The following is a 47,873-nucleotide window of genomic DNA, read 5'->3' as shown; positions in this document are numbered from 1 at the left end:
CTAGTTCTAATCGAATTAGCTAGGCTCCCGAGGGCACTATCCTCCGCAATCAATCAATCACACCGTGAGAAGGCGATTCGCGTGACTTTGAGAACGGATCCGCAAGAGGATGGAGCGGGTGCGGACAGTGTACCCAGGCCCAGTGACGATTGGCCTGGGCTCGGCGACCTGGTCAGAGATGGCATTGACGTCGATCGCAGGGCGCTGCGGGAGACGGCCGAGCAGCTCGTGGTCGATCTCAATGATGTCGAAATCCCCGACTGGTGGGGCGGGAAGAGCTTCAATGCCGGAGATTGGGGCAGGGCCGACGACGTCTCGAGGATCTTCCGATCTTTCACGGATGACTTGTACTGCATTACCAGTGATGCGGTGGTCGAGTGCGTCGTGGCCGCGTGCGGCATTGCCACCGCCGGCCAGAATTACAATATCGCCGAAGAGAACAGTTGGCTCAACAGGCAGTCCTTCTGGAACAGATATCATGACTCCACCTCCACGGTGAGTCCTTATTCGGACACGCCGAGAAGCAGCTGGAGCAGTGTCGAAAAAGGCTATGCCGTCAGCGACCAATATCCGTCGGGATACATCGTCGTCGACTGGAACGGCATCGAGCTGCGTCATGACTACGACAGCCTTGACAAGGAACAGATCAGGGAGCTGTTGATGACCGGCGACGAGCAGTCGATGAGAAACTTTTCCAGTTCCATGACGGCGATCTCCGACGACCTGGGGACGATCGCCGGCAGGCTGCGGTTTCATGCGAATGACGTCAGCTACCATTGGGCCGGTGCTGCGGCAGAGAAGGCGCAGCGGGCGCTGAAGGCGATCCACGACACCGTCCGCCCGCTGGCCGAGATCTACAGCACCATCGGTTCGCTCGCCCGCACGTGCGCGGATGACATCGTGGCACCCGCCAAGGCACGCTTCGATCACGCGGTGGCCGACGAAAACTGGTTCACCGACATCTTTCAGGACGACGACGACGTGTCCGCTCGCAACTACCTGAAAAAAATCGACCAACAATTCTGCGACGAAGTGATTCCACGCTTCCCACAGTCCGCCCAGCTCGGCCTTCCAGGCCTGATCCGCTCAGAGGACCGGCTCATATACTTCACCTAGCACGGCGGCCGCCCATTCGTTGGCTGCCGAAGCGTTCTCATGTTGTGACGCCGAGTAGCTGAAGGCCGTCGGCGGGGTGGCTGCGGCAGTGGTCGGTGGCGGCGGCAATGTTGGTCCAGCCGATCAGGCGGGCCGGTCCGATGGCCGGGTTGCGGAGGCCGGCCATGATCCGGGGTGCGGTGCCGGTCCGGACTCGGCAGGCGTCCTCGCGGTAGGTGACGTCGCGGACGTGGTGCAGGGCCTCGACGCGCCAGTGGCCGCGGATCAGGGCGGCGAGCCGGGCGTGTGTGATTCGTCCCGATGGGAGGCTGGTGACCGCGTGGATCGTGACAATGGTGACGTGCTCCAGGTGCCCCCCAGCCACCCAGCCACGTCATGCCCGCAGGCGCCCACCGGCCGAGAACGCTTCGGCCCTGCCTGCCGCGCCCTTCGGGATATCGAGCCTCGGTGGGGTAGTCGGGGTCGCGTCCGAGGGGTGCGGGGACCGGCAGGTCCCCGCCTGGGGTGTGAGGGCTTGCCCCCACAGGGCGCTGCCCGAGTGCTCCATCGCGCGTAGCGCGTCTCAGTGCGAGGACCGAGCTGTTCCCCCTGGGCCCCCGGGCGTCCCGGCGCTCCCCGGGGGCGCCGAGTTCTCCTGGAGGGCTGTCCCGAGGGTTAGGCGCGGCGGCGGGCGCGGTAGGCGGCCACGTGCATGCGGTTGCCGCACGTGCGGCTGTCGCAGTAGACGCGGGACCGGTTGCGGGACTCGTCGACGAAGACGCGGTCGCAGTCCGGGGCCGAGCAGGTGCGCAGGCGTTCGACCTCGCCCTCCACCAGCAGGTGGGCCAGGGCGACGCCGCAATCGGCCGCCACGTGCTCCGCCAGGGTGGAGTCCGCGGCGAAATAGTGCATGTGCAGCGGGTGGCCGTCGTGCTCGGTCAGCCGGGGGGTGATGCGCGTCTCGGCGAGCAGGACGTTCAGGGTGCGGACCGCCGTGGGCTGGTCCGGGGAGATGAAGACGCGGTAGAACACCTCTCGTACCATCCGCACCTGGCCCAGGTCGCGGGGCGTCAGCTTGGTGACGCCGCTGATCTGGCGGGACTCCACGAACGCCTGCAATTCGACCAGGCCCGCCAGGCCCTCGTCGCCCCCGGTGGAGGGCGAGGTGTTGACCAGCTCGACAACGGTGGCCAAAGAATGCACCATGTCATGGCCAAACGGCATGTTGACTCCTGTCCGCGCCGGGTTCTAGCGTGGTCGCACTGTATCTCCTGCATGGCCGTACGGGGGTTTCTATGAGTGCACATCGCCGTATCGTGCTGATCGCGATCGTCGGTGCGCTGATCATCTCCACCTCCGCCCCCTTGGTTCGGCTCTCAGGTGTATCGCCTGCCACGTCCGCGTTGTTCCGTTGCGCGTACGCCGTGCCGCCCATGATCGTGCTGGCCTGGCTGGAGCGGCGCAGGCTGGGGCCGCTGCCGTGGAAAGGGGTGGTGCTGGCCTGGCTGGCGGGCGTGGTGTTCGCGCTCGACCTGCTGTTCTGGCATCACGCGATCGACTACGTGGGCGCGGGGCTGGCCACGGTGCTGGGGAATCTGCAGGTGTTCCTGGTGGCGTTCGCGGCCTGGGCGCTGTTCGGGGAGCGGCCGTCCTCCCGGTTGATGGTCGCGACGCCGATCGTGTTCGCGGGGGTGGTGCTCATCTCCGGGGTGTTCGACAGCGCCGCCTACGGGCGCGATCCGATCATGGGGGTGCTGGCCGGGGTCGCCACGTCCATCTCGTACGCGGCGTTCCTGCTGCTCATGAAGGCCGGGCCGGCGCGGGCCGTGGGGCCGCTGGCACACGCCACGGTGGTCGCCACCGTGGCGATCGCCCTGCTGAGCCCGCTCTTCGGGGGTGCCGATCTCATGCCGAGCTGGCCGGCGCACGGGTGGCTGCTGCTGCTCGCGCTGGGGCCGCAGGTGCTGGGGTGGTCGCTGATCACGTTCTCGCTGCCGCGCCAGCCGGCCGCGCTCACCGCGTTGCTGCTGCTGGTGCAGCCCATGACGACCGTCGCGCTGTCCGCGGTGGTGCTGGGCGAGCGGCCGTCGGCGCTGCAGCTCGCCGGGTGCGCGGTGATCGTCCTCGGAGTCCTGTACGGCTCCCGCACCCGCACCCGCTCGCCGCAGCCCGGCGAGACGCGCCGGAAAGAGCCGCGCGAGCAGCAGGTGCCGAAGGCCGGCTGACGCCGGTCAGCCCTTGGAGCAGGCGGCGCAGGTGCCGAAGACCTCGACCGTGTGGGTGATCTCGGTGAAGCCGTGCTCGCCGCCCACCGCCTCGGCCCACCGCTCGACCGCGGGACCGGCCACCTCCACCGTGTGGCCGCAGCGGCGGCAGACCAGGTGGTGGTGATGGACGTCGCTGGCGCACGCCCGGTAGACGGACTCGCCCTCGTCCGTACGCAGCACGTCGACCTGCCCGCCGTCGGCCAGCGCCTGAAGGGCGCGGTAGACGGTGGTCAGGCCGATCTTCGCCCCGTGCAGGCGCATCTCGGCATAGACGTCCTGCGCGCTGCGGAACCCCTCGCTCCTGCGGAGGGTGTCGTGCACGGCGTCGCGTCTCGTCGTCATGCGACCTCCTCCACGCGCATCTTCGGTCGCTCGCTCACTGTCGACTCCTGGGTACGGCCTCGGCGTACGAATTTACCGACACCGAGGGCCAGGACGAAGCCTGCGAGAGCAAGAAGCACGATCGCCGCGCCGGGAGGCACCTTGGCCGAGTAGGTGGAGGCGAGCAGGCCGCCCACCGAGGCGAGCACCCCGAACAGCATGGCCAGCCCCATCGTCGTGCGGAAACCCCGGGTGAGCTGCTGGCTGGTGGCCACCGGGATCACCATCAGCGCGCTGACCAGCAGCAGACCCACCACGCGCATCGCGATCACGACGGTGAGCGCGGCGGTGACCGCGATGAGCAGGCTGAGGAAGCGGACCGGCAGGCCGCTCGCCCTGGCCATCTCCTCGTCCTGGCAGAGCACGAACAACTCCCTGCCGAAGACCACGACCACGCCGATCACGGCCACGGCCAGCGCGGCGATGACCCAGATGTCCTGGACCGTGACGCTGGCGATGGCGCCGAACAGGTAGGAGTTCAGCTTGGCGTTGCTGCCGCCCGGCGCGATGCCCATGAGCATGACGCCGCCCGCGATCCCGCCGTAGAACAGAAGTGCCAGCGCCACGTCGCCGCTGGTCCGCCCGCGCGCCCTGACCAGCTCGATGGCCACCGCCCCGACGACGGAGACGATCACGGCGGTGAGCACGGGTGTGGTGCCGGTCAGGAAGCCGAGGGCGACGCCGGTCAGCGCCACGTGGCCGATGCCGTCACCCAGCAGCGCCAGCCTGCGCTGCACGATGAACGTCCCCACGGCGGGCGCGCACAGGCCCACCAGCAGCGCGGCCACCAGGGCGAGCTGGAAGAGCTGCTCCTGGAGCAAATCCATGATCATCGCGGTTCCCTCCGTCGGCCGCCGTTCACGGCGCCTCCCCCTGCCAGCCGGTCAACGGCCCCGCGGCCGGCGTGGCCGCGTGCGGGTGCTGATGTTCGTGGCCCGGCCGGGCGCAGTCGCCCTCCGGGCGCGGCGGCCTGCCGTCGTGCGCGACGCGGCCCTCGCGGATCACCACGCCGCGCGTGATGATCGGCTCCAGCGGCCCCAGCTCGTGCGCGACCAGCACCACCGTCTTGCCGTCGCGCACCAGCCCGGCCAGCGTGTCGGCCAGCAACTGCTGCGTGTCGGCGTCTACGCCCGCCGTCGGCTCGTCCATCACGTACGTGTCCGGCTCCCCGGCCAGCGCCCGGGCGATGAGCACCCGCTGCTGCTGGCCGCCGGACAGCGACTGGACGGGGTCGTTCGCGCGGTCGGCCAGCCGGACGGCCTCCAGCGCGCCGGCCACGGCGGCCTTGTCGGCCGGGCTGGTCCTGCGCAGCCGGCTCTGCCTGGCGATCCGGCCCGAGGCCACGACCTCGCGTACGGTGGCGGGCACGCCGCCCCCGACCTGGAGCCGCTGCGGCACGTAGCCGATGCGCCACCAGTCGCGGAACCTGCCCGGCGGGGACCCGTACATCAGCGTCGAGCCGCCGGTGAGCGGCGTGAGGCCGAGCAGTGCGCGGACCAGCGTCGACTTGCCCGAGCCGTTGGCCCCCAGGAGGGCGACGACCTCCCCTGGGCAGACGGTCAGGTCGATCCCCCGGAGGACGGGCTTGCCATCGAAGGAGACCCGGCCGTCGGTCATCGCGAAGGCCGTTTCGCTCATGCCGTACACCCCAGTGCTGTTTGTAGGGTTTTGAGGTTATCGCGCATGGCAGACAGGTAATCGCCGGAGGGCCGGCTCTCCAGCGGGTCGAGCACGGCGGTCTTCGCGCCCACCTCGTTCGCGAGCACCTCGGCCACCTTGGGGCTGACCAGGGACTCGGTGAAGATCGTGGTCACACCCTCGGCCTTGGCCAGCTTGGCCACCTCGGAGATGCGCGCGGGCGACGGCTCGGTCTCGGGGTCGAGCGTGATGCCGACCTGCTTGAGTTTGTAACGGTCCGCCAGGTAGCCGAACGCCTCGTGCGCCGTGACCAGGGACTTGGTCCTGCACGTGCTCAGGCCCTTGGCGAACTCCTGGTCGAGCGTTCCAAGCGCGCCCGCCGTCTTGGCGGCGCGGTCCTTGTACGCCTGCGCGTGCGCCGGGTCGGCGGCGGCCAGGCGCTCGCCGAGCTTGGCGGCGATGGTGGCCAGGCGGGTGGGGTCCAGCCAGAGGTGCGGGTCGTACGAGACCTCGTGGCCGTGCTCCTCCTCGCCCTCCTCGTGCCCGCTCGCGGGCAGGGTCGTGACGGCCGTGGCGGCGTCGAAGCTCTTGTCGGCGTCGACCGCGTCGTCCACGGCGGGCTGGACGCCCTTGATGTAGACCGTGAGCGCCGCCTTCTGGATCTCGGTCACCTGCTGGATGCTGAGCTCGAGGTCGTGCGGCTCGACGCCGGGGGCGGTCAGGACGGTCACGTGCGCGTCGGATCCTCCCACCTGCTCGGTCAGCCATTGGAGCGGATAGAACGCGGCGACCACCTCCGGCCTGCCCCCTGCGGCGGTCTCGGCGGAGCCGGATCCGCAGGCGGCGGTGGTGAGGAGGGTGGCCCCGGCCAGCAATCCGACGGCGTACGACCGGGAAAATCCTGACATCATGTGAGTCAGTATGCGCCAAAATGAAAATGGTTGTCAAAATCCCCTGGCGCGCAGGGAGGGGATGCCGACGGCACGCTGGGGGCCAGGGGTGCCGTGCGGCATCCCGCCATCACCCCGGTGAGTGTGCGCCGGCCGAGCCATAGCCGGCGCTCGGGGTGATGCTCAGGCGGCGCTCGCCCGTATAGACGTTCATCGAGTCCCCGCGCAGGAACCCGATGAGCGTCAGCCCCTCCTCCGCGGCCAGTTCGACCGCGAGCGACGACGGCGCCGAGACAGCGGCGAGCACCGGGATGCCCCCCATGACCGCTTTCTGCACCAGCTCGAACGAGGCCCGGCCCGACACCATCAGGACGGTCCCGCGCAAAGGGAGCCGGTCGTTGCGCAGGGCCCAGCCGAGCAGCTTGTCCACCGCGTTGTGCCGGCCCACGTCCTCGCGCACGCACAGCGGCTCGCCGTCGGACGTGAACAGGCCGGCCGCGTGCAGGCCCCCGGTCCGGTCGAACACCCGCTGGGCCGCGCGCAGCCGGTCCGGCAGGGCGGCGACGGTCGGCTGTGCCAGCTCGACCGGGTCGTCTCCGGCGCTCCAGCGAGCCACCGTGCGTACCGCCTCCAGCGACGCCTTGCCGCAGACGCCGCAGGAGGACGTGGTGTAGAAGTTGCGCGGCGCGGGCGCCGTCACGCCGGGCGCCAGTCGCACGTCGAGCACGTTGTACGTGTTCCCGCCGTCCACCGTCGCGCCCGCGCAGTAGCGGATCGTGGCGATGTCGTCGGCCGCGCCCACGGCCCCCTCGCTGACCAGGAACCCGGCGGCCAGGTCGAAGTCGTCGCCGGGCGTGCGCATGGTGACCGTCAGCGGCGTCCCGTCGAGGCGGATCTCCAGCGGCTCCTCGGCGGCCAGCGAGTCGACCTTGGGGATGCGGGCGGTGTCCTTGACCCGCAGGATCCGTCGTTTCACCGCGACCCTAGACACGAGCGCTCCCCTCGGCCCGGATGAGCGCCCTAGACATAGCCGTACCCGAAGCGGCCCTTGACGCAGAGGTTGCCCTTGGTCACCGGGTTGTCGTGCGGCGAGCTCACCTTGACGATCTTGTTGTCCTGCACGTGCAGGGTCAGGTTGCAGCCGACCCCGCAGTAGCTGCAGACCGTCGTGGTCTCGCTCTGCCGCGACTCGTCCCAGGTGCCCTCGGCCCGCATGTCGAACTCGGTCTTGAACGACAGCGCGCCCGTCGGGCACACCTCCACGCAGTTGCCGCAGTAGACGCAGGCCGAGTCGGTGAGCGGCGCCTCGAACTCCGTGGAGATCGTCGCGTCGAACCCGCGGCCCGCGACGGCGATGGCGAAGGTGTTCTGCCACTGGTCGCCGCAGGCGTCCACGCACTTGTAGCACAGGATGCACTTGCTGTAGTCGCGCACGTAGAGGTCGTTGTCCACCTTGGCGGGCTGCTCGACCGTGGCCGCGTCGTCGCCGAACCGCGTGGGGTCGGCGCCGTACTCCTCGGCCCACTCGGCGGCCCGAGGGGTGGTCGACAGGTCCACGGAGGAGCCGAGCAGCTCCAGCACCACCTTGCGGCTCTGCCGGGCCCGGTCGGTGTCGGTGCCGACCTTCATGCCGGCCTCGGCCTTGCGGGAGCAGGCGGGGGCCAGCGTCCTGGCGCCCTCCACCTCCACGACGCAGACGCGGCAGGCGTTCTTCGGGGTCAGCGTGTCGCCGTAGCAGAGGGTGGGGATGTCCTTGCCCGCCGCGTGGCAGGCGTCGAGGATCGTCGAGCCCTCCGGCACCCGTACGTCCTCGCCGTCGATCTGGACGTCGATGAGCCGCCGGGGCGGCTGGAGCGGGATCATTTGAACACTCCCAGACGGTCGATGGCCGATTCGACGGCGTTCCAGGCGGTCTGTCCGAGGCCGCAGATCGAGGCGTCCCGCATGGTCTGGCCGACCTCGCGCAGCAGCACGAGATCGGGGTCGTCGTCCCGGCGCGGGAGGCTCGGGGAGACCCGGCGCGACAGCCGGTGCAGGGCCTCCTCCTGCCGTACGGTGCCGACCCGGCAGGGCACGCACTGGCCGCAGGACTCGTCGCGGAAGAACTCCGCGATGCGCAGCAGCAGCCGTTTCATGTCCACGGTGTCGTCGATGACGAGCACCACGCCGGAGCCGAGCGTCGCCCCCGCGTTCCTGGTGCCCTCGAAGGTGAGCGGGATGTCCAGGTCGGTGACGAACGCGCCGGCCGCGCCGCCGAGCAGCACCGCTCTCGTCGTGCCGGTGGTGCCGGTCATGTCCAGCAGCTCGCGCAACGTCGTCCCGAACGTGAGCTCGTACACGCCGGGCCGCTCGACCGCGCCCGAGACGCAGAACAGCTTGGGCTCGGCCGCCGTGTACGCCTGGGGGCCGCGCTCCAGGATCGGCAGCACGTTGACCAGCGTCTCGACGTTGTTGACCACGGTCGGTTTGCCGAACAGCCCCTTCTCCACGGGGAACGGCGGCTTGCTGCGCGGCTCGCCCCGCTGCCCCTCGATGGAGTTGAAGATCGCGGTCTCCTCGCCGCAGATGTACGCGCCCGCGCCCCTGCGCAGCTCGATGTCGAACGACAGGCCCTTGCCGAGGATGTCGTCGCCGAGCAGGCCCCGCGCGCGGGCGGTCGCGATGGCGTGCTGGAGCCGCGCGGTCGCCCTGGGGTATTCGCCTCTGATGTAGAGGTATCCCTTGGCGCAGCCGGTGGCGTAGGCGGCGATCGTCATCGCCTCCACCAGCGCGTACGGGTCGCCCTCCATGATCACGCGATCCTTGAACGTGCCCGGCTCGCTCTCGTCGGCGTTGCAGACCAGGTAGTGCGGGTGGTCGGGCTGGCGTGCGGTGGCGTCCCACTTGCGGCCGGTCGGGAACGCGGCGCCGCCCCTGCCGACCAGCCCCGACTCCAGGACCTCCCGGATGACCCCGGCGGGCCCCAGCTCGAACGCCCTCCTGAGCGCGCTGTAGCCGCCGGCCGCCCGGTAGTCGTCCAGGCTCGCGGGATCGGTCGTGCCGACCCTCCTGAGCAGGGTCAGCCCGTCCTGCCCGGACTGCGGCACGGCCGCCGCCACCGGGGCGTCGCCGGCGACGTCGAGGCTGGGGGTGGTGCCGTTGGGGGTGGGGGAGTCCAGGGTCAGGGAGGCGTTCGCGGGCGCGTACACCTGGGCCTTGGGAGGCGTGCCCGCCTCCAGGGCGAGCGCGGCGGGGGCCCGCTCGCACAGGCCCAGGCAGGGGCTCTCGTGCCACGCCTTGCCGGGCGGGCCGAGCCGCTCCTCCACCCGCCTGCGTACGTCCTCGCCACCCTTGGCCTGGCAGGCCAGGTCGGTGCAGACGTGCAGCACCCGCTTCGGCCGCGGCTCCATGGAGAACAGTGAGTAGAACGTCGCCACCCCGTACGCCTCGGCGGGCGGCACGGTCAGGCGGCGGCAGATGTAGTCGAGCGCGCCCTCGCTGATCCACCCGACCCGGTCGTTGACCGCGTGCAGCGCGGGCAGCAGCATGTCGCGCTGCGACTCGGCGCGGGCGGCCACCCGCAGGTCGGCCTCGGTCCTCCCGCCGCCGTCCCACGCCGACGCGGGCGGCCCGAGCAGCGCGTCGACGGCCGCGCGCTCCTCGTCGGACGGCTCTGCGCCACGGAACCTCAGATCCATCTGATCACCCGGCCTTCACGAGCTTCTCGACGCGTACGGCCGCCGCCTTGAACTCGGCGGTGCCCGCGATCGGGCAGGTGGCCTCGATGGTGAGCGAGTTGGTGTCCACCTCGTCCGGGAAGTGCATGGTCATGAACACCAGCCCCGGCCGCAGGGCGGGGTCGATGAACACCGGCGCGACCACCGACGCGCGCCGCGAGCTGATCCGCACCTCCTCGCCCGCGACGACGCCGAGCCGGTCGGCGTCCTCGGGGCAGAGCTCCACCGTCTCGCCCCGGCGCAGGGGAGAGGCGAACCCGGAGGACTGCACGCCCGTGTTGTACGAGTCGAGCCGTCGCCCGGTCGTCAGCCGCAGCGGATACTCCTCGTCCAGCAGGTCCACCGGCGGCGAGTGGCGCAGCACCGCGAACGGCGCCGGCACGCCCCGCCTGACCGGGTCGCTCTCCCACAGCCTGCCGTGCAGGTAGGGCGGCTCCAGCGAGTCCTCCGACGGGCAGGGCCACTGAATGCCCTGCAGGTCGGCCAGCCGCTGGTAGGTCATGCCGTGGTGCTGGGGCGAGATGGCGCGCAGCTCGTTCCAGACCTCTTCGGCGCCGTCGTAGTGCCAGTCGTGGCCCAGCCTGCGGGCCAGCTCGCACATGATCCAGATGTCGTCGCGCGCCTCGCCCGGCGGATCGAGGGCCTTGCGGACCCGCTGGACCCGGCGCTCGCTGTTGGTGAACGTGCCGTCCGCCTCGCACCAGGCGGCGCTCGCGGGCAGCACGACGTCGGCCATCTGGGCGGTCTTGGTGAGGAAGATGTCCTGCACGACCAGGTGGTCGAGCATGGACAGGCGCTTGATGCAGGCCAGGGAGTCGGCCTCGGACTGCACGGGGTTCTCACCGATGAGATAGCAGGTGGTCACCTCGCCGTCGGCCATGGCCTCCAGCATCTGGGTGAGGTTGAGGCCGTAGCGGGGCTGGATCTCCCTGCCCCACGCGCTCTCGAAACGCGCCCGGATGCCGGGGTCGAGGATGTCCTGGAAGCCGGGCAGCCGGTTGGGGATGGCGCCCATGTCGCCGCCGCCCTGCACGTTGTTCTGGCCGCGCAGCGGCGACAGGCCGGAGCCGTAGCGGCCGACGTGGCCGGTGAGCAGGGACAGGTTGATCAGGGCCCGTACGTTGTCCGTCGCGTTGTGGTGCTCGGTGATGCCGAGCGTCCAGCACAGCTGGGCGCGGTCGGCGCGGGCGTAGGCGTGGGCCAGCTCGCGGATGGCGTGCGCGGGCACACCGGTGACCTGCTCGGCGGTGGTGAGCGTCCAGGGCTCGACCGACTCCTTGAACTCCTCGAACCCGATCGTGGCCCGCTCGATGAACGCCTCGTTGTGCAGCCCGGCGTGGATGATCTCCCTGGCCACCGCGTGGGCGAGGGGGATGTCCGTGCCCACGTTCAGCCCCAGCCACAGGTCGGCCCACTGGGCGGTGCCGGTGCGGCGCGGGTCCACCGCGAACATCCGCGCGCCGTTGTGGATGCCCTTCAGCACGTGCTGGAAGAAGATGGGGTGGGCGTTACGCGCCGCCGAACCCCACATCACGATCACATCGGTGTCCTCCACCTCCTGGTAGGAGGACGTGCCGCCACCACTGCCGAACACCGCCGACAGCCCCGCCACGCTCGGCGCGTGGCAGGTGCGGTTGCAGGAGTCCACGTTGTTGGTGCCGATCACCACGCGGGTGAACTTCTGCCCGACGTAGTTCATCTCGTTGGTGGAACGGGCGCACGACAACATGGCGAAGCAGTCGGGCCCATGCGCGGCGAGGTTGCGGCGGAAGCCCTCCGCCGCCCGCTCCAGGGCCTCCTCCCAGGTCGCCCTGCGCAGCACGCCGTTCTCACGCACCAGTGGATGGGTCAGGCGGTCATAGCTCATGATCCCTCCATTCTGTATACAGGCTACGGTATTCCCCGTTAGACCGCGCGGACAAGGTTGGCGTTGAGGAGGTCGCTCACCGCGTGGATGGCACGCAGCGTCGGCACCTCGGCGCCGGTGAGGTCGGCCAGCTCGACCACCGCCGCGAGCAGCACGTCGAGCTCCAGCGGCTTGCCCTTCTCCAGGTCCTGCAGCGTGGAGGTCTTGTGCTCGCCCGCCTTCTCCGCCCCCTTCAGGCGGCGCTCGATGGAGATCCCCGGGTCGCAGCCGACCCGCCCGGCCACCTCGACGGTCTCCCGCATCATGGCCACGACCAGCTCCCTGGCGCCGTCGTGGCGGCAGATCCCGGCCATCGTCGCCCTGGCCAGCGCGCTGATCGGGTTGAAGGCGATGTTGCCCATGAGCTTGACCCACACGTCTTTGCGCAGGTCGCGCTCCACCGGGCACTTGAGCCCGCCGGCTATCGCGGCCTGGCTGAAGGCGGCGCACCGCTCGGTCAGCTCGCCGTCCGGCTCGCCGATGGAGAAGCGGGTGCCCTCAAGATGGCGGATCACGCCGGGTCGCTCGATCTCGGTGGCGGCGTACACGACGCAGCCGACGGCACGGTGCAGGGGCAGCGCGGTCGTGACCGCGCCGCCCGGGTCGACGCTCTCGATGCGGTAGCCCTCGTAGGGGCCCTTGAGCCCGTGGAAGTACCACCACGGGATGCCGTTCTGCGCGGCGATGATGCTCGTGGCCTCGTGCAGGAGCGGCCTGATCATGGGGCCCGCGGAGGCGTAGCTGTTCGCCTTGAGGCCCAGGAAGACGTGGTCCACCGGGCCGACCTGGGTGGTGTCGTCGGTGGCATGGGGATGGGCGGTGAAGTCGCCTCTGGGGGTGAGCACCCGCACACCGGCGCGCCGGATCGCCTGCAGGTGCTCGCCTCTCGCGATGAGGTGCACCTCGACTCCCGCCCGGTGGAGGGCGGCCCCCACGTATGCGCCGATGGCGCCGGCGCCAAGAACAGCGACCTTCATGCTGCGCTCCGTTCTCGCGTCGGATTTGCATTCGGTATACAGTATGGAAAAACGTGGGTCAAGGAGCATGCCTGTGACCGTTCTTCGGCATGATCTAGTGGTGGAATCGACGACCTGGGTGACCGCGCGGGCCCTCGCGAAGGGGGCCGCGACGCCCCTCGAACCCGCGTCCGTGCTGCTCGCCGACGCTCTCGGCGGCCGCCTCGCCGCGCCGTTGACGGCGCTGGTGGCGGTGCCCGGGGTGGACGTTTCGGCGATGGACGGCTACGCGGTGGCCGGTGCCGGTCCGTGGCGGGTGGTCGGCCGGGTTCTGGCCGGTGGCGCCTGCTACGGGGAGGAGCTGCGGCCGGGGGAGGCGGTCGAGATCGCCACCGGCGCTCCGACGCCCGCGGGGGCGTCGGCGGTGCTGCCGTACGAGCAGGCCGCGGTGGACGGGGCGCGGGTGAACGGCGCCGCCGAGCTCGGGCGGCACATCCGGCGGCGGGGCGAGGACATCGCCGAGGGCGCGGTCGTGCTGGGCGCGGGCGCGGTGGTGACCCCGGTGGCGCTCGGGCTGGCCGCCGCGCTGGGCCACGACGAGCTGCCGGTACGGCCCCGCCCGCGGGTCGCGGTGCTGATCACCGGGGACGAGGTCGTGCACGAGGGCCTGCCCGCGCCGGGCCGGGTGCGCGACGCCATCGGCCCGTTCCTGCCGGGGCTGGTGGCGTGGGCCGGCGGCCGGGTGGCGAGCACCGACGTGCTGCCCGACGGCCGGGAAGCGCTCCGCGTCGCACTGAAGACCGGGGCGGCGGACGTCCTCGTCGTGTGCGGCGCGTCGTCCAAGGGGCCCGCCGACCACCTCCGGGCCGTGCTCGGCGACCTCGGCGCCGACGTGATCGTCGACGGTGTCGCCGTCCGGCCCGGGCACCCGCAACTCCTGGCCCGGCTGCCGGGAGGGGCGCTGGTCGTCGGCCTGCCGGGAAACCCGTTCGCGGCCCTCGGCGCGGCCCTCACGCTGCTCGCGCCCATCCTGCGCGAGCTGGCCGGGATCCCCGTCCGCACGGAGACGTCGGCGCTGGCCGGAGCGGTGCGGGCGCACCCGCGCGACACGCGGCTCGTGCCGGTCCTGAGGTCGGGCCGGGGCGCGGTGCCGGTGGGGCACGACCGGCCGGGTTCGCTGTGGGGGGCGGCGCTGGCCGACGCGCTGGCCGTGGTCCCTCCGGGGTGGGCCGGTGAGCAGGTCGAGCTGATCGAGTTGCCCCCGGGGGGCTAGACAGGCCGAACGGGAGGGAGTAACCATTGCGGTCATACGGTATGCAGTATGCGGAAGACAGCCGACGCCGGAAAGGGTGGCATGATGTCGGAAACGATCTCTGGTGGTCATCTCGTAGCCAAGGCACTCAAGGCCGAGGGTGTGGACGTGATCTACACGCTCTGCGGCGGCCACATCATCGATATCTATGACGGCTGCGTCGATGAGGGCATCGAGGTCATCGACGTACGCCACGAGCAGGTGGCGGCACACGCGGCCGACGGGTACGCGCGCATCACCGGCAAGCCCGGCTGCGCGGTGGTCACCGCCGGGCCGGGCACGACCGACGCGGTCACCGGCGTGGCCAACGCCTTCCGCGCGGAGAGCCCCATGTTGCTCATCGGCGGCCAGGGAGCGCTGAGCCAGCACAAGATGGGCTCGCTGCAGGACCTGCCGCACGTGGACATGATGAGCCCGATCACCAAGTTCGCGGCCACGGTGCCGAGCACGGAGCGGGTGGCGGACATCGTGTCGATGGCCTTCCGCGAGTGCTACCACGGCGCTCCGGGCCCGTCGTTCCTGGAGATCCCGCGCGACGTGCTCGACGCGAAGGTCCCCTTGGAGAAGGCGCGCATCCCCAAGGCCGGGCACTACCGGGCCTCGACCCGCCAGCAGGGCGACCCCGAGGCGATCGAGCGGCTGGCCGACATGCTGGCGCACGCGGAGAAGCCGTGCATCCTGCTCGGGAGCCAGGTGTGGACGTGCCGGGCCACGGACGCCGCGATCGACTTCGTCCGGGCCCTGAACGTGCCCGCGTACATGAACGGCTCGGGCCGCGGCACGCTCCCGCCCGGCGACCCGCACCACTTCCAGCTCAGCCGCAGGTACGCCTTCACCAACGCCGACCTGATCATCATCGTCGGCACCCCGTTCGACTTCCGGATGGGCTACGGCAAACGCCTTTCGCCGACCGCCGCCGTGGTCCAGATCGACCTCGACTACCGCACGGTCGGCAAGAACCGCGACATCGACCTGGGGATCGTCGGCGACGCCGGCCTCGTCCTCGCGGCGGCGGCCCAGGCCGCCAGCGGCCGCATCGAGAACGCGGTCACCAAGCGCAAGGAGTGGATGGACGAGCTGCGCGCGGTCGAGACCCAGGCGTACGAGAAGCGTCTGCCCCGCCAGCTCTCCGGCGCCCAGCCCATCGACCCCTACCGCCTGGTCCACGAGATCAACGAGTTCCTCACCGAGGACACGATCTACATCGGCGACGGCGGCGACATCGTCACCTTCTCGGGCCAGGTCGTGCAGCCCAAGTCGCCCGGCCACTGGATGGACCCGGGACCGCTCGGCACGCTCGGCGTCGGCATGGCGTTCGCGATGGCGGCCAAGCAGGCGCGGCGCGACAAGGAGGTGCTCTGCCTGTTCGGCGACGGCGCCTTCAGCCTGACCGGCTGGGACTTCGAGACCATGGTCCGCTTCGACCTGCCGTTCATCGGGGTCATCGGCAACAACTCGTCCATGAACCAGATCAGGTACGGCCAGGCCGCCAAGTACGGCGAGGACCGCGCCCGCGTCGGCAACACCCTCGGCGACATCCGCTACGGCGACTTCGCCAAGCTGCTCGGCGGCCACGGCGAGGAGGTGCGCGACCCGGCCGAGATCCGCCCCGCGCTGGAGCGGGCCAGGGAGTCGGGCAAGCCGTCGCTGATCAACGTGTGGGTCGATCCAGAGGTCTACGCCCCCGGAACCATGAACCAGACGATGTACAAGTAGGGGAGCGCCAACATGAAGGCTCTCGAAGGTGTCCGCGTCCTCGACATGACCCACGTCCAGTCGGGCCCGTCCTGCACCCAGCTGCTCGCCTGGCTGGGCGCGGACGTCGTCAAGCTGGAGGCCCCGACCGGCGACATCACCCGGCAGCAGCTCCGCGATCTCCCGGACGTCGACAGCCTCTATTTCACGATGCTCAACTGCAACAAGCGCAGCATCACCCTCAACATGAAGAGCGAGCGCGGCAAGGAGATCTTCACCGACCTGGTGAGGAGCGCCGACATCCTGGTCGAGAACTTCGGCCCGGGCGCCGTCGACCGCATGGGCTTCACCTGGGACCGTCTCCAGGAGCTCAACCCGCGCCTGATCTACGCCTCGATCAAGGGCTTCGGCACCGGCAGGTACGCCAAGTTCAAGGCGTACGAGGTGATCGCCCAGGCCATGGGCGGCTCGATGACCTCCACCGGCTTCGAGGAGGGCCCGCCGCTGGCCACCGGGGCGCAGATCGGCGACTCGGGCACCGGCATCCACGCGGTTGCCGGCATCCTGGCCGCCCTCTACCAGCGCCAGCAGACCGGCCGCGGGCAGCGCGTACAGGTGGCCATGCAGCACGCCGTGCTGAACCTGTGCCGCGTCAAGCTCCGCGACCAGCAGCGCCTGGCGCACGGCCCGCTGCGCGAGTACCCGAACAAGACGTTCGGCGACGAGGTGCCCCGCTCGGGCAACGCCAGCGGCGGCGGCCAGCCCGGCTGGGCGGTGCGCTGCGCGCCCGGCGGACCCAACGACTACATCTACGTGATCGTGCAGCCGGTCGGCTGGAAGCCCATCTCGAACATCATCGGCCGCCCCGAGCTGGCCGAGGACCCCGAGTGGGCGACGCCCGAGGCGCGGCTGCCGAAGCTGGACAAGATGTTCCAGCTCATCGAGGAGTGGACGATCCGCCACGACAAGTGGACGGTCCTCGACCGGCTCAACGCCGAGAACATCCCGTGCGGGCCGATCCTGTCCACCAAGGAGCTGGTCCAGGACGAGAGCCTGCGCGAGGAGGGCATCGTCGTCACGGTCGACCACCCGGAGCGCGGCGAGTTCGTGACCGTCGGCAGCCCGCTGCAGCTGTCGGACTCCCCGGTCGACGTCCGCACCCCGCCCCTGCTCGGCGAGCACAACCAGGAGATCTACGGCGAGCTCGGCGTCAGCGCGGACGAGCTGGCCCAACTGAAGACGAACGGAGTCATCTAGTGGAGCGGCGAGTAGGGTCCGACAGCGGCAGCTTGCGTAACCAGGGAGGACCCGTAGGGAGCGCGACCATGGGCGCAGTCAGGGAAGTCATCGAGAAGGCGCTCGCCGAGGGCCGCACGGCCCTGACCGCCCCCGAGGGGCGCAAGATCTGCGAGGAGTACGGCATCGCCACCCCGGGCGAGGGCCTGGCCACCTCGGCCGACGAGGCGGTCTCCGTCGCCGAGCGCATCGGCCTCCCGGTCGTCCTGAAGATCGTCTCCCCCGACATCCTGCACAAGACGGACGCGGGCGGCGTGCTGGTCGGCCTGAAGAGCGCGGAGGAGGTCCGCGCGGGCTACGACACGATCCTCGCCAACGCCCGCGCGTACAACGCCGACGCCGCCATCGACGGCGTCCAGGTGCAGCAGCTCGTCGGCGGCGGCCACGAGGTCATCGTCGGCGCCGTCACCGATCCCACGTTCGGCAAGGTCATCGCGTTCGGGCTGGGCGGCGTCCTGGTGGAGGTGCTCAAGGATGTGACCTTCCGGCTCGCCCCCGTCTCGGGAGAAGATGCGCTTGGGATGCTGGACGACATCAGGGCGGCAGAAGTGCTCCGTGGTGCCCGGGGGGCCGAGCCCGCCGACCGCCAGGCGCTGGCGGAGCTGATCGAGCGTGTCGGCCGGCTGGTCTCCGACTTTCCCGAGATCGTCGAGGTGGATCTCAACCCCGTCTTCGCCGACGCCAACGGCGCGGTCGCCGCCGACGTGCGCATCCTCATCGGCGACAAGCCCGCCGAGGTCGCCCGCCTGTCGCGGGAGGAGATCCTCCGGCAGATGACGCGGATCTTCAAGCCGCGCTCGGTGGCCGTGATCGGCGCCTCCGCCGAGACCGGCAAGATCGGCAACTCGGTCATGCGCAACCTCATCAACGGCGGCTACCAGGGGCAGATCTTCCCGATCAACCCCAAGGCCGACGAGATCATGGGGCTGACCGCGTACAAGAGCATCTCGGACGTGCCCGGCGACGTGGACGTGGCCGTGTTCGCGATCCCCGCCAAGTTCGTGGCGCCGGCGCTGGAGGAGACCGGGCGCAAGGGCGTGGCGGGCGCGATCATGATCCCGTCGGGGTTCGCCGAGACGGGGAACGTCGAGGGGCAGAAGGAGATCGTCGAGATCGCGCGCAGGCACGGCGTGCGCATGCTCGGACCCAACATCTACGGCTACTACTACACGCCGGAGAACCTCTGCGCGACGTTCTGCACCCCGTACGACGTCAAGGGCAGCGTGGCGCTGACCTCGCAGAGCGGCGGCATCGGCATGGCCATTCTGGGCTTCAGCCGCACCACCAAGATGGGCGTCTCGGCCATCGTCGGCGTCGGCAACAAGGCCGACGTGGACGAGGACGACCTGCTGACCTTCTTCGAGCAGGACGACAACACCAAGGCCGTCGCCATGCACCTGGAGGACCTCAAGGACGGCCGCGGCTTCGTCGAGGCCGCGCGCCGGGTCGTCAGGCAGAAGCCGGTCATCGTGCTCAAGGCCGGCCGCACCGCGATGGGCGCGCGGGCGGCGGGCTCGCACACGGGCGCGCTGGCGGGCGACGACAAGGTCTACGACGACATCCTGCGGCAGGCCGGGGTCGTGCGCGCGCCGGGCCTCAACGACATGCTCGAATACGCCCGCGCGCTGCCGATCCTGCCCGCGCCCAAGGGCGAGAACGTCGTCATCATCACCGGGGCGGGCGGCTCCGGCGTGCTGCTGTCGGACGCCATCGTGGACGCCGGCCTGACGCTCATGGACATCCCGCCCGACCTGGACGCGGCCTTCCGCGCCTACATCCCGCCGTTCGGCGCGGCGGGCAACCCCATCGACATCACCGGCGGCGAACCCCCCTCGACCTACGAGAACACGGTCCGCCTCGGCCTGGCCGACGAGCGCATCCACGCGCTCGTCCTGGGCTACTGGCACACGATCGTGACGCCGCCGATGGTCTTCGCCGAGCTCATCGCCCGCGTCGTGGCGGAGGAGCGGGCGAAGGGCAACGTCAAGCCGGTCGTCGCGTCGCTCGCCGGCGACACCGAGGTAGAGGAGGCCAGCGAGTACCTGTACGAGCACGGCGTGGTCGCGTACCCGTACACGACGGAGAAGCCCGTGGCGGTCCTCGGCGCGAAATACCGCTGGGCCAGGGCTGCCGGCTTGTTGCGCTAAGAGCCGAGCGCAACAAGCCGGGTGAGGGGGCTAATCGGGGCGCACGAGGAAGCAACAACCCCCCAGGAGGTCCGTAGGTGGACACATCGAAAACACCACCGGCGACGGCCACGCCGCCGGTCGAGGACGAACGAGTATGGAAAGCGGGCCGGCTCGCGCCGATGCCCATCAGGAAGCTGCCCGACGCGCCTCCGTCGGTGCACATTCTCGGGCCGACGGTCTTCCTCGTCGCGCTGGGCGTGGGCATGGGCGAGTCGTACATGTGGCCCAGGCTGGTGCTGCTGTTCGGGCCCGAGATCAGGTGGCTGTTCCTGATCGGCGTCACGCTGCAGGCCTTCGTGATGCTGGAGATGGCACGCTACGCCATGGCGACGGGGGAGAGCATCTTCTCCGGCGCGGCCCGGGTGTTCAAGCCGCTGATGTGGTTCTTCTTCATCGTGGCCATCGCCGTCTACATCTGGCCGGGACACCTGTCGGCGGGAGCGGCGGCGTTCGAGGAGATCACCGGCATTCCATGGATGGTGACCGCCATCATCGGGCTCATCCTGGTCGGCGTGGTGTTCAGCCTGGCCAAGGTGATCTACAACGTGCTGGAGAACGTGCTGTCGCTGCTCATCGGCGTACTCGTGATCGGCACGGCGGTGGTCGCGGCCATGGTCGGCTCCTGGGGCGACGTGGCCTCCACGCTCTCGGGCATGTTCTCCTTCGGCTACTTCCCGTCGGAGGCCATGTCGGCGGCCTGGTTCCCCGTCATCGTGGGGGCGTGCGCCTTCGCCGGACCCTCCGGCATGCAGCAGATGTGGTACACGCTGCACCTGCGTGACTCCGGGGCCGGCATGGGCGCGCACATCCCGCAGATCCGCGGGCTGCGGCACGCGGGGCAGCAAGAGGAGATGCCCGCGCGCGGGTTCATGTTCGACACCGAGGACCCGGCCGAGATGGCCAAGTGGAAGGGGTGGCGGCGCTGGGTCACGTTCGACGCGCTGCTGCTGTTCTGGGGCGTCACCATGCTGGTGACGATCTCGTTCACGGTGATCGCGCAGTCCGCCGTGCGGCTCAACCCGGGCGTGCGGGCCGTCATCCAGGGCGACGACCGCGAGGTGGCGCTCACCGCGATGGCCAACGCCGTCTCCCACGCGGGCAGCTCGGTGCTCGGGACGGTCTTCCTCGGGTTCATCGCGCTGATCGGCCTGAACGCCACCCTGGGGCTGTTCGACTCCTTCTCCCGGGGCCAGGCTGACATGACGTACCACTTCGTGCCCGGGGCGAAGAAGTTGGGCATGTCGCGCCTGTACGGGGTCTTCCTCTGGGGCGTGATCATTTTCGGCATCCTGATCCTGCTGTTCGGACCGGCCGACGGGCCGAGCGGGATCCTGGACACGCTGGCGTTCCTGTCGACGTTCGCGATGGGGGCGTACTGCGTGACCCTGCTCCTGGTGAACAACCGCATGCTGCCCAAACCGATCAGGCCCAAGTGGTGGACGAACGTCATCATCGGCTTCGGCGCGGTGTTCTACCTGGGGATGCTGTTCTACAGTCTGTTCGCCTTCGGCGTGGTCGTGGGCTGATGGACGGACGGCACAGCCTCGAACTCGCCCTGCCAGGGGCGTCGATCGGAGCCGTCGCCGGAGCCATGGCCGGTGGGCTGACCCTGTTCGCGGGGCAGCCCACCGGGATGGCCGCGCTGTCGGCCCTGTCGCTCGCCATGCCGCTCGCCCTCTTCGGCGGCCTGTACGGCGTGCTGCTCGGCCACGGCGTGTTCCGTCCGGGGACCTTCGGGCCGGTCGGCCTGTACTGGGTGGCGGCCTTCCCCGTGTCCCGGCTCGCGCAGGAGAGCCTGGTCGGGATCGGCCTGGCCGACGGAGTGCTGCCGTTCCTGGCGTACCAGGCGATGGTGAGCCTCGGCTTCGCGATCGGCTTCGTCTGGCTGCACGAGCGGATCATGCCGTACTGGCTGATCCGCCGCGCCGCCGCCAACCCGCTGGCCAAGGACCTGCTCGGCCTCTACGTCCGGCACGCCGGGATGTTGCGCGCACGGAAGGGGGCCCGCCGGTGAACCTGCCGCCCTGGATCTGGCTGGCCACGATCGCCGGCTTCGCGGTCGTGCTCGCCGTGGACTTCTGGCTCGTCGCCAGGAGGCCGCACGAGCCGTCCATGAAGGAGTGCGTGGCCTGGGTCTCGTTCTACGTCGCCCTGGCCGCGGCCTTCGGCGTCGGACTCCTGCTGCTGTCGGGCCCCGCGCACGGCGGGGAATTCTTCGCCGGCTGGATCACCGAGTACTCGCTCAGCGTGGACAACCTCTTCGTCTTCCTACTGATCATGAGCCGCTTCCAGGTGCCGCGTGAGTACCGCCAGAAGGTGCTGCTCATCGGCATCATCCTGGCGCTGGGGATGCGCGGCGCGTTCATCGCGGCCGGCGCGGGCGCGGTGGCCAGGTTCGACTGGCTCTTCTACGTCTTCGGCGCCTTCCTCGTCTACACGGCGTGGAAGCTCATGGGCGGCGAGGACGACGAGGCGGAGTTCTCCGAGAACGTCGCCCTGCGCGCGGTGCGCCGGGTGCTCCCGACCACGGACACCTATCACGGCGCCCGGCTCACCGTGCACCTCGGCCGCAGGATGGTCACCCCGATGCTGATCGTCATGGTCGCCATCGGGACCACCGACCTGCTCTTCGCGCTCGACTCCATCCCGGCCATCTTCGGCCTCACCAAGGAGCCGTACCTGGTCTTCACCGCCAACGCCTTCGCCCTCATGGGGCTGCGCCAGCTCTTCTTCCTCATCGGCGGGCTGCTCGACCGGCTCGTCTACCTGAGCAAGGGGCTGTCGGTGGTGCTGGCCTTCATCGGCGTGAAGCTGATCCTCGAGGCCCTGCACCACGACGGCGTGTCGTGGGCGCCGGAGATCCCGATCCTGGCCTCCCTCGGCGTCATCGTCGGCACCCTCGCCGTCACCACGGTGCTGAGCCTCATCAAGTCGGCCCGCGATGCGAGGGCGTCCGCCGCGGCCTCGGAGGGGGTGGAGCCCGAACCCGTGGAACGCTGACCACGCCGCGGCATCGGGGCGATCGTCCCTGCCGCGGCTCCTCAGTGACGCGGACAGTTGGGTACGTCGTGCTCCGCGGCCGCCCACTCGCGCAGGTAGCGGTCCGCTTCGTCGGCGGAGTAGTGCTTTTTGAGAGCTGTGCTCAGACCCAGGCCGATCACCCGGCCGTCCGCTGTCTGGCCCGCGGGATCACCGAGGAGAAAGCGGATGAACGCCTTCATGGTCACGCACCTCCATTCGTCCGGCTCCATCCTCTACCCGAGGTGTTTCGGAGCATGCGGTCTCTTGTGAACGGCAGATCAACCCGGCTGCCGCGTCCGGCGCCGCCGCACCGGCTTGGGCGCCGGCTGGACGGGCTCCTGCTCGCGCTGAGCCATGTACGAGGCGCGGGTGTGCTCGGTGTGCTCGCGCATGATCTTGGCCGCCCGCCGCTCGTCGCCCGCCTCGATGGCGTCGATCAGCGAGGTGTGCTCCTCCCACGAGGCCATGCCGCGCTGGCGGGCCACCGGCGTGTGGTACCACCGCACCCGCCTGGCGACCTGGCTGGCCAGCTCGGAGAGGACCTTGTTGCCCGACAGGGCGGTCACCAGGGCGTGCAGCTCGGAGTTGGTCGCCACGGCGGAGTCGACGTCGTCGGCCTCCACCGCCGCGATGCCCCGCGCGCACAGGGCGCGCAGCCGCTTGACGCCGTCCTCGCCCGCCTGCTTGGCGGCGAGCCTGGCGGACTCGGTCTCCAGCAGCGTGCGCACGGCCAGCAGCTGGTCGGCCTCCTCCACGGTCGGGACGTGCACGAACGCGCCCTGGCCGGGGAACAGGTCGACCCAGCCCTCGCCGCTGAGCTGCTGCAGCGCCTCGCGGACCGGCTGCCTGGACACGCCGAGCAGCTCGGCCAGCTCGCTCTCCACGAGGTGCTGGCCCGGCTTGAGCTGCCCGGAGACGATGAGCTCCTGGATAGCCTCGATAACGCTCTCGCGGAGCGTGGCTGGGCGGGGAATCTTGGTGGCCGCCGCCTGACCGGCCTGATCCGACAGCAACATGGTCACGTCTCCAGGGCTGCGTTACGGTTTTTCGTCGACTGCCTACAGCATACCGTCCAAGGATCTCTCCTGGCCGTGAGCCTCATCACAGGCGCCCCGGCGATGGAGGGCGGCGCCCGTGACCGGCGGGGCGGGTGGGTGTCACAAGGGGATGGTGGCAGGGAGGCCGGGGATGCGGAGGCGGGGGATGGCCAGGGCCGGAAGGGCGGCGAGAGCGGCGGCGACGGCGAGTGCGGGCACAGGCGTGCTCAGGGCGAGCAGGGCCAGGGCGGCGGCCCCCGCTCCGGCCAGGGCCTTGGCGCTGTAGACGACGGCGTGGATCTCGCCCGCCCGCTCGACCCCGAAGAACTCCCGCACCAGGCTGGCGAGCAGCGGGTAGAACGCCCCGCCGCCGAGCCCGGCCGCCACGGCCCCGAACCACAACAGCGGCCCTCCGGCCGGCACGGGACCGGCGCCGGGTGGCGTGGTGGCGAGGGCGGTGGCGAGGAGCACCTGGCCGGTGGCGAGTGCGGTCAGGACGGCGGCGAGCACGCGGCGCCGCCCGTACAGCTCCGAGCAGCGCATCGCCACCGACCGGCTGGCCCCGTTCAGCGCCACCAGGACGGCCAGCGCGCCCCACGACCCGGTCCCCGCGATCACGATCACGTCGAAGACCGACACCGCGCCCGCGCACGTCAGGATCAGGGCCAGCGCCGGCAGCGTACGCGTGCGCAGCGCCTGCGCCGGCCCGAACTGCCGGGCCGCCTCCGGCGTCGTGCGCAGCCGCGCCGCGTCGAGCGCGTGCGAGCGCGGGTCCACGTCCGCGGGCCACCACAGCGCGGGAGGCAGCCGCAGGTGCCGGGCCGCGGTCCCGATGACCGCCAGCGCGACGACCGACGCGACCAGGAACGCGGTGGACGTGGCGGCCGGCGCGATCCCGGCCCAGACGAGCAGGGGCACCGCGCCGTAGCCGAAGGCGCCGGTGATCAGCCCGACCCGGGCGGCGGGCCGTTCCGGATACCAGGAGGAGACGACCTCGCCGCAGACCCCGTAGACCAGGCCCGCGCCCAGCCCGCCGAGAAGTGCATACCCCACGAAGGCGCCCGGGGTGCTCGGCGGGAGCGCCGCCGCGGCGAGGCCGGCGAAGCTCAGGGCGGCTCCCGCGGCCAGGCTGGTACGGACGCCGAGGCGGCCCCGCCGTACCAGGTGGAGCGCGGGCAGGGCGCCCGCGGCCTGGCAGGCGATCCAGACGGCCAGGAGGGTGAGCCCGGTGGCCTCCTTGGCGAGGAGGGCGGCGTAGCCGTACTGGAGCGGGCTGATCGCCGCCATGGCCCCCCAGGCCAGCCAGAACATGCGTGTGCGGTCGGCGGGGACGGGTCCGGGGAGGTACGAACGCCCGCGCCAGTCTCTTACTGCATTCTCCATACTGTATGGAATATCCAGTAGACGAGAGACTGTCGAGACCCTAGACGAGGGTTTTTCCATACGGTATACCGTCTACAAAGGAGGCTCGAATGGACCTGTACGAGTATCAGGCGAAGGAGCTCTTCGGGCGTCACGGGATCCCGGTCCCGGCCGGCAGGATCGCGGCCACCCCGGCGGAGGCCCGCGCGATAGCGGCCGAGCTGAACGCGCCCGTCGTCATCAAGGCCCAGGTGAAGACCGGCGGACGCGGCAAGGCGGGCGGGATCAGGACCGCGGCCGGGCCGGTCACCGCCGAGGCGGAGGCCGAGCACGTGATCGGGATGGACATCAAGGGGCACGTCGCGCGCAGCGTGCTGGTCGAGGCGGCGACCGTGCCGTTCGAGGAGTACTACGCGGCTTTCCTTGTCGACCGGGCTGAGGGCGGTTTCCTGGCGATGGTGTCCGGCCGGGGAGGCATGGAGATCGAGGAGCTGGCCGCCACCGACCCCGACGCCCTGGTGCGGCTGCCGGTCGACCCGGTGACGGGCGTGGACGCGGACGCCGCGCGCCTGCTGGCGGCCAAGGCGGGGCTGCCCGAGCAGGCGGCCGAGGTGCTGGAGAAGCTGTGGCGGGTCCTGGTCGCGGAGGACGCCCTGCTGGTCGAGGTGAACCCGCTGATCTGCACCACCGACCAGCGCATCGTGGCCCTCGACGGCAAGGTCACCCTGGACGACAACTCCGCGTTCCGGCACGCCTGGGAGTACGGGGAGGCCACCGGCAGCCTGGAGGACCGCGCCCGGGCCAAGGGCCTGAACTACGTCAAGCTCGACGGCCGGGTGGGCGTGATCGGCAACGGCGCCGGGCTGGTCATGAGCACGCTCGACGTGGTCGCCGGGGCCGGGGCCGCCCCCGCGAACTTCCTGGACATCGGCGGAGGCGCGTCTGCCAAGATCATGGCCGACGGCCTGGAGATCATCCTGGCCGACCCCGACGTGCGCTCGGTGCTGGTCAACGTCTTCGGCGGCATCACCGCCTGCGACGCGGTGGCCAGCGGCATCGTCACCGCGCTCGAGCTCCTCGGCGAGCGCGGCCTGGCCAGGCCCATCGTCGTACGCCTGGACGGCAACAACGCCGAGGTGGGCCGGCGCATCCTGAGCGACGCCCGGCACCCGGCGGTCCGGCAGGTCTCCACCATGGACGGCGCCGCCGAGATGGCGGCCAGACTCGCGGCAGGTGCGTGATGGCGATCTTTCTGACCAAGGACAGCCGGGTGCTCGTGCAGGGCATGACCGGCGCGGAGGGCACCAGGCACACGGCCCGCATGCTGGCCGCGGGCACCGACGTCGTGGCCGGGGTGACACCCGGCAAGGGCGGCCGGTCCGTGGACTTCGGCGAGCGCTCGGTGCCCGTGTTCGGATCCGTGGCCGAGGCTATGGGGGAGACCGGGGCCGACGTCTCCGTGGTGTTCGTGCCGCCGCGCTTCACCGGCCCGGCCGTGGAGGAGGCGGTCGAGGCCGGGATGCCCCTGTGCGTGGTGATCACCGAGGGCGTCCCCGTGCACGACGCAGTGCGCTTCCGCGCACTCGCGCACGGCCGCACCAGGATCATCGGGCCCAACTGCCCGGGACTCATCAGCCCGGGGCAGTCCTCGGCCGGGATCATCCCCGCCGACATCACCTCCGCCGGGCGCATCGGGCTGGTGTCGAAGTCGGGCACGCTGACCTACCAGCTCATGTACGAGCTGCGTGACCTCGGCTTCTCCACCGCCGTCGGCATCGGCGGCGACCCGGTCGTCGGGACCACCCACATCGACTGCCTCCAGGCGTTCCAGGACGACCCCGGCACGGACGCCATCGTCATGATCGGCGAGATCGGCGGCGACGCCGAGGAGCGGGCCGCCGCCTACATCGCCGCGAACGTCAGCAAGCCCGTGGTCGCCTACGTGGCCGGGTTCACCGCGCCGGAGGGCAAGACGATGGGGCACGCGGGCGCGATCGTGTCCGGCTCGTCCGGGACCGCCCAGGCCAAGAAGGAGGCGCTGGAGGCGGCCGGGGTCCGCGTCGGCCGCACCCCGTCGGAGACCGCCCGCCTCATGCGCTCAGCCCTGAGCCGGCGGGGTGCGGCGTGAGATTCGCCGTCAACCTGTCCATCCTCTTCACGGACCTGCCGCTGCTGGAGCGGCCCGCGGCGGCGGCCAAGGCCGGGTTCGACGCGGTCGAGCTGTGGTGGCCGTTCGGCGTCCCCGACCCCGCGGGCGTCGAGGTGGCGGCGCTGCGGCAGGCGATCGAGGACGCCGGGGTGCGCCTGACCGGCCTCAACTTCGACGCGGGCGACATGGCCGCCGGCGAGCGCGGCCTGCTGGCCAGGCCGGACGGCTCCGCCCGGTTCCAGGCCAACATCGACGTGGCGGTCCGGCTGGCGGGCGAGCTCGGCTGCGGCGTGCTCAACGCCCTGTACGGCAACGATCCCGGCACCGACCGGGCCCTGGCCGTGGCGAACCTGCGCAGGGCGGCCGACGCGGCGGCCTCGATCGGCGCGACCGTGGTGGTCGAAGCCCTCAACTCCCACGAGAACCCGAAATATCCGATCACGTCGTCGCAGGCGGCGTTCGAGCTGATCGACGAGGTGGACCGGGAGAACGTGGCCTTCCTGGCCGACCTCTACCACCTGCACCGGATGGGCGAGGACGTGCTGGAGCTCATCGACCGGCACAGCGCCAGGTTCGGCCACGTGCAGATCGCCGACGACCCCGGCAGGGGACACCCCGGCAGCGGCCGCATGCCGTACGACGAGATCTTCGTCCGGCTGGCGGCGGCGGGCTACCGAGGCCACGTCGGCCTGGAGTACCGGCACCAGGGGCCGGGCGCGTTCGACTGGAGGCAGGCGTGAACATCGGGTTCGTCGGCTTGGGGATCATGGGCAGCCCGATGGCGGCCAATCTCCTCAAAGCCGGACATGTCGTGACCGGTTATGACGTGAGCGCCGAGCGGGTCGAACAGCTCGTCGGCCTGGGCGGCAAGGGCGCCTCCGGCGTGGTCGACGCGGTCGGCGGCGCCGAGGTGGTGATCACGATGCTGCCCGACTCGCCGCAGGTGGAGGAGGTCGCTCCGCTGATCGTCGAGTACGGCCGCCCGAACCTGCTCTACATCGACATGAGCACCATCAAGCCCGAGACCTCCCGCTGGGTCGCCGGGCAGGCGGCGGCCGCCGGCGTACGGGCGGTGGACGCCCCCGTCAGCGGCGGCGAGCGCGGCGCGATCGACGGCACCCTGTCGATCATGGTGGGCGGGGCGGCCGAGGACGTCGAGGCGGCCCGGCCCGTCCTGGGCACCCTGGGCACGACCGTCGTGCACGTCGGCCCGGCCGGCGCGGGACAGACCGTCAAGGCGGCCAACCAGCTCGTCGTCGGCGGCATCTACGGGCTCGTGGCGGAGGCGATCGTGCTGCTCGAAGCCTCCGGCGTGGACCCCCTGGCGGGGCTGGACGTGCTCGCGGGCGGCCTGGCGGGCTCCAGGATCCTGGAGCTCAAGCGGCACACCATGGTCGGGCGGGAGTTCAACCCCGGCTTCCGGATCGACCTGCACCACAAGGACATGGGCATCGCCGTCGCCGCTGCCCGCGAGGCCGGGGTCAGCCTGCCGCTCACCGGGCAGGTCGCCCAGCTCGTGGCCGCGGCCAGGGCGCAGGGCCACGGCTCGCTCGACCACTCCGCCCTCCTCAAGGTCGTGGAAAGGCTGAATGGATGAAGAGGATTCCGTGCATGGAGGCCGTGGTGGCGGTGCTGGAGTCGGAGGGGGTGGACACCGTCTTCGGCATCCCGGGCGCGGCCATCCTGCCGCTCTACGCCGCGCTCCAGCACAGCTCGATCAGGCACGTCACCGTACGCCACGAGGAGGGCGGCACCCACGCGGCCGACGGCTGGTCCAGGGTGACCGGGAACGTCGGCGTCTGCATCGGCACCTCCGGCCCCGCCGGCACGAACATGATCACCGGCCTCTACACCGCCCTGGCCGACTCGATCCCCATGATCTGCGTCACCGGCCAGGCGGTCTCCTCCAAGCTGCACCAGGAGGCGTTCCAGGCGGTGGACATCGTGGAGATCGCCCGGCCGGTGACCAAGTGGGCGGTGCAGCTCAAGGAGCCGGCGCAGGCGCCGTGGGTGTTCAGGGAGGCGTTCAGGATCGCGCGGTCGGGGCGGCCCGGCCCGGTGCTCATCGACCTGCCGGTGGACGTGCAGCGCGGGACCTGCCTGTACGACCGGGAGCTGGACGCGCCGCTGCCCGTCGAGGAGCACGCGCCGCTGCCAAGAGCCGTGCGCAAGGCCGTGGACCTGCTGGCCGAGGCCAGGCGGCCGATCATCCTGGCCGGCGGCGGCGTGATCATCGCGGACGCGACCGACCAGCTGCGCGCGCTGGCCGAGCACCTCCAGGTGCCCGTGCAGGTGACGCTCATGGGCAAGGGCGCCTTCCCCGAGGACCACCCGCTGTTCGCGGGCATGGCGGGCATCCAGACCCAGACGCGGTGGGGCAACGCCGCGTTCCTGGAGAGCGACCTGGTGCTGGCCATCGGGGCCCGGTTCGGCGACCGGCACACCGGCGACCTCGACGTCTATCGCCGGGGCCGCACGTTCGTGCACGTGGACATCGAGCCCACGCAGATCGGCCGGGTCTTCGAGCCCGACCTCGGGATCGTCGGGCACGCCCGGCCGGTGCTCGGGGAGCTGCTGCACGAGGCGCGCCGCCGTGGCGGGCCGCGTCAGCCGGGCAAGTGGGTGCGGAAGGTCGCCGACCTGCGCAGGACGATGGCCCGCCGTGACGACTTCGACGACGTGCCGATCAAGCCGCCCAGGGTGTTCAGGGAGATCAACGAGTATTTCGGCAGGGACACCACGTTCGTCACCGCCATCGGGCTCTACCAGATCTGGTCGGGCCAGTTCCAGACGACCTACCTGCCGCGCCGCTACCTGGTGTGCGGACAGGCCGGGCCGCTGGGCTGGGAGGTGCCCGCCGCGATGGGCGTCAAGTGCGCGCATCCGGAGCGGCAGGTCGTGGCGGTGGTGGGCGACTACTCCTTCCAGTTCCTCATGGAGGAGGTGGCGGTGGCCGCCCAGTACCGGATCCCGTTCGTCATCGTCATGATCAACAACGAGTACCTGGGCCTCATCCGGCAGGCCGAGATCCCGTACGACATGAACTACGCCGTGGACCTGCACTACGGAGAAGGCGGCATCGACCATGTCAAGGCCATGGAGGCGTTCGGCTGCCCGGCCCGCCGGGTGGAGCTGCCGGGCGACATCCGGGACGCGCTGGCCTGGGCGACGGCGGAGTCGGCGCGGGAGCGGCTGCCGGTGCTGGTGGAGGTGATGGTGGAGCGCGAGGCCAACGCCGCCATGGGTCCGTCGCTGGAGGCGATCAAGGAGTTCGAGCCGCTGCCCGAGCTCATCACCGCCGACTGGTCCGACTGAGGAGGAACGCATGCGGATCAAGCCGGGTACGGCCTGGCGGGACGCCTACGAACGGTGCTGTTCGGCGGCCCCCGAGGCATTCCACGACGACCGGGTGCTCAACCACTGGGGCGGCATCTGGCACCGCGACGGGCGCCCCGTGCCCGGCTTCTCGCCGCTGGACGGCACCGCCATCGCGGGCCTGCCCCGGATCGACCGGGCGGGCGCGGGACGGGCGGTGGCGGGCGCGGTGGAGGAGCACCGGCGCTGGCGGCACCTGCCGCTCGCCGAGCGCAAGGCGATGGTGTCGGCCGCCGTCGAGTCGATGGCCGCCCACCGCGACCTGCTGGCCCTGCTGCTGGTCTGGGAGATCGGCAAGCCGTGGAAGACGGCCTGCGCGGACGTGGACCGCTGCCTGGACGGCGTGCGCTGGTACGTGGCCGAGATCGACCGCATGGTCGCCGGCCGGATGCCGCTGCCCGGGCCCGTCAGCAACATCGCGAGCTGGAACTACCCGATGAGCGTGCTCATGCACGCCATGCTCGTGCAGGCGCTGGCCGGCAACGCGGTGATCGCCAAGACCCCCACGGACGGCGGCCTGTGCTGCCTGACGCTCGCCTGCGCGCTGGCGGTGCGCGAGGGGCTGCCGTTCACGCTGGTGAGCGGGGGAGGGGCGGAGCTGTCGCCGGTGCTGGCCGGCGGGCGGGCGCTGGGCAGCGTGTCGTTCGTGGGCGGCCGGGACGCGGGGGCCAAGGTGGCGACCTCGCTGGCCGACCTCGGGCGGCGGCACGTGCTGGAGCAGGAGGGGCTGAACTGCTGGGGCGTGTGGGAGTACGGCGACTGGGAATTGCTCACGAGGCAGATCCGGGCGTCGTTCGACTACGGCAAGCAGCGGTGCACGGCCTATCCGCGGTTCGTGGTGCGGCGGTCGCTGTTCCACGAGTTCCTGGGGGCGTACCTGGCGGCGGTGGGGTCCCTGCGGTTCGGTCATCCGCTCGCGGTGGTCGATCCCGGCGATCCGCTGCCGGAGCTGGACTTCGGGCCGCTGATCAACGCCTCCAAGGCCAAGGAACTGGCCGATCAGGTGGACGAGGCGGTGGCCAGGGGCGGGGTGCCGGTGCATCGGGCGTCGCTCGACGCCGGACATTTCCTGCCGGGGCAGGATATTTCGGCGTATTTGGCGCCGACGGCGCTCCTCAACCCGCCGCGCTCCTCACCCCTCTTCCACGCCGAGCCGTTCGGGCCCGTGGACACCATCGTGCTGGTGGACACGGAGGCCGAACTGCTGGCCGCCATGAACGCCAGCAACGGCGCCCTGGTGGCCACGCTGTCGTGCGACGAGGAGGAGACGTTCCACCGGCTGGCGCCGGAGGTGCGGGCGTTCAAGGTGGGGCACAACCGGCCGCGCTCGCGCGGCGACCGGGAGGAGCTGTTCGGCGGGCTCGGGGCGTCCTGGCGCGGCGCGTTCGTCGGCGGCGAGCTGCTGGTGCGGGCCTCCACTGTGTCCTGCGCCGTGTCCTCCACCGTGTCCTCCGCCGGGTCCTCCATCGGGGGCCCGGACGGCGAGCGCCTGCCGGGCAACTTCCCGCACTACACCCTGTTGCCTTAGGGGGCGATGAGGCCGAAGCGGGTCGCCGCCAGGAGCACGAGGAAGGTCAGCATGGCGACCCGCATCACCTTTCCGCCGATCCCCAGCGACGGCCACGACAGGTACGCCAGCCAGCCGATGAAGGCGATCGCCGGCAGCACGGCCACGCCGCCCAGCGGGTTGGCCACGGCGAACCCGGCCAGCAGCAGGACCACCAGCACCGTCGGCGCCGTCCATCGGGGCACCTGCGTGAACAGGTAGGTCATCGGCACGGCGCTGCGCCGCTCGACGGCCTTGCGCAGGCCGGTCGCGCCCGGCGTGAAGAACTGCTCGCCCTTGGGAAGCGGGCGCTTGCTGTCTGGGGCCACACCCAGAGCCTACGGGAGACGGGCCGCCGAGCGGGCGGGCCGCCTGACCGGGCCGCCTGACCGGGTCGGCGCATCAGACGGGCGTAACGCGTTTAATCTGGTCGGGTGCTCGCCGTGATCCGATACACCGTTCCAGAGTCCCAGTCCCAAGATTTCGTCAAGCAGGGCCACACCATCCTTGACACGTTCGCCGCCCAGCCGGGCTACCAGCGTGGCAGGCTGGCCCGTTCGGTCGATGAGCCCAACCTGTGGGCCCTGGTCACGGAGTGGGAGGGTGCCGGTTTCTACCGCAGAGCGCTCTCCGCCGCCCGGATGGTGATGTATCCACTGATGATTCTCATGGTCAACGAACCCAGTGCGTTCGAGGACGTTTACACGCAGGAAGGCGCTTAACGATTACTGGCGCGCGAGAGGGTCCGTGCGTCCCCTAAGCTGGGATCTCACCAATTTCACTCGCCGACCTCCAGCCGGAAAGAGAATCAACCAAAATGGCACGACGCACCGACGTCATGGACACCATCGTCAGCCTCGCCAAACGCCGCGGGCTCGTCTACCCGTCGAGCGAGATCTACGGCGGACTGCGCGCGTCGTGGGACTACGGTCCACTGGGTGTCGAGCTCAAGAACAACGTCAAGCGGCAGTGGTGGCTGTCGATGGTCCAGTCGCGCGACGACGTGGTGGGCCTCGACTCCAGCGTGGTGCTGGCCCCCGAGGTGTGGCGGGCCAGCGGTCACGTCGAGACCTTCACCGACCCGCTGACCGAGTGCCTCTCCTGCCACAAGCGCTTCCGCGCCGATCACCTGATCGAGGCGTACGAGGAGAAGAACGGCAAGGAGCCCGAGGGCGGCCTGGCCGACATCACCTGCCCCAACTGCGGCAACAAGGGCACCTTTACCGAGCCCAGGCAGTTCAGCGGCCTGCTCAAGACCTACCTCGGCCCGGTCGAGGACGAGTCGGGCCTGGCCTACCTGCGCCCCGAGACCGCGCAGGGCATCTTCATCAACTACCTCAACGTGCAGCAGTCGGCGCGCAAGAAGATCCCGTTCGGCATCGGCCAGATCGGCAAGTCGTTCCGCAACGAGATCACGCCGGGCAACTTCATCTTCCGCACCCGCGAGTTCGAGCAGATGGAGATGGAGTTCTTCGTCAAGCCGGGCACGGACGAGGAGTGGCACCAGTTCTGGATCGACGAGCGCTACCGCTGGTACTCCGACCTGGGCATCAACAAGGACAACCTGCGCCTTTACGAGCACCCGAAGGAGAAGCTGTCCCACTACTCCAAGCGCACCGTCGACATCGAGTACCGCTTCAACTTCACCGGCTCCGAGTGGGGTGAGCTCGAAGGCGTCGCCAACCGCACCGACTTCGACCTGACCGCCCACTCCAAGGCGTCGGGCACCGACCTGAGCTTCTTCGAGCAGGACACGGGGGAGCGCTACGTCCCCTACGTCATCGAGCCCGCGGCCGGTGTCGACCGCGCCACGCTGACGTTCCTGCTCGACGCCTACAGCGAGGACGAGGCTCCCAACGCCAAGGGCGTCATGGAGAAGCGCACAGTCATGCGGCTCGACCACCGGCTCGCGCCGGTCAAGGCCGCGGTGCTGCCGCTCTCGCGCAACGCCGACCTGTCGCCGAAGGCCCGTGACCTGGCCGCGCAGCTGCGCCGCCGGTGGAACGTCGAGTTCGACGACGCGGGCGCCATCGGCCGCCGCTACCGGCGCCAGGACGAGATCGGCACGCCGTTCTGCATCACGGTCGACTTCGACACGCTCGAGGACCACGCGGTGACCATCCGCGAGCGCGACTCGATGGCCCAGGAGCGCATCTCCATCGACGGCGTCGAGTCCTACCTGCGCCAGCACCTGAACGATTAATTTCGTCCAGCGCTCGTCTCACGGGCCGCCCGCCGTTGTTACGGCGGGCGGCCCGTTGCGCGTTTCACCACCACGGTCTTTTACGGCTGCGCACGGTGAGCCCCACCCGCCGCACCGGGCCGAGGGCCCTCCAGGGTGACGCTTCTCCGCCTCACCGCCGCGCCACCGTGACGCGCGCAAGCTTGACCGGCGGATGGGGCCTCCCTACGAATCCGGACGTGCCCTGGATTACATAGTTCGAAATTTGACCACATGTGGCCGTCTTGATTGACAAGCCCCCTGGCAGACACGGACATTGCGGGCATCCCTAGCAGCCATTCGGGGGCTGATTTCTCGGAGGCGCGATGAAGCGCGCGTTAATCATGTTCGCCGGCACCCTCCTGTTACTCGGTTCGTTCACCATCCCGCCCGCGTCGGCGGTGCCCAAGCCCGCTCCGGGCCCCGACGGCGTGTTCGTCTACACCGGCGAGCTCACCGCGGACCAGGTGGCCAAGCTCGTCGCGGCCGGCGTGGACCGCGAGGAGATGCGGATCGTCAAGCGGGCGAACGGCAAGGTCACCATCGAGGTGGTCCTCGCCGCCGCGCTGGCCGGCACGCTCGCCAAGCAGGGCGTCACCCTGAAGGCCCAGACCGCCGACAAGGCGCGGCTGGCGCAGAAGGGCGACGGGGTGTTCAAGAGATACGCGGGCGCCGGCGGCATCCGCGAGGAGATCATCGCCGCGGCCGACGCCAAGCCCGGCATCGCCAAGGTCGTCAACCTCGGTAACAGCCTCAACGGCACGCCGATCACCGCGATCAAGGTGACCAAGGACGCCCGCAAGCTCGCCGACGGCAAGCGCCCGGCCATGCTGTACATGGCCGCCCAGCACGCCCGCGAGTGGATCACACCCGAGATGGTGCGGCGGCTGCTGCACCACTTCCTCGACGGTTACGGCGGCAACGCCGAGCTCACCAAGCTCGTGAACACCACCGAGCTGTGGTTCCTGCCGGTGGCCAACCCCGACGGCTACGACTACACCTTCACCCCCGACAACCGGCTGTGGCGCAAGAACCTGCGGGACAACGACGGCGACGGCCAGCTCACCAGCGCCGACGGCGTCGACCTCAACCGCAACTTCGCCTACAAGTGGGGCTACGACAACGAGGGCTCGTCGAACATCCTCGCCAGCCAGACCTACCGCGGCAAGTCGGCGCAGTCGGAGCCGGAGACCGTGGCGCTGGACAACCTGACCAAGCGGGTGCACTTCACGTACCTGCTGAACTACCACTCCGCCGCCATGCTGCTGCTGTACGGGGTCGGCTGGCAGCAGGCCACGCGATCGCCCGACGACCTGATCTTCGAGGCCATGCTCGGCGACGACGCCCATCCGGCCGTACCCGGCTACGACCCCGACATCGGCGCCGAGCTCTACACCACCAACGGCGAGCTGGACGGGCACATGACCAACGTGCGGAAGGTCATGTCCATCACGCCGGAGATGTCCACCTGCGAGGACGCCGTCGAGCGGAACCCCAACGACGAATGGACGCTCGACGACTGCGCCGGCGGGCAGGGCTTCACCTTCCCCGACAGCGAGGCGCTGATCCAGGACGAGTTCCTCAAGAACGTCCCGCTGGCGCTGGCCGCGGCCAAGACCGTGCACACGCCGGACACCCCGGTCTCCGTGGTCGGGCGCACGGTGCCCGACTTCGCGCCGGACTCCTTCAGCGTCTCGTACGGCGACCCGCAGCCGGTGGCGGTCACCGCCCGCAGGTCGCTGCTGGGCAAGGTGCTGCGCTTCCGCGTCAACGGCGGCCCGGCGCAGACCAGGCCGCTGTCGGAATGGCAGGGCGGCAAGCGGTACGGCGACGAGAACGACCTGTTCTTCGCCGAGTACCGCGGCACCGTGAGCGGCGCGAAACCGGGCGACAAGGTCGAGGTCTGGTTCCAGGGCTTCAAGCAGGGCACCGGGCTCGTCTCCAGCTCGCACTTCACCTACACCCTGGCCAAGGACTCCGCGGCCAAGGTCCTGATCGTCGCCAACGAGGACTACACCGGCTTCAATCCTGACTACCCGCCCTCGGTGACGGCGCCCAAGCACACCACGACGTACAAGAAGGCCCTCCAGGCCGCCGGGTACGCCTCCGAGACCTGGGACGTGGACGCGCAGGGCGTGCCGGATCACCTGGGCGTGCTGTCGCACTTCAAGGGCGTCGTGTGGGAGCTGGGCGACAACCGGCTGTCGATGGACCAGCAGGACCTGGTCACCGTGACCCCGCTCGGCGACCTGCCCGACGCGGACGTCAAGCGGTCGCAGCAGGACCTGACCATCTCCATCCGCGACTACCTCAACGAAGGGGGCAAGCTCCTCTACACCGGCGAGACGGCCGCGTACTACGGCATTCTCGACACGATCGTCGGAGGCATCTACTACGGCATCGACGGCGACCCGGACGGCGACTGCGTGGTCACCACGATCCAGGGCCTGTTCGACGAGTGCCTGCTGCTGGCCGACGACTTCACCCAGTACTACATGGGCGTCGGCGGGCGCATCGCCCGCAACTCCCCGACCGGCTTCGCCGGCAAGGGCCCGCTGGCCGGGACGGGCGGCACGTTCGGCGGTCCGGCCACGGTGGACAACCCGCTGGACGAGGCGGGGGTGCTGCAGCCCATGGGCACGGACCTGCCCAGGTTCACGGGCACTCCGGCGGCCGGCTACACGCTCGGCGCGGGTGGTCCGTTCGACCCGATCGAGGGCCAGTGGTACGTCAGGGGGTCGCACGCGGACGACTCGTACATGCGGCTGACCAGGACGGTCAACCTGGGAACCGTGACGGCGGCGCAGCAGCCGAGGCTGGGCTTCCAGCTGTCCTTCGACACCGAGCCCGGCTATGACAACGTCATCGTCGAGGCCCACACGGTCGGCCAGGACAACTGGACCACGCTCCCCGACCTCAACGGCGGCACCGACAGCGCCGTGCCGTCGGAGTGCGAGGCCGGCTTCTACCTGGGCGAGCACCCGTGGCTGGGGCACTACCTGACCGGCGGCAACCCCTGCACGGCCAGCGGCACCAGCGGCTCCTGGAACCGGTTCACCGGTGACTCCGGCGGCTGGAAGCAGGTCGCCTTCGACCTGTCCGCCTACGCGGGCCAGCAGGTCGAGGTGTCGATCAGCTACGTGACCGACCCGAGCACGGGCGGCGTGGGCGTGTTCGTGGACGACACGCGGGTCACCACCACCGGCGGCACCCTCGACTCCGAGGGCTTCGAGACCGGCCTCGGCCCCTGGGCCATGCCCGGTCCGCCGGCGGGCAGCCCCACCGGCGGCGGCGACTTCGCCCGCGCGCAGGCGGACACCACGGCCGCCGTCTCCACCAAGGACACGGTGCTGCTGGGGTTCGGGCTGGAGCAGCTCGCCAACGACAACGAGCGGAACGCGACGATCAAGAAGGTGATGAAGTACCTGATCGGCTGATCTCGCCTGACGGACGGCCGCTTCTGCCAGGGCGGCCGTCCTTCGGGTCAATGGAGTGTCCGCACGCCCGATGGCAGATCCGCGTTTCTACCATGAGGTCGGGAGCGGGGTCCACAGCCGGTCGGCGGGCATCACGAAGAGCCTGTCGTCGTGCCTGAAGGACTGCTGACCGAGATCGAGCAGGACTCCGCCCACGAAGGTGCTGCCGAGCCGGTCTCTGAGCAGACGGAGGCCACGGAAGTCGGCTTCCTCGATCGAGGATTTGGCCCAACCCGCTTGCTTGATCAACTCGTTGACCACGAACGTCTCGACCACCTTGCCGAACTCGGTCAGCGTCGCGGGGTCACGCTCACCTTAGGCGGTAATTGTCCCCACGTTTATGTCAGAGCTGTCCCCTCCCCTGGCTGCTCGGGTGGTCCGCCGGCCGGCCAGGGTGCGGAGACGATGTTTGGATCCCTTGATCGTGGCAGCGCTGCGTGCTTCACGGCCAATGCATGAACGTGTGTGGAACGTTGTCGACGGCCGGGGAGCGCGAGGGGCCGGCAGGCCCCTCGCTCCGGGCGACCGAAAGATCATGTAAAGACGGGGGTTACGCGGGTTTTCGCGGTCGCTTGATGACATGCGTCCTATGCGTACATCACGTTTCGCTCTTGTGCTGCTGGCCGCGGGCGCCGTGCTCATGACGGGAAGCGCCGCGTTCGCCGATCCCGATCCGTCCGCGCTGGAGCTGCGGGTGGTCGTGGACGACTGCTACCACTCGGTGGTTCAGCCATGACCGACCCCGCGCTGCTCGAACGGGCGTTGTTCGAGGTCAAGCGGGTGATCGTGGGTCAGGACCGCATGGTCGAGCGGCTGCTCGTGGCGGTGCTCGCCAAGGGCCACTGCCTGCTGGAAGGTGTGCCCGGCATCGCCAAGACGCTGGCCGCCGAGACCATGGCCACCGTGGTCGGCGGCACGTTCGCCCGCATCCAGTTCACCCCCGACCTGGTGCCCGCCGACATCGTCGGGACCAGGATCTACCGGCCGTCGACCGAGACCTTCGACATCGAGCTCGGCCCGGTCATGGTCAACCTGCTGCTCGCCGACGAGATCAACCGGGCCCCCGCGAAGGTGCAGTCGGCGTTGCTGGAGATCATGGCCGAGCGGCAGGTCAGCATCGGCGGGGTCTCGCACGAGGTGCCGAGGCCGTTCCTGGTGCTGGCCACCCAGAACCCGATCGAGTCCGAGGGCGTCTACCACCTGCCCGAGGCGCAGCGGGACCGCTTCCTCATGAAGATCGACGTGGACTATCCCAGCGAGTCGGAGGAGCTGGCGATCGTCTACCGCATGAGCGTGGACCCGCCCGTCCCGCACGCCGTGCTGGACCCCGCTCAGGTCGTCGCGCTCCAGCGGCGGGCCGAGGAGGTCTTCGTGCACCACGCCGTGGCCGAGTACGCCGTCCGCCTCGTCTACGCCACCCGCGATCCCGACCGGTTCGGGGTGGAGGACGTGCGCCGGCTGCTGGCGTTCGGGGCGAGCCCCAGGGCCACGCTCGGCCTGCTGGCGGCCGGGCGGGCGCTGGCCCTGATGCGGGGGCGCGACTACGTGCTGCCGGAGGACGTGCGCGACCTGGCGCACGACGTCATGGCGCACCGGCTCGTGCTCTCCTTCGACGCGCTGGCCGACGGGGTGGCGCCCAGGCAGATCGTGGACCGGGTGCTGGCGGCCGTCCCGCTGCCCGTCATCGCCCCCCAACAGCAGTCACAGCTGAACGAAGCCGTGGCATGAGGCCGTACCTGATGGCCGAGCCCGCGCTGCGGCGGCTCGAGCTGACGATCACCAGGAGACTGGATGGACTGCTGCAGGGGGAGCATCTGGGACTGGTCCCGGGGCCGGGGAGCGAGCCGGCGGAGACCCGGCCGTACCAGGCGGGCGACGACGTGCGGCGGATGGACTGGAACGTCACCGCCCGCACCAACGAGCCCCATGTCCGGGACCTGGTCGCCGACCGCGAGCTGGAGATCTGGGCGCTGCTCGACGCCACCGCCAGCATGGACTTCGGCACCGCGGCCATGGAGAAGCGGGAGCTGGCCGTGTCGGCGCTGGCGGCGGTCGGCTTTCTCACCCAGCGGACCGGCAACCGGATCGGCACCCACCTGCTGCACGGCGGCGGCGTCAGGACGCTGCCCGCCAGGACGGGCCGGCCGCATCTGATGGCGCTGCTGCAGGCGGCGTTCGCGCTGCCCCGCACCCCGCCCGGGGTGGCCGAGCCGCTGCTGGGCGTGGCCGCCGACCAGCTCGGCCGGGTGGTACGGCGCCGCGGCCTGGTCGTGATCGTGTCGGACTTCCTCGACGCGCCCGAGACCTGGGAGCTGCCGCTGCGCAAGCTCACCGCCAGGCACCAGGTGCTGGCCGTGGAGGTGCTCGACCCGCGCGAGCTGACGCTGCCCGACGTCGGGATCCTGACGCTGGTCGACCCGGAGACGGGGCGGCGGCGCGAGGTCGCCACGGGGAGCGCGCGGCTGCGCCGCAGGTACGCGGAGGCGGCGGCGGAGCAGCGCGATGCCGTCGCGCAGACGCTGCGCCGGGCCGGGGCGACCCATCTGCGGCTGCGTACCGACCGGGACTGGGTGCGTGACCTGGTCCGGCACGTCATGCGCCAGCGCCGCCTGGCCGCCCTGGCGCGCCCCGCCGGGGGAGGAGGTGATGCGGCATGACGCTGATCGCGCCCCTGTGGTTGCTGCTGCTCGTCCCCGTGGCCGCGCTGGCCCTGGCGTACGTGGTCATGGCCTTGCGGAGCAGGACCTCGTACGCCGTCAGGTTCACCAACCTCGACCTGCTCGACAAGGTCGCCCCGAGGCGGCCGGGCTGGCGCAGGCACGTTCCGGCGGCGGCGCTGCTGCTGATGTTCGCGCTGCTCGTGATCGGTTTTGCCCGGCCGACGGCCGAGGTGCGGGTGCCGAGGGAGCGGGCGACGATCATGGTGGCGTTCGACGTGTCGGCGTCCATGAGCGCCACCGATGTCCAGCCCAACCGGTTCGAGGCGGCCAAGCAGGCGGCCAGGCAGTTCGTGGCGGGCCTGCCCGAGCGGTTCAACCTGGGCCTGGTGTCGTTCTCCTCGTCGGCGTCCGTCGCCGTGCCGCCGACCACGGACCGGCAGGCGGTGCTGAGCGCGCTCGACCGGCTCAGCACCGCCTCGGGCACCGCCATCGGCGAGGCGGTCTACTCCTCGCTGGACGCCATCGCCGCGCTCGACTCGCAGGAGGAGAGGCCGCCCGCGCACATCGTGCTGCTGTCCGACGGCTCCAACACCACGGGCCGCACGGTCGGTGACGCGGCCGCGGCGGCCTCCGGGAGGGGCGTGCCGGTCACGACCATCGCGTACGGCACGGCGGACGGCACGATCGACATCTCGGGACGCGAGATCCCGGTGCCCGTGGACGCCCCGGCGCTGCGCGGGCTGGCCGAGGCGGCCGGCGGCGGCTTCTATGAGGCGGCCAGCGGCGACGAGCTGCAGGCGGTCTACGAGGACATCGGCACGTCGGTCGGCTACCGGACCGAGCGGCAGGAGGTATGGATGTGGTTTGTGGCGGCGGGGATGGCCTTCGCGCTGATCGCGGCGGTGACGTCGATGTTGTGGTTCTCGAGGCTGCCATGAGAGGTCTGGGCAGCCCGCGCGGGCCGGAGTTCGTCACCCCGACCGTCGTGGCCACCGTGCCGCAGGATCTACCGCAGAAGGGGGCTCCACCCAAGGGACGCCTGCTGGTGGCCGCCGCGCTCGTCGCGGCGCTCACCGGGGCGGCGGCGGGCATCGCTGGGGGTGCGGCGGGGGCGCGGCTCTCCGAAGGGTCCGGGCCGGCCCCCGCCGCCGCCCTCCCCAGGGTGGCGCCCGCGCCGTCGGCCGGCCTCAGCGGGCTGAGCGCGACGGCGGCCCGGGTGCTGCCCAGCGTGGTCTCGGTGGAGACGGGCGGCGGGGGCGGCTCGGGGTTCGTGGTGGACGGCCGCGGCCACATCCTCACCAACGCGCACGTGATCAGGGGCAGCGACCGGGCGACCGTCGTGCTGAACGACGGCCGCCGGATCAGCGCCCGCGTGATCGGCGAGGACGACGACGAGGACCTGGCCGTGCTGGAGGTGGACTATCCCCGGGAGCTCACGCCCGCCACCCTCGGCAGGTCCGGAGATCTGGCCGTCGGCGACCAGGTGCTCGCGATCGGCTCCCCGCTGGGCCTGTCGGGCACGGTCACCGCCGGCATCGTGAGCGCTCTGGACCGGGAGGTACGGTTGGGCTCGGCACGCCGTACGGCCGTGCAGACGGACGCGTCCATCAACCCCGGCAACTCGGGCGGCCCGCTGGTCAACGCCCGGGGCGAGGTCGTCGGGGTGAACACGGCGATAGCGTCCGGGCGGGGCGGCGGCAACATCGGCATCGGGTTCGCCATCCCCATCGACCGGGCGGCGCCGATCGCGGAACGAATCATCCGAAACTAGGGTGCGGGTCATGCGACTGCTTGTGGTGGAAGACGAGGAGGACCTGGTCGACGCGTTGCGCGTCGGCCTCGTCCGTGCGGGATACGCGGTGGACGTCGCCTACGACGCGCCTTCCGCGCATGAGAAGTTGCAGGTGAACTCGTACGATCTGGTCCTGCTCGACCTCAACCTGCCCGGCGGGGACGGGTTCCAGCTGTGCCGCAGCGTGCGCGCGGCCGGGCAGGGCGCGCGGATCATCATGGTGACCGCCCGCGACCGCCTGGACGACCGGGTGCGCGGGCTCGACGAGGGGGCCGACGACTACCTGGTCAAGCCGTTCGCGTTCCCCGAACTGCTGGCGCGGGTGCGGGCCCTGCTGCGCAGGGACTCCGGCGCCGGCACGTCGGTGCTGGAGGTGGGCGGGCTGCGGATCGACACCGCCAGGCTGGAGGTGTCGCTGCACGGCAGGTCGCTGGCGCTCACCCCCAAGGAGTACGGGGTGCTGCACTACCTCATGCGCCGCCCCGGATACGTGGTCTCCTCCGAGGAACTGCTGGAACACGTCTGGGACGAGCACGCCGACCCGTTCACCAGCACCGTGCGCGTCACGGTCGGCAACCTGCGCCGCAAGCTGCAGGAAGAGGGCCTGATCGAGACCGTGATCAGCCGGGGCTACCGGCTCAAGGAACCGGCGTGATCCACACCATCCGCTTCCGGCTCACGGTCCTCTACTCGGGACTGCTCTTCGTGCTGGCCGCGCTCGTGCTCGGCGGCACCTACTTCGCCGTCTCCAAGACCACCGACCAGCGCCCGATCACGACGGAGTTCGCCAAGACCTACAGCGGCACCACCTTCCTCGGCAAGCGCGAGGTGGTCTTCGTCGAGGAGGTCGAGAACGCGGTCAACGTCCGGACGATGGCCACGCTGCGCGACTATTCGCTGATCACGCTGGCCGGCCTCTACGTCGCCAGCCTGGGCATCGGCTGGGTGCTGGCGGGCCGCGTGCTGCGGCCGGTCAGGTCGATCACGCGTACGACGGAGGAGATCCAGGCCACCGACCTCAAGCGGCGCATCAAGCTGAACGGGCCGCGCGACGAGCTCAAGGACCTGGCCGACACCATCGACACCATGCTGGACCGGCTGGAGGAGGCGTTCAGTGCGCAGCGCCAGCTCATCGACGACGCCTCCCACGAGCTGCGCAGCCCGCTGACGATCATCCGGGCGAACGTGGACGCCGTGCTCGCCGCCCCCGAGGCCAGCGACGAGGAGCGGGTCAGGGCCGTGGCCATCGTGGACCGCGCCACCACCCGCATGACCAGGCTCGTCGAGGACCTGCTGGCCAGCGCCAGGCGGCAGGGCGGCGCGTTCGCCGACGCCGACCTCGACCTGGCCAGGATGGTGGGCGAGGCGTGCGAGGAGTACGCGGCCCCGGCCGCCGCCCGCGACCTGACGCTCACCCGGGAGCTGGGATCGGGCCTGGAGGCGACCGGCGACGCCGACGCGCTGCGCCGCGCCGTGGCGAACCTGCTCTCCAACGCCGTGCGCCTCTCGCCGCCCGGCGGGGCGATCCGGGTCGCGGCGGGCAGGTCCGAGGGCTGGCTGTGGGTGGCGGTCCGCGACGACGGCCCCGGGATCGAGGCGGCCGACCAGGCGCGGGTGTTCGACCGGTTCTGGCGCGGCGAGTCCAGCCGCCGCGACCGCCACACGGGCCTCGGCCTGGCCATCGTCCGCCAGATCGTGGAGTCGCACGGAGGGCGGGTGGCGGTGTTCTCGCGGCTGGGGGAGGGGGCCACGTTCGTGCTCTGGCTGCCGCCGCGGGACGGTGTCCCCGGCGCGCCGCCCGATCACAACCCTCTCTAGCCGGCGCGCCTGCGGCAGACCGCCCGGGTGACCAGGAACGCCAGCACCGGCACCACGAACACGGCCACCCGCAGCCCGATCACGATCATCGCGTAGGTGTCGTGCGGCACGGTGAGCAGCGCGTGCGGGGCTTGGGGCGGCTGCGGGAAGCCCGGCGCGGAGTGCATCGGCGGCGCCGCCTCCGAGAACCACGTGCCCGCCCACAACACGGTGAAGAACGCGATGACCGCGATGCCCAGCGCCGTGCGCACCGGGGCCTGCGAGGGCCGGTCGAGCAGGTGGTGATGGTCGCCGTCGCCGGTGAAGCGCCGCTCCAGGAACGGATAGAGCAGCAGGATCCCGAAGAAGACCGTCAGGATCAGCGGCGGGATCCAGAGCCCGGGCTGCAGGACGTACCCGCCGACCGTGATCTCCCACGGCGGGACGAGCCGCTGCGCGCCGTCCAGCACCCCGAAGTACCAGAACGGCTGCGCCGACGGGACGTAACCGCCCGCGCTGTACGCGCCGTGCTCCCACACCGGGTTGACCCGGACGAACGTGGCCAGCGCCGCGATGACCCCCATCGTGAACAGCGCCGTCGCGCCGTTCTTGACCGCGAAGTACGGGAAGAACGGGCCGCCGGTGACCTGACCTTCTGAGACCGCCGTGGCCTTGCGTTCGTGTTCATGGTCGCGACCGCTTCGCTCCTCGTTGGCTCGTTCCTCGCTCTCTCGTCGCGAGCTCCTTCGCTCGGTGTGCTTCTGCCGCCAGGTCAGGATCAGCGCGTGCAGCGGCACCACCGCCATCAGGATCCCCGGCACCAGCAGCACGTGGGTGACGAAGACGCGCGGCAGGACCTGCCCGGGGAACTCGCCGTCGAAGGCGAACGCCGACAGATACGTGCCGACCACCGGGATCGACAGCAGCAGCCCCTGAGCCTGCCGCAGCCCGGCCATCGCGAGCTGGTCACCGGGCAGCGAGACGCCCAGGAACGACTCGAACAGCACCAGCCCGAACAGCACCACCCCGAGCATCCACGTCAGCTCGCGCGGCCGCCGGAACGCGCCGGTGAAGAAGACGCGGCACAGGTGGGCCACGATCGCCAGCACGAACACCGTCGCCGACCAGTGGTGGAGCTGCCGCATCAGCAGCCCGCCCCGCACGTCCAGGCTGATCTCCGTCGCGGACGCGAAGGCCACGTCGGGGTTGGGCTTGTAGAACAGCGTGAGGAACGTGCCCGTCAGCACCAGCAGCGCGAACGAGTAGAGCGCCAGCTCGCCCAGCAGGAACGACCAGTGGCTCGGGAACAGCTTGCGCAGCTGGGGGCGGAGCCAGCGGGCGAAGGGCAGGCGATCATCGAGGTAGATCGCCGAATCGACGGCCGTTTTTGCGGTTCCCGCGATGATACGGGCGCGTCGCTTGGGCTTGGTAGGAGTGGCCATGGGGGCCTCCTGGTGGGGGGTGATCCGATTCTGCACCCATACGCCACCTTTCTCAAGAATTGGTGTAAACCAATTGGTCTAATCCAATTTATGGTCTTCCAGAACTATAATTGGATTAGACCTTTGATGGGGCTTTGACCAGGACAAACGAGGACTTATCCGAGGAGTGCAGTTTCATCATCAATTTCGCCGGTAGAGTCCGGGCAGAGGCGTTGATTGGAGCGTGTGGTGGCCAAGTACGTTTACGACTTCACCGAGGGCAACAGGAATCTCAAGGATCTTCTCGGCGGCAAGGGAGCGAACCTTGCCGAAATGACCAACCTCGGGCTCCCCGTTCCCCCCGGATTCACGATCACCACCGACGCCTGCCGTCACTACCTGGCGGCGGGCGTCGTACCGGACGGCCTCGAGCGGGAGGTCGCCGCGCACCTCGACGCGCTCGAGAAGCAGATGGGGCGGCGGCTCGGGCAGGCCGACGACCCGCTGCTGGTGAGCGTGCGCTCCGGGGCGAAGTTCTCCATGCCGGGCATGATGGAGACCGTTCTCAACATCGGGCTCAACGACGAGTCGGTGCACGGCCTGGCCAAGCAGGCGGGCGGCAACGACCGCTTCGCGTGGGACTCCTACCGGCGGCTCATCCAGATGTTCGGCAAGACGGTGCTCGGGATCGAAGGCGACCTGTTCGAGCACGCGCTCGACGCGCTGAAGGGCAAGCGCCAGGACACCGACCTCGACGCGGGCGAGCTGCAGGGGCTCGTGGAGACGTTCAAGGGCATCGTCCACGAGCAGACCGGCAAGGACTTCCCCACCGACCCGCGCGAGCAGATGCGCCTGGCCGTCATGGCGGTCTTCGACTCCTGGAACGCTCCCCGGGCCATCCTCTACCGCCGCCAGGAACGCATCCCCGCCGACCTCGGCACCGCCGTGAACATCGTGGCCATGGTCTTCGGCAACGTCGGCAACGACTCCGGCACCGGCGTCGCCTTCACCCGCGACCCGGGGACCGGCAGGCAGGGCATCTACGGCGACTACCTGCAGAACGCCCAGGGCGAGGACGTGGTGGCCGGCATCCGCAACACGATCCCGCTGGAGGAGCTCGAGCGCATCGACAAGCGCTCGTACGACGAGCTGCTCGGGATCATGGAGACCCTCGAGAACCACTACCGGGACCTGTGCGACATCGAGTTCACGATCGAGCGCGGCAAGCTGTGGATGCTGCAGACGCGGGTCGGCAAGCGCACGGCGGCGGCCGCGTTCTGCATCGCCACCCAGCTCGTGGACCAGGGCCTGATCACGATCGACGAGGCCGTCACCCGCGTCACCGGCGACCAGCTGGCGCAGCTCATGTTCCCCCGCTTCGACGGCGGCGCGGACAAGAAGAAGATCGCCAAGGGCATGAACGCCTCGCCCGGCGCGGCCGTGGGCAAGGTCGTCTTCACCTCCGCGCGGGCCGTGGAGCTGTCGGAGCGGGGTGAGGGCGTCATCCTCGTCCGCCGCGAGACCAACCCCGACGACCTGGCCGGCATGATCGCCGCCAAGGGCATCCTGACCAGCAGGGGCGGCAAGACCTCGCACGCCGCCGTGGTGGCCAGGGGCATGGGGAAGACGTGCGTGTGCGGGGCCGAGGAGCTGGAGGTCTCGACGAGCGAAGGCCGCTTCACCGCGCCCGGCGGGGTGGTGGTGTCGGAGGGCGACGTCATCTCGATCGATGGAACGTCCGGGGAGATCTACCTGGGCGAGGTGCCGGTCGTGGACTCGGCCGTGGTCGAGTACTTCGAGGGCGCCGAGCCGGAGGACGAGCTGGTCAAGGCCGTGGACCGGATCATGCGCCACGCGGACTCGGTCCGGCGGCTGGGCGTGCGGGCGAACGCGGACACCCCGGACGACGCGGCGCGGGCCCGCCGGTTCGGGGGGCAGGGGATCGGGCTGTGCCGAACGGAGCACATGTTCCTGGGCGAGCGCAGGCAGCTCGTGGAGGACCTGGTCCTGGCGTCGACGGACGAGGCCCGCCAGACGGCCCTGGACGCGCTGGAGCCGCTCCAGAAGGCCGACTTCACCGAGATATTTCGGGCTATGGACGGAAATCCCGTCACAATTCGGTTGATCGACCCGCCGCTCCACGAGTTCCTTCCCGACATCGTGGATCTGTCGGTCAAGGTCGCCACGGACGAGGCCACGGACAAGGACCGCAAGCTCCTGGCGGCGGTGAAGCGCCTCCACGAGCAGAACCCGATGCTCGGCCTCCGCGGCGTCCGCCTCGGCCTGGTGATCCCGGGCCTGTTCGCCATGCAGGTGAGGGCCATCGCCCAGGCGGCCAAGGAGGTGCCGGGCGCGCGGCCGGAGATCATGATCCCGCTGGTGGCGGCCGTACAGGAGCTGGAGTCGGTACGCGAGGAGGCGGCGAAGATCCTCGCGGAGAGCGGCGTGGAGGCCCTGATCGGCACCATGATCGAAGTCCCCCGGGCGGCCCTGACCGCGGCCCAGATCGCGGAGGCGGCGGAGTTCTTCTCCTTCGGTACCAACGACCTGACCCAGATGGCCTGGGGCTTCTCGCGGGACGACGTGGAGTCGGCGTTCTTCTCCCGCTACCTCGACCTGGGCATCTTCGGCGTATCCCCGTTCGAGACCCTGGACCGGGAGGGCGTCGGACGCCT

At 70.5% G+C, this 47,873-nt stretch carries 43 protein-coding genes (1 of these 43 cut by a window edge); 26 read left to right on the top strand and 17 right to left on the bottom strand.

Annotated elements, in window-relative coordinates; all coding sequences use genetic code 11:
• A partial coding sequence (locus ABZX61_RS54415) for a hypothetical protein (RefSeq protein ID WP_355208136.1) occupies positions 1–1,116 on the top strand: 1,116 nt, incomplete at its 5' end.
• A 37-nt stretch (positions 1,117–1,153) separates the two neighbouring features.
• Here ABZX61_RS54415 and ABZX61_RS54410 read toward each other — a convergent pair.
• Positions 1,154–1,480, bottom strand: coding sequence for a hypothetical protein (locus ABZX61_RS54410; protein WP_355208146.1), 327 nt, complete (start codon positions 1,478–1,480; stop codon positions 1,154–1,156).
• Between the two features lie 290 nt (positions 1,481–1,770).
• The gene (locus ABZX61_RS54405; protein WP_350725341.1) at positions 1,771–2,298 is read right to left on the bottom strand and encodes a CGNR zinc finger domain-containing protein; all 528 of its coding nucleotides are present in this window, start codon (positions 2,296–2,298) and stop codon (positions 1,771–1,773) included.
• Positions 2,299–2,390: 92 nt separating this feature from the next.
• Here ABZX61_RS54405 and ABZX61_RS54400 point away from each other — a divergent pair, with 92 nt between their 5' ends.
• Complete coding sequence (locus ABZX61_RS54400; RefSeq protein ID WP_350725057.1) at positions 2,391–3,320, top strand: DMT family transporter; 930 nt, start codon at positions 2,391–2,393, stop codon at positions 3,318–3,320.
• A 6-nt stretch (positions 3,321–3,326) separates the two neighbouring features.
• Here ABZX61_RS54400 and ABZX61_RS54395 read toward each other — a convergent pair whose 3' ends face one another.
• The 9 genes from ABZX61_RS54395 to ABZX61_RS54355 form a co-directional block, all read right to left on the bottom strand.
• Entirely contained in the window at positions 3,327–3,704 is a 378-nt protein-coding gene (locus ABZX61_RS54395) for a transcriptional repressor (RefSeq protein WP_350725059.1), read from the bottom strand.
• Entirely contained in the window at positions 3,701–4,573 is an 873-nt protein-coding gene (locus ABZX61_RS54390) for a metal ABC transporter permease (protein ID WP_350725343.1), read from the bottom strand. Before ABZX61_RS54390 ends, ABZX61_RS54395 begins: the two co-directional genes overlap by 4 nt.
• Before the next feature lie 28 nt (positions 4,574–4,601).
• Positions 4,602–5,381 carry a metal ABC transporter ATP-binding protein gene (locus ABZX61_RS54385; protein WP_192791173.1) on the bottom strand — a complete coding sequence of 260 codons (780 nt, stop codon included), beginning with the start codon at positions 5,379–5,381 and terminating at the stop codon, positions 4,602–4,604.
• Positions 5,378–6,292, bottom strand: a complete 915-nt coding sequence (locus ABZX61_RS54380) for a metal ABC transporter substrate-binding protein (protein ID WP_355208131.1) — start codon at positions 6,290–6,292, stop codon at positions 5,378–5,380. The genes ABZX61_RS54385 and ABZX61_RS54380 overlap by 4 nt, the downstream gene beginning before the upstream one ends.
• 109 nt (positions 6,293–6,401) lie before the next feature.
• On the bottom strand, positions 6,402–7,262 hold the full coding sequence (gene fdhD, locus ABZX61_RS54375) for a formate dehydrogenase accessory sulfurtransferase FdhD (protein ID WP_350725062.1): 861 nt from the start codon (positions 7,260–7,262) through the stop codon (positions 6,402–6,404).
• 29 nt (positions 7,263–7,291) lie between these two features.
• Positions 7,292–8,134: a 2Fe-2S iron-sulfur cluster-binding protein gene (locus ABZX61_RS54370; RefSeq protein ID WP_350725064.1), complete on the bottom strand. Its 843-nt coding sequence runs from the start codon at positions 8,132–8,134 to the stop codon at positions 7,292–7,294.
• The gene (locus ABZX61_RS54365) at positions 8,131–9,948 is read right to left on the bottom strand and encodes an NAD(P)H-dependent oxidoreductase subunit E (RefSeq protein WP_355208127.1); all 1,818 of its coding nucleotides are present in this window, start codon (positions 9,946–9,948) and stop codon (positions 8,131–8,133) included. The genes ABZX61_RS54370 and ABZX61_RS54365 overlap by 4 nt, the downstream gene beginning before the upstream one ends.
• Positions 9,949–9,952: 4 nt before the next feature.
• Positions 9,953–11,854 (bottom strand): molybdopterin-dependent oxidoreductase, encoded by a 1,902-nt coding sequence (locus tag ABZX61_RS54360; RefSeq protein ID WP_355208124.1) that lies wholly within the window; start codon positions 11,852–11,854, stop codon positions 9,953–9,955.
• Positions 11,855–11,892: 38 nt separating this feature from the next.
• Positions 11,893–12,870, bottom strand: a complete 978-nt coding sequence (locus ABZX61_RS54355; RefSeq protein WP_350725070.1) for a 2-dehydropantoate 2-reductase — start codon at positions 12,868–12,870, stop codon at positions 11,893–11,895.
• Positions 12,871–12,967: 97 nt separating this feature from the next.
• Here ABZX61_RS54355 and ABZX61_RS54350 point away from each other — a divergent pair, with 97 nt between their 5' ends.
• The 7 genes from ABZX61_RS54350 to ABZX61_RS54320 all read left to right on the top strand — a co-directional run bounded on the left by ABZX61_RS54350 (position 12,968) and on the right by ABZX61_RS54320 (position 22,341).
• Positions 12,968–14,122: a molybdopterin molybdotransferase MoeA gene (locus ABZX61_RS54350; protein WP_355208142.1), complete on the top strand. Its 1,155-nt coding sequence runs from the start codon at positions 12,968–12,970 to the stop codon at positions 14,120–14,122.
• A gap of 48 nt (positions 14,123–14,170) precedes the next feature.
• Positions 14,171–15,877, top strand: coding sequence for a thiamine pyrophosphate-binding protein (locus ABZX61_RS54345; RefSeq protein ID WP_350725072.1), 1,707 nt, complete (start codon positions 14,171–14,173; stop codon positions 15,875–15,877).
• A gap of 12 nt (positions 15,878–15,889) precedes the next feature.
• On the top strand, positions 15,890–17,113 hold the full coding sequence (gene frc / locus ABZX61_RS54340; RefSeq protein ID WP_355208121.1) for a formyl-CoA transferase: 1,224 nt from the start codon (positions 15,890–15,892) through the stop codon (positions 17,111–17,113).
• Positions 17,114–17,181: 68 nt separating this feature from the next.
• Positions 17,182–19,299: an acetate--CoA ligase family protein gene (locus tag ABZX61_RS54335; protein ID WP_355208118.1), complete on the top strand. Its 2,118-nt coding sequence runs from the start codon at positions 17,182–17,184 to the stop codon at positions 19,297–19,299.
• A gap of 77 nt (positions 19,300–19,376) precedes the next feature.
• Positions 19,377–20,867 (top strand): Nramp family divalent metal transporter, encoded by a 1,491-nt coding sequence (locus ABZX61_RS54330; RefSeq protein WP_355208115.1) that lies wholly within the window; start codon positions 19,377–19,379, stop codon positions 20,865–20,867.
• Positions 20,867–21,355 carry a hypothetical protein gene (locus ABZX61_RS54325; RefSeq protein WP_355208112.1) on the top strand — a complete coding sequence of 163 codons (489 nt, stop codon included), beginning with the start codon at positions 20,867–20,869 and terminating at the stop codon, positions 21,353–21,355. Before ABZX61_RS54330 ends, ABZX61_RS54325 begins: the two co-directional genes overlap by 1 nt.
• Positions 21,352–22,341 carry a TerC family protein gene (locus ABZX61_RS54320; RefSeq protein ID WP_355208109.1) on the top strand — a complete coding sequence of 330 codons (990 nt, stop codon included), beginning with the start codon at positions 21,352–21,354 and terminating at the stop codon, positions 22,339–22,341. The genes ABZX61_RS54325 and ABZX61_RS54320 overlap by 4 nt, the downstream gene beginning before the upstream one ends.
• A gap of 41 nt (positions 22,342–22,382) precedes the next feature.
• Here ABZX61_RS54320 and ABZX61_RS54315 read toward each other — a convergent pair whose 3' ends face one another.
• From ABZX61_RS54315 to ABZX61_RS54305, 3 genes are all read right to left on the bottom strand, one after another.
• Positions 22,383–22,562 carry a hypothetical protein gene (locus ABZX61_RS54315; protein ID WP_355208106.1) on the bottom strand — a complete coding sequence of 60 codons (180 nt, stop codon included), beginning with the start codon at positions 22,560–22,562 and terminating at the stop codon, positions 22,383–22,385.
• A 78-nt stretch (positions 22,563–22,640) separates the two neighbouring features.
• A complete protein-coding gene (locus ABZX61_RS54310) occupies positions 22,641–23,378 on the bottom strand; it encodes a GntR family transcriptional regulator (protein ID WP_350725084.1) in 738 nt (245 codons plus the stop codon).
• Positions 23,379–23,519: 141 nt separating this feature from the next.
• Positions 23,520–24,782: a hypothetical protein gene (locus tag ABZX61_RS54305; RefSeq protein WP_355208103.1), complete on the bottom strand. Its 1,263-nt coding sequence runs from the start codon at positions 24,780–24,782 to the stop codon at positions 23,520–23,522.
• An 89-nt stretch (positions 24,783–24,871) separates the two neighbouring features.
• Here ABZX61_RS54305 and sucC point away from each other — a divergent pair, with 89 nt between their 5' ends.
• From sucC to ABZX61_RS54275, 6 genes are read left to right on the top strand one after another with little or no spacing between them, the layout of a single operon-like run.
• Positions 24,872–26,002, top strand: a complete 1,131-nt coding sequence (gene sucC, locus ABZX61_RS54300; protein ID WP_355208100.1) for an ADP-forming succinate--CoA ligase subunit beta — start codon at positions 24,872–24,874, stop codon at positions 26,000–26,002.
• Positions 26,002–26,889: a succinate--CoA ligase subunit alpha gene (gene sucD, locus ABZX61_RS54295; RefSeq protein ID WP_350725090.1), complete on the top strand. Its 888-nt coding sequence runs from the start codon at positions 26,002–26,004 to the stop codon at positions 26,887–26,889. The genes sucC and sucD overlap by 1 nt, the downstream gene beginning before the upstream one ends.
• Entirely contained in the window at positions 26,886–27,650 is a 765-nt protein-coding gene (locus ABZX61_RS54290) for a TIM barrel protein (RefSeq protein WP_355208097.1), read from the top strand. Before sucD ends, ABZX61_RS54290 begins: the two co-directional genes overlap by 4 nt.
• A complete protein-coding gene (locus ABZX61_RS54285; protein ID WP_355208094.1) occupies positions 27,647–28,507 on the top strand; it encodes an NAD(P)-binding domain-containing protein in 861 nt (286 codons plus the stop codon). The genes ABZX61_RS54290 and ABZX61_RS54285 overlap by 4 nt, the downstream gene beginning before the upstream one ends.
• Complete coding sequence (gene gcl / locus ABZX61_RS54280) at positions 28,504–30,225, top strand: glyoxylate carboligase (protein WP_355208091.1); 1,722 nt, start codon at positions 28,504–28,506, stop codon at positions 30,223–30,225. The genes ABZX61_RS54285 and gcl overlap by 4 nt, the downstream gene beginning before the upstream one ends.
• Before the next feature lie 10 nt (positions 30,226–30,235).
• Positions 30,236–31,813, top strand: a complete 1,578-nt coding sequence (locus ABZX61_RS54275; protein WP_355208088.1) for an aldehyde dehydrogenase family protein — start codon at positions 30,236–30,238, stop codon at positions 31,811–31,813.
• On the opposite strand, the gene ABZX61_RS54270 is transcribed toward ABZX61_RS54275, so the two are convergent.
• Positions 31,810–32,160 carry a DUF6703 family protein gene (locus ABZX61_RS54270; RefSeq protein ID WP_355208086.1) on the bottom strand — a complete coding sequence of 117 codons (351 nt, stop codon included), beginning with the start codon at positions 32,158–32,160 and terminating at the stop codon, positions 31,810–31,812. The two genes, ABZX61_RS54275 and ABZX61_RS54270, sit on opposite strands and share 4 nt — an antisense overlap.
• Positions 32,161–32,265: 105 nt before the next feature.
• Here ABZX61_RS54270 and ABZX61_RS54265 point away from each other — a divergent pair, with 105 nt between their 5' ends.
• The 3 genes from ABZX61_RS54265 (at position 32,266) to ABZX61_RS54255 (ending at position 37,489) form a co-directional block, all read left to right on the top strand.
• Positions 32,266–32,553, top strand: coding sequence for an antibiotic biosynthesis monooxygenase (locus ABZX61_RS54265; RefSeq protein WP_192791193.1), 288 nt, complete (start codon positions 32,266–32,268; stop codon positions 32,551–32,553).
• Positions 32,554–32,648: 95 nt separating this feature from the next.
• The gene (locus tag ABZX61_RS54260; RefSeq protein ID WP_350725101.1) at positions 32,649–34,034 is read left to right on the top strand and encodes a glycine--tRNA ligase; all 1,386 of its coding nucleotides are present in this window, start codon (positions 32,649–32,651) and stop codon (positions 34,032–34,034) included.
• A 344-nt stretch (positions 34,035–34,378) separates the two neighbouring features.
• Positions 34,379–37,489 carry a M14 family zinc carboxypeptidase gene (locus tag ABZX61_RS54255; protein ID WP_355208082.1) on the top strand — a complete coding sequence of 1,037 codons (3,111 nt, stop codon included), beginning with the start codon at positions 34,379–34,381 and terminating at the stop codon, positions 37,487–37,489.
• Positions 37,490–37,576: 87 nt separating this feature from the next.
• Here the strand turns inward: ABZX61_RS54255 and ABZX61_RS54250 are convergent, their stop codons facing one another.
• Positions 37,577–37,804 (bottom strand): hypothetical protein, encoded by a 228-nt coding sequence (locus ABZX61_RS54250; protein WP_355208079.1) that lies wholly within the window; start codon positions 37,802–37,804, stop codon positions 37,577–37,579.
• 313 nt (positions 37,805–38,117) lie between these two features.
• Here ABZX61_RS54250 and ABZX61_RS54245 point away from each other — a divergent pair, with 313 nt between their 5' ends.
• Genes ABZX61_RS54245 through ABZX61_RS54215 form a run of 7 tightly spaced genes read left to right on the top strand, consistent with a single transcriptional unit; the run spans position 38,118 to position 43,798 of the window.
• Positions 38,118–38,264: a hypothetical protein gene (locus ABZX61_RS54245; protein WP_350725105.1), complete on the top strand. Its 147-nt coding sequence runs from the start codon at positions 38,118–38,120 to the stop codon at positions 38,262–38,264.
• On the top strand, positions 38,261–39,256 hold the full coding sequence (locus tag ABZX61_RS54240) for a MoxR family ATPase (RefSeq protein WP_355208076.1): 996 nt from the start codon (positions 38,261–38,263) through the stop codon (positions 39,254–39,256). The genes ABZX61_RS54245 and ABZX61_RS54240 overlap by 4 nt, the downstream gene beginning before the upstream one ends.
• On the top strand, positions 39,253–40,185 hold the full coding sequence (locus ABZX61_RS54235; protein WP_355208074.1) for a DUF58 domain-containing protein: 933 nt from the start codon (positions 39,253–39,255) through the stop codon (positions 40,183–40,185). The genes ABZX61_RS54240 and ABZX61_RS54235 overlap by 4 nt, the downstream gene beginning before the upstream one ends.
• Positions 40,182–41,126 (top strand): VWA domain-containing protein, encoded by a 945-nt coding sequence (locus tag ABZX61_RS54230; RefSeq protein ID WP_355208072.1) that lies wholly within the window; start codon positions 40,182–40,184, stop codon positions 41,124–41,126. Before ABZX61_RS54235 ends, ABZX61_RS54230 begins: the two co-directional genes overlap by 4 nt.
• Positions 41,123–41,959 carry a trypsin-like peptidase domain-containing protein gene (locus tag ABZX61_RS54225; RefSeq protein WP_355208069.1) on the top strand — a complete coding sequence of 279 codons (837 nt, stop codon included), beginning with the start codon at positions 41,123–41,125 and terminating at the stop codon, positions 41,957–41,959. Before ABZX61_RS54230 ends, ABZX61_RS54225 begins: the two co-directional genes overlap by 4 nt.
• 10 nt (positions 41,960–41,969) lie before the next feature.
• Positions 41,970–42,635 (top strand): response regulator transcription factor, encoded by a 666-nt coding sequence (locus ABZX61_RS54220; protein WP_350725113.1) that lies wholly within the window; start codon positions 41,970–41,972, stop codon positions 42,633–42,635.
• Complete coding sequence (locus ABZX61_RS54215; RefSeq protein WP_355208065.1) at positions 42,632–43,798, top strand: HAMP domain-containing sensor histidine kinase; 1,167 nt, start codon at positions 42,632–42,634, stop codon at positions 43,796–43,798. The genes ABZX61_RS54220 and ABZX61_RS54215 overlap by 4 nt, the downstream gene beginning before the upstream one ends.
• On the opposite strand, the gene ABZX61_RS54210 is transcribed toward ABZX61_RS54215, so the two are convergent.
• Positions 43,795–45,219 carry a cytochrome b N-terminal domain-containing protein gene (locus ABZX61_RS54210; RefSeq protein ID WP_355208062.1) on the bottom strand — a complete coding sequence of 475 codons (1,425 nt, stop codon included), beginning with the start codon at positions 45,217–45,219 and terminating at the stop codon, positions 43,795–43,797. The two genes, ABZX61_RS54215 and ABZX61_RS54210, sit on opposite strands and share 4 nt — an antisense overlap.
• Positions 45,220–45,447: 228 nt before the next feature.
• On the opposite strand from ABZX61_RS54210, the gene ppdK reads away from it, so the two are divergent.
• A protein-coding gene (gene ppdK / locus ABZX61_RS54205; protein WP_355208060.1) for a pyruvate, phosphate dikinase crosses the window boundary here: on the top strand, positions 45,448–47,873 show its 5' portion. It continues 208 nt past the right edge of the window; 2,426 of the gene's 2,634 nt are visible here — the first part of the coding sequence; its start codon is at positions 45,448–45,450; its stop codon lies beyond the right edge, outside the window.

It is taken from the genome of Nonomuraea sp. NPDC003709, from assembly GCF_040610775.1.
Lineage (GTDB): Bacteria > Actinomycetota > Actinomycetes > Streptosporangiales > Streptosporangiaceae > Nonomuraea > Nonomuraea angiospora_A.
Note: the sequence above shows the minus strand (reverse complement) of the source record. Positions and strands in the feature narration are given on the sequence as shown.

Coding starts and splice junctions, on each gene's coding strand:
- ABZX61_RS54400 (WP_350725057.1), top strand. CDS start 2,391: ATGAGTGCACATCGCCGTATCGTGCTGATCGCGATCGTCGGTGCGCTG.
- ABZX61_RS54395 (WP_350725059.1), bottom strand. CDS start 3,704: ATGACGACGAGACGCGACGCCGTGCACGACACCCTCCGCAGGAGCGAG.
- ABZX61_RS54385 (WP_192791173.1), bottom strand. CDS start 5,381: ATGAGCGAAACGGCCTTCGCGATGACCGACGGCCGGGTCTCCTTCGAT.
- ABZX61_RS54380 (WP_355208131.1), bottom strand. CDS start 6,292: ATGATGTCAGGATTTTCCCGGTCGTACGCCGTCGGATTGCTGGCCGGG.
- ABZX61_RS54370 (WP_350725064.1), bottom strand. CDS start 8,134: ATGATCCCGCTCCAGCCGCCCCGGCGGCTCATCGACGTCCAGATCGAC.
- ABZX61_RS54365 (WP_355208127.1), bottom strand. CDS start 9,948: ATGGATCTGAGGTTCCGTGGCGCAGAGCCGTCCGACGAGGAGCGCGCG.
- ABZX61_RS54360 (WP_355208124.1), bottom strand. CDS start 11,854: ATGAGCTATGACCGCCTGACCCATCCACTGGTGCGTGAGAACGGCGTG.
- ABZX61_RS54355 (WP_350725070.1), bottom strand. CDS start 12,870: ATGAAGGTCGCTGTTCTTGGCGCCGGCGCCATCGGCGCATACGTGGGG.
- ABZX61_RS54345 (WP_350725072.1), top strand. CDS start 14,171: ATGCGGAAGACAGCCGACGCCGGAAAGGGTGGCATGATGTCGGAAACG.
- frc (WP_355208121.1), top strand. CDS start 15,890: ATGAAGGCTCTCGAAGGTGTCCGCGTCCTCGACATGACCCACGTCCAG.
- ABZX61_RS54335 (WP_355208118.1), top strand. CDS start 17,182: ATGGGCGCAGTCAGGGAAGTCATCGAGAAGGCGCTCGCCGAGGGCCGC.
- ABZX61_RS54325 (WP_355208112.1), top strand. CDS start 20,867: ATGGACGGACGGCACAGCCTCGAACTCGCCCTGCCAGGGGCGTCGATC.
- ABZX61_RS54315 (WP_355208106.1), bottom strand. CDS start 22,562: ATGAAGGCGTTCATCCGCTTTCTCCTCGGTGATCCCGCGGGCCAGACA.
- ABZX61_RS54310 (WP_350725084.1), bottom strand. CDS start 23,378: ATGTTGCTGTCGGATCAGGCCGGTCAGGCGGCGGCCACCAAGATTCCC.
- ABZX61_RS54305 (WP_355208103.1), bottom strand. CDS start 24,782: ATGGAGAATGCAGTAAGAGACTGGCGCGGGCGTTCGTACCTCCCCGGA.
- sucC (WP_355208100.1), top strand. CDS start 24,872: ATGGACCTGTACGAGTATCAGGCGAAGGAGCTCTTCGGGCGTCACGGG.
- sucD (WP_350725090.1), top strand. CDS start 26,002: ATGGCGATCTTTCTGACCAAGGACAGCCGGGTGCTCGTGCAGGGCATG.
- gcl (WP_355208091.1), top strand. CDS start 28,504: ATGAAGAGGATTCCGTGCATGGAGGCCGTGGTGGCGGTGCTGGAGTCG.
- ABZX61_RS54275 (WP_355208088.1), top strand. CDS start 30,236: ATGCGGATCAAGCCGGGTACGGCCTGGCGGGACGCCTACGAACGGTGC.
- ABZX61_RS54260 (WP_350725101.1), top strand. CDS start 32,649: ATGGCACGACGCACCGACGTCATGGACACCATCGTCAGCCTCGCCAAA.
- ABZX61_RS54255 (WP_355208082.1), top strand. CDS start 34,379: ATGAAGCGCGCGTTAATCATGTTCGCCGGCACCCTCCTGTTACTCGGT.
- ABZX61_RS54245 (WP_350725105.1), top strand. CDS start 38,118: ATGCGTACATCACGTTTCGCTCTTGTGCTGCTGGCCGCGGGCGCCGTG.
- ABZX61_RS54240 (WP_355208076.1), top strand. CDS start 38,261: ATGACCGACCCCGCGCTGCTCGAACGGGCGTTGTTCGAGGTCAAGCGG.
- ABZX61_RS54235 (WP_355208074.1), top strand. CDS start 39,253: ATGAGGCCGTACCTGATGGCCGAGCCCGCGCTGCGGCGGCTCGAGCTG.
- ABZX61_RS54230 (WP_355208072.1), top strand. CDS start 40,182: ATGACGCTGATCGCGCCCCTGTGGTTGCTGCTGCTCGTCCCCGTGGCC.
- ABZX61_RS54225 (WP_355208069.1), top strand. CDS start 41,123: ATGAGAGGTCTGGGCAGCCCGCGCGGGCCGGAGTTCGTCACCCCGACC.
- ABZX61_RS54220 (WP_350725113.1), top strand. CDS start 41,970: ATGCGACTGCTTGTGGTGGAAGACGAGGAGGACCTGGTCGACGCGTTG.
- ABZX61_RS54210 (WP_355208062.1), bottom strand. CDS start 45,219: ATGGCCACTCCTACCAAGCCCAAGCGACGCGCCCGTATCATCGCGGGA.